The sequence below is a fragment of the Methylobacterium platani genome (assembly GCF_001653715.1).
Lineage (GTDB): Bacteria > Pseudomonadota > Alphaproteobacteria > Rhizobiales > Beijerinckiaceae > Methylobacterium > Methylobacterium platani.
The window spans coordinates 1-54232 of record NZ_LWHQ01000072.1; the positions used below are offsets into that span (position 1 = coordinate 1).

Here is a 54232-nt window from a genome sequence, read left to right on the forward strand (position 1 = left end):
CGTCCTCGAGGCTGATGATGTGGTCGGGCGTGACGGTCTTGCGGATCGGGACCGGCGGCGTCGGCTTCTCGGGCTCGGGCGCCGGGGGGGCGGCGACGCGCTCGAGCGAGGCGTGCACGGCGGCGATCAGGCTGCCGAGATCCCCGACCGGAACCGAGTTCTTCGACACGTAGGCCGATACGATATCCGCCGAAAGATTGATCAGGTGCGGGGCCGGCCCCGACTCGTCAGCGCTCATGAGTGTCCCCCTGGTGGAATACTGCTTTGCACATGTCGCCAAAAAAACTATCCGTCAATGAAAATTTCTATTCATGAGTAGAGCGCCATGGCCGGGAATGCCCGAGATCCGATCGGGCCGCCGCGCTGCTGTCCTGGCAAGTTCTGATTCACCCATGACCGGTTGCATGAGGAATATTAACTCAATCGTCGATTTGCCGGATGTGTCCGACACGCGACACAGCGTGCGCGACACGGGAATGACGCGACGGCATTTCACCCAGCGATAGTTCGGAGAGGTAATAACTCGCGGTTGTGGGGCGATCCGTGAACGGCCTCGCGGCGGGAGGGGACAGTCTGGCGCGGCCGAACGATTTTTACAACCTTAAGGCGAGTCAACGCCGGTCGCTACGTCGCACGAAAAAGGGCACCCGCCGCGACCGGCGGATGCCCTGGCAACAGGGGTGCGGGCCGCGCGGGCGGCCCGTCACGGCGCGGGGCGGAGGCCCCGGCTCACGGCTTCGGCGCGGCGCCCGGCGCAGCCGGCTTGGCGGCGGCCGCCGCCGGGGCGGCCTTCGGCGCCGCGGCCCATTCGGCGTCCGGCCGCGGACCGTTCGCGGCACCGGTCGGCGCGGTGAGCTGGCCCGCGACCGTGTCGTTCGCGCGGGTCCAGGTCTGCGAGCCGCACAGGAAGCCCATCAGGCAGCCGCGGACGTTGAGCTCGCCCGGCTGCTCGGTCCAGATCGAGACGTCGTAGAGCTTGCCGTCGTCGGCGTTGTAGATCTGGCCCTCGTAACGGTTATCCGCGTTCGGCTTCAGACCCATGATGAGCTGGTGGCCGAGGGCGGGGCGGCCGCGCTTCTTCGCGTCGGCGTTCTTGAAGTCGACCCGCGGCTGACCCTTGTCGTCGTTCGGGGTCTTGAGCCAGACGGCGTAGCCGCAGATCCGGTCGGTGCGGCTCGGGCACTTCTCGATCCGGATGCGGGCCCGGCCGTCCTCGGTCAACCAAGTCCCGCTCGGGTCTTTCGGGTTGGCGAGCGCCGCTCCCGACGACAGGCCGAGGACAACGAGCGCCCCGGTCAGGACCTTCTTCATACTGTACACCCTCGTCTGGTGCGGCCCGCGCACAACCCAAGTCCGTCGCTGATGCCGCATCGCGCGGCCGGATGCCAGTGGCCGGCCCATTGCGTCGGAATCGTGGGCGGCCGCCACGAACATGCTGCCTCACGACGGGATGTCACATGGCCGGATGTCACATGGTCGGCCGCTCCCGCGGCGAGCTAGAGCAGCGTCGCCGGGCGGCAATCGTCCTTTCGGCAAGAATTCTCCGTTCGGCGGGAAACGCCGATCGTCTCGACTGCCGCACAGCGGCGTCCGCTCACCCGCCGGGGCTGCCGCATGTTCACGACCGAGCTCCTCGTGATGACCTCCGCCACCCTCGGGGCGATCGTCATCGTGCTCGCCGCCCGGCCGGGCGCAAGCCTGCCACGGCTGCCCGGCGCCGCCCGGCGCCCGGCCGGACGCTGAGCCGGAGAGCCCCTCCCCCGCGCCCGGACCCCGGTTCGCGCGGATCCCGGCCTGCGGGGATTTCGGGGAGATTTCCGGATGTTGCCGCGGTTTTTCGTGCGGTGCGGCACGGCGGGAACCCGGAAAGGCTGCTAGACTTCGGACACTGAGCCGCTGCCCTTGCGGCGCCGTTCCCCGAAGGAGCTGACCCGACCGTGCCGCACGCCTCCGAGCTGATTGCCATCATCGCCCTCGGGCTCGTCTTCGCGTTCGTCGGCGGCATGCTCGCGCAGCGGCTGAAGCTCCCGCCCCTGGTCGGCTACCTGCTCGCGGGCCTCGCGGTCGGTCCGCACACCCCGGGCTTCGTCGGCAACGCGGAACTGGCCGGGCAGCTCGCCGAGATCGGCGTGATCCTGCTGATGTTCGGCGTCGGGCTCCACTTCTCGATCGGCGACCTGATGGCGGTGCGGGCCATCGCGCTGCCCGGCGCGGTGGTGCAGATCGCGGTCGCCACCCTGATGGGGGTGGGCCTGAGCGTCGCCTGGGGCTGGAGCCTCGGGGCCGGCCTCGTCTTCGGCCTCGCCCTCTCGGTCGCCTCGACGGTGGTGCTGCTGCGGGCGCTCGAGGAGCGCAGCCTCCTCGACACCGACAAGGGCCGCATCGCCGTCGGCTGGCTCATCGTCGAGGACCTGGCGATGGTGCTGGCCCTCGTCCTGCTGCCGGCCCTCGCCGGGCCCCTCGGCGGCGAGAGCGCCGGGGCGGCGCACGGCATCGCGGGCGACGGCAACATCTGGCTCACCCTCGGCCTGACCTTCGCCAAGGTGGCGGCCTTCGCCGGGCTGATGCTCGCCGGCGGCCGCCGGGTCGTGCCCTGGATCCTCGACCAGGCCGCCCGCACCGGCTCGCGCGAGCTGTTCACCCTGGCGGTCCTGGCGCTGGCGCTGGGCATCGCCTACGGCTCGGCCGAGCTGTTCGGCGTCTCCTTCGCGCTCGGCGCCTTCTTCGCCGGCATGGTGCTGGCCGAATCCGACCTCAGCCACCAAGCCGCGGCGGATTCGCTGCCGCTGCAGGACGCCTTCGCGGTCCTGTTCTTCGTCTCGGTCGGCATGCTGTTCGACCCGACGATCCTGCTGCGAGAGCCCCTCGCCGTGCTCGCCACCCTGGCGATCATCCTGATCGGCAAGTCGCTGGCGGCGGTCGCCATCGTGCTGGCCTTCCGCCATCCGCTCTCGACGGCGCTCACCATCGCGGCGAGCCTGGCGCAGATCGGCGAGTTCTCGTTCATCCTGGCGAGCCTCGGCATCGGCCTGAAGCTGCTGCCGCCGGAGGGCCGCGACCTGATCCTGGCCGGCTCGCTGCTCTCGATCACCCTCAACCCGCTGATCTTCGCCGCCCTGAGCCGGCTCAGCCGCGCCGTCGAGGCGCGGCCGGGGCTCGCCGCCCGCTTCGAGCGGCGCGGAGACGAGATCGCGGTCTCCACCCACCCCAAGGGCCGCGAGGGCCACGCGGTCGTGGTCGGCTACGGCCGGGTCGGCGGCGCCATCGGCAAGGCGCTCGCCACCTGGGAGCTTCCCTACGTGGTGGTCGAGCGCGACCGCCGCCGGATCGAGGAGTTGCGCGCCGCCGGCATCGCGGCGGTGTTCGGCGATGCCGGGGCGCCGGGCATCCTCGACGCGGCCGATATCGGGCGGGCGCGCCTGCTCGTCGTCGCGAGCCCGGACGCGCACCAGGCCCGCCGCCTGATCGAGATCGCCCGCGAGGCGAATCCGGGGATCGACACGGTGGTGCGCACCCACAGCGATACCGAGCGGCGCCACCTCGAGGAGGAGAAGGTCGGCCTGGTGCTGATGGCCGAGCGCGAGGTCGGGTTCGGCATGGCGCTCTACGCCCTGCGCAGCCTCGGCCTGAGCGAGGGCGAGGCGCGCCTGTTCATCGACACCAGCCGGGCCGAGAGCCGGGCCGAGCCGGTGGTCGAGGCCGAGCCGGAACTCGGGGCGCCGGAGCTGCGGCCCCACCGCGAGGCGCCGGCGGAGTCGTGAGCCGGCCCCGGTCCATGACCGAACCGTAACCTCGCGGACAGCCTCGCCTCAGGACGAACGCGCCATCCTGCCCCGGTTCGTGACGAGGAATCCGACGATGGCGCAGCCGCAGATGGAGCGTCCGGCCGAGCTGATGGTGTGGCGGGGCGCGCCGGCCGCCCCCGGCCCGAGGGAGGTGCGGCGCTATCCGACCCTGCGCGCCGCCCTCGCGGCGGCGACGGCCCGGGCGGAGGACCCGGAGTCCCTCCCCTGGATCGTCACCGAGGACGGCGACGTGCTCAGCCCGCACTGGATCGACGGCCACGCCCCCCGGACGGCGGCGCGCCCGGTCCGCCCGCTCCCGCGGCCGGCGGTCCCGCTGTCCTGAAGGCGACATCCCGACGGGTGTTTGCGTCGTTCGGTCGGCTCACGTTCCGCGCAGGCCCGTGCTATCGTCCGGGGACGAGCACGAATCGCCATGACGAGCCTGCGCAAGACCGTCCCCGCCCGCCCGGCCACGATCGCGGCGTCCACCCACGGCTACGCCGCTGCCGCCCTGCGGCTGCGGCGCGCCGCCAACGACAACCGTCCGGAGCGCGGCAGCCGCCGCTATCTGGCGCTGATCGCCGGCGCCTGGCTCGCCGGGCTCCTCACGGCGGCGGTCGCCTTGTGGCGGACCGGGGGGTTCTGAGCGCCGAGGTCGGGCACGCCGGCCGGCATCCCGGGGCCGCAAGACGGAAAAAAGGCGCGCCCGCCGGGCGGAACGAACCGCCGGACGAACGCGCCGGACCGAGACTGAACCGTCGTGGGGCGGATCAGCGGGCGTGGTGGTGACGGTGCATGCGGCGGTGCTTCATCATGCGCTTCTTGCGCATGGTCGGCTGCATGGTCGCGCGCGGAGCGGCACCGACGGCCGGCGCGCCGCCGGGGGCACCCATCTCGCGCTGCACGCCGCCGAGCGGGCCGCCGGCCTGCGAGCCCGAATTGTTGTAGGGCGAGCCGCCCTGCGCGAAGGCCGGGACGGCGGCGACGGTGAGGACGGCCGCGACCAGGCAGGAACTCAGGATCTTCATCGGGCACCTCGAAGGAAGGCCAGCCCGTCACTCGGGCCGTGCTGAGAAGACGCGCACGGCCGCGTTTGGTTTCATGGCTCCGCTTCATTCTGCGTCGCCGCTGTGGACAAGTCCGGCGCGGGGTGCCGGACCCGTCCCCGGGCCGGCTCACCAGCTGGTGAGCACCGCGCCGCCGAACTTGCTCTCGATGAAGCTCTTCACCTCGGGCGAGCGGTAGGACTCGACCAGGGTCGCGACCCAGGGCTTGTCCTTGTCGGCGCTGCGCACCGCGATCACGTTGACGTAGGGGCCCTTCGGCTCCTCCTTGAGGATCGCGTCGGACGGCTTGAGGCCGGCCGCGGTGGCGTAGTTGGTGTTGACCGCCGCCGCGTCGACGTCGTCGAGGGAGCGCGGGGTCTGGGCCGCGTCGACCTCGATGATGCGCAGGCGCTTCGGGTTCTCGACGATGTCGGCGACGCTCGGCTTGAAGCCGACGCCGGGCTTGAGCTTGAGGAGCCCCTTGTCCTGCAGCAGCAGGAGCGCCCGGCCGCCGTTGGTCGGATCGTTCGGGATCGCCACCGTGCCGCCGGCCGGCACCGCGTCGACGCTCTTGTGGCGCTTCGAGTAGACGCCCATCGGGAAGTTCACCGTCTGGGCGACGCTCTCGATCTTGTAGCCGCGATCGGCCTTTTGGTTGTCGAGATAGGGCTGGTGCTGGAACGAGTTGGCCTCGAGCTCGCCCGACGACAGCGCCTCGTTCGGCACGACGTAGTCGGAGAACTCGACGATCTGCAGGTCGAGGCCCTTCTTGGCGGCGATCGGCTTCACCGCCTCGAGGATCTGGGCGTGCGGGCCCGGCGTGACGCCGACGCGCACGCGCTGGCCTTGAGCGAGGGCCGGCAGGCTGGCGGTGGCGAGGAGCACCGCGAGAGTCAGGGTACGCAGCATGGGTGTACGCTCCGGGGACAGTCTGGAGAGGAGGGAGAACGTGTTCAGCCGTGGCGCAGGCGCTTGTTCATGCGCCGCGCCAGCCGGTCGCCGAGGGTCTGGACCAGCTGCACCAGGACGATCAGCACCACCACGACGGCGAGCATCATCTCGGGCATGAAGCGCTGGTAGCCGTAGCGGATGCCGAGGTCGCCGAGGCCGCCGCCGCCGACGGCCCCGACCATCGCCGAGAAGCCGATCAGCGACACCACCGCCAGGGTGAGGCCGAGCACGATGCCGGGCAGCGCCTCGGGGATCAGCACCTTGACGACGATCTGGAGCGGGCTCGCCCCGAAGGCCCGGGCCGCCTCGACGAGACCGCCATCGACGTCCCGCACCGCGCCCTCGACGAGGCGGGCGATGAACGGGATCGCCGCCACGGTCAGCGGCACGGTGGCGGCGGTGGTGCCGATCGAGGTGCCGGCGATCGCCCGCGTGAACGGGATGATCGCCACCACCAGGATGATGAAGGGCGTCGAGCGGGTGGCGTTGACGACGAGGCCGAGCACCCGGTTGAGCCAGGGCGCGGCGAGGAGCTCGCCGCGCCCGCTGGTGGCGAGGAACACGCCGAGCGGCAGGCCGATCAGCGTGCCGAGGCCGGCCGCCACCGCCACCATCTGCAGCGTGTCGAGGGTGGCCTGGACGAGGAGGCGGACGAGCTCAGGCGACATGGGATACGATCCGGGACACGACCGGGGACAGGTCGGCAGGGACGGCGCTGCGCTGCCAGCCGGCGAGATCGAGGGTGCCGAGCAGCTCGACGTCGAGGCCGCGGGCGGCGAGGAAGCCCGTCGCCCGCTCCACCGTGCCGGCATCGGGCGGGATCCCGACCACCAGGGTGCCGAAGGGGCGGCCGGCGATCTCGTCGACGGTGCCCGACAGGATGCCGGCCGGGATGCCGGCCTCGCGGGTGAGCTGGGCGAGCACCGGGTCGGTGGCGTGCGGGCCGCGGAAGGTGATGCGCAGGACCGCCTGCCGCCCCTCCCCCGGGATCGCCGGGCCCGGGGTGAGACGGGCGGCCAGAGCCGGCGGCAGGGTGCGGCCGGTCTCCTCGTCGAGGAAGGTGCGGGTGATCGCGGCGCGCGGCCGGGTGAAGACCTCGAACACGTCGCCGCTCTCGGCGATGCGGCCGCCGTCGAGCACCGCCACCTCGTCGGCGATCGCCCGGATCACCGCCATCTCGTGGGTGATGAGCAGGATGGTGAGGCCGAGCTCGCGGTTGATCCGGCCGAGGAGGTCGAGGATCGAGCGGGTCGTCTCCGGATCGAGGGCCGAGGTCGCCTCGTCGGAGAGCAGCACCTTCGGGTTGGTGGCGAGCGCCCGCGCGATCCCGACGCGCTGCTTCTGGCCGCCCGACAATTCGGCCGGGTAGCGGTCGGCCTGGGCGCCGAGCCCGACGAGATCGAGGAGCTCGGCGACCCGCCGGGCGATCGCGGCCCTGTCGGCGCCCGCGACTTCCAGCGGCAGCGCGACGTTGCCGGCGGCGGTGCGGGCCGAGAGCAGGTTGAAGTGCTGGAAGATCATGCCGATGCCGCGGCGCTCCCGCCGCAGCGCCGATTCCGGCAGGCTCGAGATCTCGGCGCCGTCGACCACCACCCGGCCCCGGCTTGGCCGCTCGAGCCCGTTGACGAGGCGGATCAGCGTCGACTTGCCGGCGCCCGAGCGGCCGATCACCCCGAGCACACGGCCGCGCGCCACCGCGAGGTCGATGTCCTCGAGCGCCGTCACGGCGCCGGCGCCGCGGCGGGCGGTGTAGGTCTTGGCCACGTTCTCGATGCGCACGAGGGCGTCGCGCCGGTCGCCCGGGGCCGTCGTCGCCGGTGCGCGGACGGGGGCCGTCACGGCGCGCGGGTCCGGGCGGGCGGGGGGACGGGAGCGGTCATCGGGGTCCTTCGGCGGGCGAGCGTCGTGAGCCATGGGGCGGGCCGGCACAGAAACCCGGATGCGGACTTTCTGTCAACCGGAATGTTCTTTTTGAAGAACACACGCGGGGAGAAGGCGTTTTTCCCGTCCGGCCCGCCGCGCTTAACCCCCCGGCCCCGCGACGATCGGTGAAAAACCGTGCATTCTCCGTGATCTGCCCTTGCTCTCCGGACCTCGCGCGGCCCAGGACGGCACAGATCGCAGGAGCGCGCGATGCGACGGCAACCCTTCGGACGCACCGGGCCCGCGGTGCCGGTGATCGGGCAGGGAACCTGGTACCTCGACGAGGGCGAGCCGACCGTGGCGGCGGCCGCGCTGAATCGCGGGCTCGATGTCGGGATGAGCCACGTCGACACCGCCGAGATGTACGGCGAGGCCGAGCCGCTGATCGCCGAGGCGATCGGCGACCGGCGCGACGAGGTCTTCCTCGTCTCGAAGGTGCTGCCCGGCAACGCCTCGCGCCGCGGCACGGTCGAGGCGTGCGAGCGGTCGCTGCGACGCCTGCGCACCGACCGGCTCGACTGCTACCTGCTGCATTGGCGCGGGCCGCACCCCCTGGAGGAGACCTTCGCGGCCTTCGAGGACCTGGTCCGGGCGGGCAAGATTCTGTCCTGGGGGGTGAGCAACTTCGACGCCGACGACCTCGACGAGGCGCTGGGCGTCGCCGGCCCCGGGCGCATCGCCTGCAACCAGGTGCTCTACCACCTCGAGGAACGGGCGATCGAGCATTCCGTCCTGCCCTGGTGCCGGCGCCACGGCGTCGCCGTCGTCGCCTACAGCCCGTTCGGCCACGACAGCTTCCCGGGGCCCGCGACGCCGGGCGGCCGGGTCCTGGCGGAGATCGCGCAGGCGCACGATGCCACGCCGCGGCAGGTGGCGCTCGCGGCGCTCACGCGCGGCGACGGCGTCCTGACGATCCCTAAGGCGTCGAGCCCGGCCCATGCCGCGGAGAATGCCGGCGGCGGCAGCCTGAGCTTGAGCGACGCGGAACTCGCGCGGATCGACGCCGCCTTCCCGCGCGGGCCCGAGCCGCGGCATCTGCCGATGCTCTGACGCGCTGCCTCGCCCCGCGCTTCCGTCACGGCGTCGCGCGGCTCATGCCGCGCTTTCATCAAGGCATTGCGCGGCTCACGCCGCGCCGCGATCCGGCGCCGCGCTGGCGTGCAGGCTGTCGCGCAGGGCCAGGATCTCGTCGCGCAGGCTCACCAGCCGCTCCGCCGGGCGGCCGGAGGCGCAGACGATCTCGTTCGGGAACGGCGTCGCCTTCTCGCGCAGGGCCGCGCCCGCCTCGGTCAGGCTGATGCGCATCAGCCGCTCGTCCTCGGCGTCGCGGGCGCGCAGGACGAGGCCCGCCGCCTCCAGTCGCTTGAGCAGCGGGGTCAGGGTGCCGGAATCGAGGTAGAGCCGCTGGCCGAGCGACTTCATCGTCTGCCCGTCCTGTTCCCACAGCAGGAGCAGCACCAGGTATTGCGGGTAGGTCAGGCCGAGCCGGTCGAGGAGGGGCTTGTAGATCCGGTTGAAGGCGTGCGCCGCCGAGTAGACCGCGAAGCAGATCTGGCTGGAGAGGTGCAGGTCGTCGGCGTGACCGGCGGTCTCAACGATGTCGGGATCGGACATTCCCACTTCCTCGCACACGCGGCTCGGCCCGGTCTCGGCCGGTCGCCCCGACACTCATACGCTCGCGCTGGCGCAAAAACAAATTGCGCACAATCAAAATTTCCGCTACGAAGGATCCAGCGGCGGCCGAACGCCGCCCCGACCTTGAGGAGAGCCCGATGTCCGTCGACGTGAAGTACACCACCCAGGCCACGGCGAATGGCGGTCGCGACGGTCGCGCCACGACCCAGGACGGCAGCCTCGACGTCAAGCTGTCGACCCCCAAGGAGCTCGGCGGCGCCGGCGGCGCCGGCAACAACCCCGAGCAGCTCTTCGCGGCCGGCTACGCCGCCTGCTTCCTCGGCGCGATGAAGTTCGTCGGCGGCCAGGAGAAGATCGCCGTCCCGGCCGATACCACCGTGACCGCCAAGGTCGGCATCGGCCCGCGCTCCGAGGGCGGCTTCGGCATCACCGCCGACCTCACCATCTCGCTGCCGGGCCTCGACAAGGCGACCGCCGAGACGCTGGTCGAGAAGGCCCACCAGGTGTGCCCGTACTCGAACGCCACCCGCGGCAACGTCGATGTCGGCCTGACCGTCGCGTAATTTTTCGGAATCCGGGCGGCCGCGCGCCGCCCCTGCCCTTTCGAGGCGCCCCCTCCTGCCGGAGCGGGCGCCTTTTTCCCTGTCTATTCCGGCCGGCGCAGGCAGGCGGCGGCGAGCGCCAGGAAGGCGCGGGCGCGGTGCGACAGCGCCTCGCGCGTCTCCCAGTCGATGCCGTGCTTCTCCTCCGAGGACAGCTCGCCGAAGGTGAGCGGGCTCTCGTCGGGCCTGAACATCGGGTCGTAGCCGAAGCCCTTGTCGCCGCGCGGCGGCCAGACCAGCTCGCCGAACACCCGGCCCTCGAACAGCTCCTCGTGCCCGTCCGGCCAGGTCAGGACCAGGGCCGAGACGAAATGCGACCGGCGGTTCGTCGCGCCGCGGGTCGAGAGCTCGCGCTCGATGCGCGCCATCGCGCCGGAAAAGTCCTTCGAGCCGCCGGACCAGCGGGCCGAGAACAGCCCGGGCGCCCCGTCGAGCGCATCGACGCAGAGCCCCGAATCGTCCGCGAAGGCCGGCAGGCCGGTGGCCTCGGTCGCCGCCTGCGCCTTGATGGCGGCGTTCTCGGAGAACATCGTGCCGGTCTCCTCCGGCTCGGGCAGGTTCAGCTCGCCGGCCGAGACCGCCTCGACGCCGAAGGGCGCCAGCAACTCGCGCATCTCGCGCAGCTTGCCGGCATTGTGGGTCGCGATCACGACCCGCCCGGTGAGACGGCGGCCCATCAGGCGATCGCCTGCTTCTGGAGCGCCACCAGCGCGGCGGTGCCGGCCTTGGCCAGCCGCATGAGGCTCAGGAACTCCTCCTCCGAGAACGGCTTGCCCTCCGCGGTGCCCTGCACCTCGACGAGGCCGCCGCCGCCGGTGATGACGAAGTTGGCATCGGTCTCGGCGCCGGAATCCTCGGCATAGTCGAGGTCGAGGACGGGCGTGCCCTTGTGGATGCCGCAGGAGATCGCCGCGACGTGGTCGCGCATCGGGTCGACCGAGATGATCGAGCGGCCGCGCATCCAGGTGAAGCACTCGTGCAAGGCCACCCAGGCGCCGGTGATCGCCGCCGTGCGGGTGCCGCCATCGGCCTGGAGCACGTCGCAATCGACCACGATCTGGCGTTCGCCCATCGCCGGCAGGTTGACGACGGCGCGCAGCGAGCGGCCGATCAGGCGCTGGATCTCCTGGGTGCGGCCCGACGGCTTGCCGGCATTGACCTCGCGCCGGTTGCGGTCGTGGGTGGCGCGCGGCAGCATGCTGTACTCGGCGGTGACCCAGCCCTTGCCGGATCCGCGCAGCCAGGACGGTCCGCGCTCCTCGAGCGAGGCGGTGCAGAGCACCTTGGTCTCGCCGAAGGTGACGAGGCACGAGCCCTCGGCGTAGCGCGAGACGCCCCGCTCCAGCGTGACCTTGCGCAGCTCGTCGGGGGCGCGCTTCGAGGGGCGCATGGGCACAACTCCTGTCCAGGGCACCGCGCGAAAACCGGCGCGACGCATCGATCCGCGGGGGCCGCGCGCTCTTAGGCGCTGGCGCCGGGGGCGGCAAGGGGAGCGGCCTTCGGTGCCGTGCCGGCTCGGGCCGCGCGGGGGCGCCGGAACTCGCGACCGCGACCAGGCCGCGGCCATCGCGCCGGCGCCCCGTCCCGGCATCGCGCGGAGGCGATCGACCGCTGGCCGCGCTTCGGCCGCCATGATACTCCCGCATTGATCTTCAACCTGGGGTCGCATGACATGGCAATGAGTTGCGCGATCGATGTGGCGAATTGCGACGTGATCTGGGGATGGGCCAGCGACGCGGGCGGATCCCCGCTCTACCTCGACGCGATCGTGAACGATGTCAGGCGCGCGATCGTCCCGTGCGACGTGGTCCGGTCGGACGGCCTCAGCAACGGGTTCGTGTTCCACCCGAAGCCATTCCTGGAAACCGGGGTCAACAGCGTCGTCCTTCGCGAGCGCGGGAGCGGCCTGACGATCTACTCGGCGAAGCTCGTCAGGCAGGAAGCCGGCGCCTCGGTCCTGCTCGGCAAGAAGAATTATCTGTTCCTCGCCGCGACGCCGGACAACAATATCTTGCAGGAGCTGATCGGCCAGGTCGGTCTGGGAAACTTCCTGGTGAAGAAGTACCAGACCGCATTCCGTTTTCGCAATTTGTTCTTCTCAGCCATGCGTACGAAGTATCTATACTCGATCATTCCCGACAAGAGCGTCGTTCTCGAACACCTTCTGCCGGATGGCATCAGGATATCGCGCCGCCGTCCGGCCGCTATCGTCGGCGACATCGCCAGGACGGAGCTGGGTTCAAAATACATCAACGTCGATCATTCATTCGATGACAACGAATACCATGTCACGGATAGCCATTTTAACTACACGGGGGCTTCCAGTTATTTTACGGAACTCATAATGAAGGCCCATCTGCTCGAGCACGCTATCATGCCCGATGTCCTGACGCGGGAAAATTTCGTCGGAGACCTCGCCGCCGCGGCCGGCGCCCCCGCCGAAACGGTGACCATGGCCTATTATCGACCCGACCTGTTCGAGATGACGGTCGACGATCTCGTAAACGGCACCGCGTTCAAGAAGACCAGGAACATTCACGGACGTTACCTGAAAGTCGGCGTCGTCGGCACGTCGTCCGCCGCCCTGCTGTTTCCGTTCTTTGCCGGAAATTTCCGCGAATGCTTCTTCCACTTCTCGAACACGATCAATGTCGAGGTCGTCATGCAGGAGAACCCGGACGTTCTGTTTCACCTGCCGAGCGAGCGCGTGCTTCGCAGCGTGCCGGACGACCGCATCCTCCTCAAGCTGAGGTCGGACGCGCAGTGATGCGCCTGCCCGCACCGATCCGCCTGCCCGTAGGGAGGCCCGGCTTCGTCTCCCCGCGCCCGCGCGGCGTCCCGTCCGCTTGCGCGGGAAGCGGCGGCGCCGCACAGTAAGGGGTCGTTTGGTTCCCGTAGGGTTGATGAACACGCGCGATCTTCCACCCTTCCCGCCGCCCATGCCCGGCGGCTCCGGGCAGGCCCGTGCCATTGCCGAGCTCAACGAGCGCTCGCGGGAAATCTTTCGCCAGATCGTCGAGAGCTACCTCGCCACCGGCGAGCCGGTGGGGTCGCGCAACCTCGCCCGCATCCTGCCGATGGCGCTCTCGCCGGCCTCGATCCGCAACGTGATGTCGGACCTGGAGCAGGCCGGGCTGATCTTCGCCCCCCATACCAGCGCCGGCCGGCTCCCGACCGAGCACGGTCTGCGGTTCTTCGTCGACGCGCTGCTCGAGCTCGGCGACGTCGGCCAGGAGGAGAAGGGCCGCATCGAGGCGCAGATGCGCGCCGCCGCCTCGCGCCACCACACCTTCGAGAGCGCGCTCACCGAGGCCTCCCTGCTGCTCTCGGGCATCTCGCGCGGGGCCGGCGTCGTCGTGACGACCAAGCAGAACCCGCGCCTGCGCCACATCGAGTTCGTCCGCCTCGATCCCGGCCGCGCCCTGGTGGTGCTGGTCTCCGACGACGGCTCGGTCGAGAACCGCCTGCTCGACCTGCCCGCCGGCCTGCCGGCCGGCGCGTTGCAGGAGGCCTCGAACTTCCTCAATGCCCGCATCCGCGGCCGCACGCTGGGCGAGGTCCGCACCGAGATCGAGGCCGCCCGGGCGGCGATGACGCGCGAGCTCGACGAACTGACCGAGCGGCTGGTCGATGCGGGCCTCGCCCGCTCGGTCGGCCCGAGCGAGGAGCGCCAGCTCATCGTGCGCGGCCAGGCCAACCTCCTCGACGACCTGCGGGCGGCCGAGGACCTGGAGCGCATCCGCCTGCTGTTCAGCGACCTCGAGAGCCAGAAGGACGTGATCGACCTCCTCTCGCGCGCCGAGGGCGGCGAGGGCGTGCGGATCTTCATCGGCTCGGAGAACAAGCTGTTCTCGCTCTCCGGCTCGTCGATGATCGCCGCCCCGTTCCGGGACGGCAGCCAGACCATCGTCGGCGTCGTCGGGGTGATCGGGCCGACCCGGCTCAACTACGCCCGCATCGTCCCGATGGTCGATTTCACCGCCCGCGTGGTGTCGCGGATGCTGGAGCGCGGCCGTGGCTGACGGCCGGGGCCGCACCAAGCGATTTGTGATGTGGGGAACGCAGAAATCCTGCTTGTCCCCCGGATTCACAAGACGGCGGGCCTCGGCCATGGTCGGGGCATGGTTCGCGATTCCCTGACGCCTTGAGCGCCCCGTCCCGTCCCCTGCGCAGCCACCAGCGCAGCCTGTCCGAGCTCGTGGCCTCCCTCGCCCGCGGCGAGGCCTCGGGCGTCAGCGACATCCTGGCGGCGGTGACGCCCGGCGGCGGCAAGTCGCTGCTGCCGGTCATCGCCGCCTCCCGGCTGATCGCCGCCGGCCTCGTCGACCGGGTGGTCTGGGTCGTGCCGCGGGATTCCCTGCGCCTCCAGGCGGAGGAAGCCTTCGCCGATCCGGCCTGGCGCGCGGCCTTGGGCCACGCCCTCTCGGTGCGGGCCGCCGACAACTCGCCCGATCCGAGCCGGGGGCTCTCCGGCTACGTCACCACCTACCAGGCGGTGGCGGCGGCCCCCGCCCTCCATCTCGCCGAGATGCGCCGCCACCGCACCCTGCTGGTCGTCGACGAGGTCCATCACCTGCCCGCCCTCGCCGACGGCGACCGGGGCGGCGAGGCCGCGAAGAGCGAGGCCGCCGCCTGGAGCCAGGCCCTGCTGCCGCTGTTCCGCGCCGCGCGGCTGCGGCTCCTCCTCTCCGGTACCCTGGAGCGGGCCGACGGGCGGCGCATCCTGTGGCTGCCCTATCGCACCGAGAACGGCGCGCCGGTGCCGGACATCGAGGCGCCGGGCTGGGCGGTGATCGGCTATTCCCGCGCCGAGGCCTTGGCCGAGAAGGCGGTGCTGCCGGTCAATTTCGGGGCGCTCGACGGCGAGGCGAGCTGGCTCGAGGGCGGGCGCACCTCCGGCCAGGCCCGGGTCGGCCCGCACCGGCTCTCGGGGCCGGGCCCGAGCGCCACCACGCGGCCGGCCCTGTTCACGGCCCTGCGCACGGGGTTCGCCCGCGACCTCCTGCGGGAGGCGTTCTTCGCCACCCGCCGCCTGCGGGCCGAGCGCCGGCGCAAGCGCGGCCTTGCGGCGGGCGACGCCGTCCGGGGCCTCGGCAAGCTCCTCGTCGTCGCCCCCGACCAGGCGAGCGCGCAGAGCTACCATGCGATGATCCAGGCCTGGATGCCCGAGGAGCAGGCGCGCCGGGACGTGCGCATCGCCACCTCGGCCGAGGCCGATGCCCATGCGGCGCTCGCCGCCTTCCGGCTCACGCCGGAGCCCGCCGTGCTGGTGACGGTGGCGATGGCCTACGAGGGGCTGGACGCCCCCGAGGTCGCCGTGGTGGCGGCGCTCACCCATATCCGCTCCCGCCCGTGGCTGGAGCAGATGATCGCCCGGGCGACCCGGGTCGATCCGCACGCGGGCGACTACGCCGACCAGCACGCCCTCATCTTCCACCCGGACGATCCGCTCTTCGCGCGCTTCCGCGCCCGGATCGAGACCGAGCAGGCCACCGCGACGCGGCCGCGCAAGCGCCCGACGGGCGCCGCCTCGCCCGAGCCGCGGCCGCCGGCGCAGACCGACGACGGCATCGTGCCGCTGGAGAGCAACGCGCTCGGCCTGCGCTACGCCCTGCTGCGGCCCGGCCCCTCCGTGGCGATGGCCCGGGAGGAGGCCCGGCACGCCGCCGAGCCCACCTTGGTGCCGCCCTCGCGGATCGAGCGGGCGCTGCGCGCCCGCGTCGCCGCCATGGTGACGGCGCAGGCTGTGGAGGACGAGGCCGAGCTGCGCGTGAGGCCGGGCGCCCCCCTGCCCCACCGCTACAACGCGGTGCTCAAGCGGCTCTTCGACAACAAGAGCCGGGCGGCGATGACGCTCGAGGAGCTGGAGGCGGCCCTGGCCTGGCTGGAGCGCAACCGGCTGCAGGACCACCTGCACCTGCTCGACGGCGATACGCGCTACGCCTGGAGCGTGCGGCGGCGCTGGGCCGGGGCGGAGCGGCGGCCGGGGTGATCGCGTCGCCGGATCATCCCCGCCCGACCGGCCCGGCCCGCACGTAGCCGCGCGAGATCAGCCGGTCGCGCTGGCGCGTCCGCCGCTCGGCCTCGCCGAGATCGGCGAGCGCGTCCGAGATCGCCCGGCGCAGGGCGAGGCCGGCATCGCCCCCGGCGGCCGCGAGATAGGCGACCGCGATCGTCTCGACGCCGGGCGCCCGTCCGTCCCGTCGCTCCGCCGGCTCGTGGGTCATGGCTCGTCGTCTCACCGCTGCACGCCGCCGGCTCCCGCCGACTCACGTTAGAACATAGAGGGAACAAGCCACGGCGCGAGCGATCCGGTCAAGCTGCGTTCGCGCCTCGGGAACCGCGATGTGGAGAATGGGGACAACCCGTCAGGGCTCCCGCACCGCCGCCGCGTCGCCGGCACGGACCGGCTCCGCGACGTAGCGCCCCTTCTCCGGCACCGCCACCGCGGAGAACGCGGCGGCGAGCCGGTGCAGCGCCTCCCGCAGGCCCGGGCCGCGCAGGGGCCGGCCGTGGCCGGTCAGGGCCAGCTCCGGCTCGAGCTGCGCCAGAACCTCGACCGAGCGCCGGGCGGCGTCCCAGTCGACCGTGAGGTAACGCGGGGGGCCGTGCATCTCGGGCGCCTGGGTGGCGACGGCGTAGATCGATTCCTGCGCCGTGGTGACGAAGGCGTCGCCGGCGATCAGCGTCCGGTCGGCGGCGCGCCAGAGCGAGACGTGGCCCGGCGCGTGGCCCGGAGTGTGGATCCAGCGCCAGCCCGGCAGCGGCGGGATGCTGCCGTCCTCGGGCAGCAGGCGCAGCCGCGTCCCGACATCGACGGGCTTCGTCGGGAAGAGCGGCGAGAGCCGGGCGAGGAACCCGCCGCCGACGCTCGGATCCGGGGCCGGATAGGCGCCGCCGCCGTCGAGATAGGGCCGCTCGAGCGGATGCGCGAAGACCGGCGCGTCCCACTCCTCCGCCAGGTCCTCCAGCACCCCAACATGGTCGAAATGGCCGTGGGTGAGCACGATCGCGGCCGGCCGGGCCCCCTTCCCGAACCGGGCGGCGGCCGCGGCTTCGATGGCGCGCCGCGACCCCATGATCCCGGCATCGACCAGCACCCAGCCCCGGTCGCCGGCGCCGGGCGGCCCGAGATAGGCGACGTTGACGAGGACGTGGCGCTGGTAGGCGAGGTCCGGGCGCAGGGTGTGGGTGCCGTCCGGCCCTGCCGGCTCGTCGGCGAGCGAACCGGGGTCGATCGGGATCTGCTGCACCATGCCGGCACCTCGCGACGGGAATGCCGGCTCAATGCTCCCACAGGGTATCTGTTCCCACCCGTCTGGGCGATCGCCCAGGTTTCGTGACGTTTCTGCCACGGCATTTCGGAAATACATCATTGCGAAACGATCGCGGCATCAATCAGGCTTTTTCGCGGCTAGCATCGACGCGAGCGCCGTTGAGCGCGATTCGGAAAGAAGAAGGCTGCAAAGCCCACGGTCAGATCGAGGCAATTCGATGAAAGTTCAGACACAGTCGAGATCCAGGGCGCTGGCGGCCCGCGGGCTGATCTCGCTCCTCTGCTCGACGATCTCTTACGCAGCGTTGGCGCAGTCCTCCGGTTATCAGGATCCCGGGCGCCTCGGCGACGCGGCCAGCTGGCGGACGCCGGAATACCTGGGCGATTGGGGCCTGACCTCGATGCGGGCCGACCAGGCCTATGCCCGCGGCGTCACCGGCCGGGGCGTCGTGGTCGGCTCGGTCGATTCGGGCTTCCTCGCCACCCATCCGGAATTCGCCGGCCAGGTGACGCCGCTGACGGTCCAGGGCTCCTACCTGGCGAACGGCTACCGCTACGAGACCACCGCGGGCGGGCGCAGCGACCTGTTCTCGGCGGGCGCCCCGTTCTCGGTGCCCGGCACCTGGATCCGCGGCGTCAACGACGACCACGGCACCCACGTCGACGGCACGATCGTGGCGCGGCGCGACGGCACCGGCATGCACGGCGTCGCCTTCGGCGCGACGCTTCTCGCCACCAACACCAACGCCACCGATTCCTCGATCTACGGCGCCAACCAGGACTACACCTACTTCAAGGCCGCCTACGGCAACCTGGCGGCGTCCGGCGCCCGGGCGATCAACTCGTCCTGGGGCAGCCCGCCGCCCTCCGAGACCTACAACACGATCGCCGGGGTCGCGGCCGGCTACGCCAAGTTCCAGGGCCGGCTCGACTGGCTCGACGCGGTCGCCGAGACGACGCGGCAATACGGCACGATCATGGTCTTCGCGGCCGGCAATGCCGGCGTGAACAACCCGACCGTGCGCGCCGCCCTGCCCTATTTCGAGCCCGACCTCGAATCGCGCTGGATCGCGGCCTCCGGCCTGACCATCGACGACGGCACGGCGTTCAACCGCTGCGGGCTCGCCAAGTACTGGTGCGTCGCCGCGCCCGGCCGCAACATCTTCAGCACCGTCACCTCGACCACCGGGGTCGCCGGCTACGGCAACAAGAGCGGCACCTCGATGTCGGCGCCCCACGTCACCGGCGCGCTGGCGCTGGTGATGGAGCGCTACCCCTACATGACCAACGAGCAGGCGCGCGACGTGCTGCTCACCACCGCGACCCATCTCGGCAGCGGCCCGGCCGACCGGCCGAACGAGACCTTCGGCTGGGGCAAGATCGACCTCGGCCGCGCGATGAACGGCCCGGGCCAGTTCCTCGGCCGCTTCACCGCCACCCTGCCGGGCGGCACGGCCGACATCTGGTCGAACGACATCTCCGACGCCGCGCTGCGCCAGCGCCAGGTGGAGGACGGCGCCGAGCACGCGACCTGGCTGCAGCTCAAGGCTACCCGCGGCTGGAGCAACGGCCTGCCGCCCGGGGCCACCGCCGACCAGCAGATCGAGTACACCTGGCGCGGGGCGCGCGACCAGGCCTTCCTCACCCGCGTCTACCAGGGCGGGCTGACCAAGGCCGGCGACGGCGCGCTGATCCTGACCGGCGCCAATACCTATACCGGCTCGACCGAGGTGAATGGCGGCCTGCTCGCCGTCGACGGCTCGATCGCCTCGGTGGCGAACGTGAATGCCGGCGGCACGCTCGGGGGCACCGGCACCCTCGGCGGGCTCAATGTCCGCTCCGGCGGCAAGGTGGCGCCGGGCAACGGCCTCGGCACGCTGACCGTCGCCGGTACCGTCAGCTTCGCGCCGGGTTCGCGCTACGCCGTCGAAGTCGCGCCGGGCGTGAGCGACCGCATCGACGCCACCGGCGCGGCGCGGATCGACGGCGGCACCGTGACAGTCGCCGCGGCGGGGACGGGCACGCCCTTGAGCCCCGGCGCCCTGCGCGGGCTCCTCGGCCAGCGCACCACCATCCTGTCGGCGGCCCAAGGGCTCACCGGCCGCTTCGACAGCGTGACGCCGGGCTACACCTTCGTCGGGGCGAACCTCGATTACGGCACCCAGACCGTCGGGCTGACGCTGGCGCGCAACGCCACCCCCTTCGCGTCGGTCGCCGCCACCCGCAACCAGGCGGCGACGGGCGGGGCGATCGAGGCCTTGGGCGCCGGCAACGCGCTCTACGAGACGGTGCTGGTCAACACCGATCCGGGCGCGGCGCGCACCGCCTTCGCCTCCCTGTCGGGCGAGATCCATGCCAGCGCGGTGACGGCGCAGTTCGAGACCGCGTTCTTCGTGCGCGAGGCGATCCTCGACCGGCTGCGCCGCGGCGACCCGTCCGACGCGGCCCTGGTCCCGGGCCTCTCGGTCCCCAGCCTGCCGGCGGCCTATTCCGCCGACCTCCCGGGCCGGGTCGCGCCGCCCGTCCAGGTGCCGGCGCAACTCGTCGAGCCGCGACCCTACGCGGTCTGGGGCCAGGGCTTCGGCGCCTTCGGCCGCACCCGCGGCGACGGCAACGCCGCTTCGCTGTCGCGCCAGATCAGCGGCTTCGTGCTCGGCGCCGACACCCGGATGGATCTCGGCGGGGTGCCGGGCGGCTGGCGCCTCGGCGTCGCCGGCGGCTACACCAATACCAGCCTCGACGTGACCGGCCGCGCCTCCTCGGGCGTGATCGAGAGCGGCTTCGGCGGCCTCTATGCCGGCACGACGCTCGGACCGGTGGCTCTCCGCTTCGGCGGCGTCGCCGGGGCCACCAGCCTGTCGCTCCGGCGCAGCATCCTGGCCCCGGGCTTCGCCCAGGGCCTGAGCGCCCGCTACGGCGGGATCACCGCGCAGGTCTTCGGCGAAGTCGGCTACCGGATGTCGTTCGGGGCGGCTTCGATCGAGCCCTTCGTCGGCGCGGCCGCGATCCGCATCGGCCAGGACGCCTTCGCCGAGCGCGGCGGCCCGGCGGCGCTCTCCGGCCTCGGCCGCGACAACGATCTCGCGGCCACCACCCTCGGCGTGCGCGGTTCGACCCGGCTCTCGGCCGACCTGCCGGTGTTCCTCACCGGCCTCGTCGGCTGGCGCCGGGCCTACGGCGACGTGGTGCCGAAGGCCCTCCTCGCGTTCGGATCCGGCCAGACCGGCTTCCTGGTCGCCGGTGTGCCGATCAACCGCGACGCGGTGGTGGCGCAGGCCGGGATCGACTGGGCCGTCTCGCGGGCGGCGACGCTCGGCGTGTCCTACACGGGTCAGGCCGGCGAGCGGGCGCAGGACCACGCGGTGAAGGGCAACTTCACCTATCGGTTCTGACGATCCGGAACGCGGAAGGTCCGCCGCCTCTGCCAGGGCGGCGGACCTTTATCGTCTGCATGGATCCCCAAGAGGGCACCGCCGCCCGAAAGGGGAGCGCATCCCCCTCTCCCGTGTGGGAGAGGGGATCCCACGACCCACTGATGTTACGACGACGTCGTTGGTTCTCGTGCCGCGCGATCCGTCAGCGCTTGCCCAGCTGCTCCATCGGCGTGCGGTAGGTCTCCCGCGCGGTGAAGATCGACACCGCGGCGATCGCCGCCGTGGCGGTGACGAAGGCGGCGACCGGGACCCAGCCGGTCGGGCCGGTGCCGAGGAGGGCGGCGCTGATCACGGGGGCGAAGCCGCCGAGCGCGAAGCCGATCTGGGTGCCGATCGCCATGCCCGACAGCCGGACCTTGGTGTCGAACATCTCGCCGTAGAGCGACGGCCACACACCGTTGGCGGCGCTGTAGACCACGCCCGAGAGCAGGATGCCGAAGACGAAGATCAGGGCTACGTTGCCCTGGCTGATCGCCCACATGTAGGGCCAGATCAGCGCGGCGGAGCCGAGCGCGCCGAAGATGAAGACCGGGCGGCGGCCGATCCGGTCGGCCAGCGCCGCGAAGGCCGGGATCGCGCCGAGGGCCACGATGTTGGCCAGGATCAGCACGGTCAGCATCATCGACCGGTCGATCTTCATCGTGTTGACGGCGTAGGACAGGGTGAAGACGCTGAAGATCGTGCTCACCACCGAGACCAGCGCGGCGAAGATCACCCGCAGCACGTCGTCCCACTGCTTGCGGAACAGCACCGCGACCGGCAGGCCCTCCTTCTCGAGGGTGTGCGCCTGCTGCTCCTTCTCGAAGACGGGGGTCTCCGGCAGGGTGCGGCGGACCCAGAAGCCGACCGCGACGACGAGCGCGCTGAGGAAGAACGGGATGCGCCAGCCCCAGGACAGCATCTGCGCCTCGGGCAGCTGCGTGACCGGCAGGAAGACCAGCGTGGCGAGGATCAGCCCGGCCTGGGTGCCGCTCAAGGTGAAGCTGGTGAAGAAGGCGCGCTTGTGGGCGGGGGCGTGCTCCAGCGTCATCGAGTTGGCGCCGGCCTGCTCGCCGGCGGCCGAGATGCCCTGGAGCAGCCGGGCGACGACGAGCAGGATCGGCGACAGGATGCCGAGCTGGTCGTAGGTCGGCAGGCAGCCGATCATGAAGGTCGAGAGGCCCATCAGGAGCAGCGTGAAGGTCAGCACCTTCTTGCGGCCGAAGCGGTCGCCGATATGGCCGAGCGCCACCGCGCCGAGGGGCCGGGTGATGTAGGCGACGCCGAAGGTCGCGAAGGAAGCGATCGCCGCCGCCTGCGGGTTGTCGGGCGAGAAGAACAGCTTCGGGAAGATCAGCGCCGCGGCGGTGCCGTAGATGAAGAAGTCGTAGTACTCGACCGCGCTGCCGATCCAGCTCGCGAGCGCGGCCTTCCTCGGGCTTTTCACGGAATCGGGCTCGACGGCAGCGGTCGCGGCCGCCGGGAAGACGGAGGAGGTCATCGGGCGTTTCCTGTGGGAGGGAGAAGACGGGCCCGTTGGCTCGGGCCGCATTGTTCGGGTCGGGTGAAGCTCAGGCGGTCCGGCCGAGCTCGGCGAAGTGGCGGAGCATCCGCTCCGGGTCCGGGGTCAGGCCGGTGATGAGGCGGAACGCCTCGACGGCCTGGAACACCGCCATGCCGCCGCCGTCGAGGGTGCGGCAGCCGATCCGCCGCGCCTCGCGCAGGAGCGCGGTCTCGAGCGGGAAGTAGACGATCTCGGCGACGAAGAGCCCCGGGTGGAGGTATTCCGCCGGCAGCGGCAGGCCCGGATACTTGTCCATGCCGGTCGGGGTGCAGTGGACGAGGCCGTCCGCCGCCGCCACCTCGGCGGCGAGGTCGGTGCAGGCCCGCGCCCGGCCGGCGCCGAAGCGCTCGCAGAGCGAGGCCGCGACAGCGGCGGCCCGGGCCGGATCGATGTCGTTGAGGACGAGGTCGCGCACCCCGAGGGTGAGCAGCGCGTGGGCCACCGCCGCGCCGGCGCCGCCCGCCCCGAGCTGGACGACGCGATTCAGCGCCACGTCCGGCAGGCCGCGCCGGAACGCCTCGGCGAAGCCCCACCAGTCGGTGTTGTGGCCGACGCGCTTAGCCTCGCGCAGCACCACGGTATTGACCGCGCCGAGGGCCGCCGCGTCGGGCGACAGCTCGTCGAGATGGGCGAGCACCGCCTGCTTGCACGGATGGGTGATGTTGAGGCCGGAGAATCCCATCCGCTCGGCGGCGGTGAGGAGCTCGGGCAGGGCCTCGGCACCGAGACCGAGCTTCTCGAGGTCGATCTTCTGGTAGAGGAGCCGCAGGCCCTGCGCATCGCCCTCGTGCTCATGCATCGCCGGGGTGCGGGAGGCCTGGATGCCGTTGCCGATCAGGCCGGCCAGGACGGAGGTGGGGGCAGCGCCCATGGCGGGCTCCTCTCGACAGCGTTCCTCGGATGGCGCGATTGCGACGCGCTTGAATTCAAATGTACGAACCAGTACGTTCATGTCAACCCGGAAAAGCGGCAGGCCACGCGGTCGTCGCTCCGGGCTCGACGGAGCCGGCCCCGTTTGCGATGGAGGGCCGGGACGAACGGACGGGAGAAGGCGCGATGAGGAAGGCGATCGCTACGGTGTCGTTGAGCGGCACGCTGATCGAGAAGCTGGAGGCGATCGCGGCGGCGCGGTTCGACGGCGTCGAGATCTTCGAGAACGACCTCCTGTTCCACACCGGCGCCGCCCGCGACGTGCGCCGCTACGCCTCCGACCTCGGCCTGTCGATCGACCTGTTCCAGCCCTTCCGGGATTTCGAGGGCGTGTCGGACGAGCAGCTCAAGCGCAACCTCGACCGGGCCGAGCGCAAGTTCGACCTGATGGAGGAGCTCGGCGCGCCGCTGATCCTGGTCTGCTCCAACGTCGGCACCGAGGTCTCGGACGACGATTCCCGGATGGCCGACCAGCTCTACCAGCTCGCCGAGCGGGCGGCGAAGCGCGGCCTCAAGATCGGCTACGAGGCCCTGTCCTGGGGCACCAAGGTGCGCACCTTCGACCGGGCCTGGGGCATCGTCGAGCGGGCGAACCACCCGCATCTCGGCCTGATTCTCGACAGCTTCCACACCCTGGCCCTCCCCGACGACTGGTCGGGCATCGCGAACCTGCCGGGCCAGCGGGTGTTCTTCGTCCAGCTCGCCGATGCGCCGCGCATCGGCATGAACCCGCTGACCCTGAGCCGCCACTTCCGCTGCCTGCCGGGCCAGGGCGACCTCGACGTGCCGGGCTTCCTCCAGGCGGTGCTGGCCTGCGGCTATACCGGCACGATCTCGCTCGAGATCTTCAACGACGACATGCGGGCCGCCCCCCCGCGCCAGACCGCCGCCGACGGACACCGCTCGCTGCTCTTCCTGGAGGAGAAGGTGCGCCGCACCGACGAGGCGGCGGCGCTCGCGCCCTCCCCCGCCAGGCGGCCCCGCCGCCGGGTCGAGCTGTTCGATCCGCCGCTGCCGCCGGCCATCACCGGCCACCGCTTCATCGAGGTCGCGGTGGACGAGCGCTGCGAGGGCGCGCTCGCGCGTCTCCTCGGCCAGCTCGGCTTCGTCCGCTTGGGGTCGCACCGCAGCAAGGCGGTGACGCTGTACGGCCAGGGCGAGATCCGCATCGTGCTCAACCGCGAGCCGGATTCCTTCGCCTCGTCCTACTTCCTGATGCACGGCCCCTCGGTCTGCGCGCAAGCGATCGCCACCGACGACGCGCTCGCGGCCCTGGGCCGGGCCGAGTCCTACGGCGCCGCCCGCTTCGGCGGCCGGATCGGCCCGGACGAGAACGCCTTCCCGTCGATCCGCGCGCCGGACGGCAGCCTGATCATCCTCACCGACCCGCAGACCGGGGCCGATTTCGAGCGCGACTTCGTGATGGACGAGGGCGCGGAGCCGGCGGGCCTTCTCACCCGGGTCGACCACGTCGCCCAGGCCCTGCCCGAGGGCCAGCTCGATTCCTGGGTGCTGTTCTACCGCGCGGTGCTCGGCCTCGAGCCGGAGGACGTGGTGGTGCTGCCCGACCCCTACGGTCTGGTGCGCAGCAAGGCGATGTCGAATGCCGAGCGGACCATGCGGCTGCCGCTCAACATCTCGGAGAGCCGCAACACCGCCACCGCCCGCCTGGTGACGAGCTTCGCGGGCGCGGGCGTCCACCACATCGCGCTTGCCACCGACGACATCTTCGCGGCGGCCGAGCGCCTGAAGGCCGCCGGCGCGACGCTGCTGCCGATCCCGGCCAACTACTACGACGACGTGGCCGCCCGCTTCGGCCTCGACGACGCCACCATCGCGCGGATGCAGTCCTTGAGCATCCTCTACGACCGCGTCGGCGACGGCGAGTTCCTGCAGTTCTACACGACGCCGTTCGAGGAGCGGTTCTACTTCGAGATCGTGCAGCGCAAGGGCGGCTACGACCTCTACGGCGCGCCGAACGCCCCGGTGCGGATGGCGGCGCTCGCGGCTTTGCGGGGGCCGAACCTGTCGCAGGTGCTGCGGTAGGAAGGCCGGGGGCAGGCCGGCCCCCCTGCTCCCCTCCCCCTTTCCCGGACGACTGGAGCGATAGCGGAAGGAGATCCGGGAACCAGCACGAGAAGCCGCGAAGCGCCCGCTTGTCTGCAACGGTGCAGCATTCGGAGCCGCTTCGCGGCACATATCTCCTGGATCCCGGATCTCCTTCCACTTCGTTCCAGTCGTCCGGGAAAGGGCGTGGGCGGATCGACCGGTCTCCAAGCAGAAAAAAGCCCCCGGAAGCACGGCCTCCGGGGGCTTTTCGCTGTCTGCCGAGGCCGATCCTTACTTCTTCTCGTCCGCCTTCGGGGCCGTTGCCGGAGCCGCCGGCGCCGCCGCGGTCTTCTCGATCTTGGCGCCCTCGCGCAGCTTGGTGATGAGGTCCTGCTGCGTCTTGCGGGTCAGGTAGGCCTCGACCTGCTCCTTCATCTCGTCGAAGCTCGGCACCGGCTTGGTGCGCTTCTCCTCGACCTTGATGACGTGCCAGCCGAACTGCGTCTTGACCGGGTCGGAGATCTTGCCGGCCTCCATCTTGAACGCCGCGTCGGCGAAGGGCGCGACCATCCGCTCCTTGGTGAACCAGCCGAGATCGCCGCCCTCGGCCTTCGAGCCGGGATCCTTCGATGTCTCGGCCGCGACCTTGGCGAAGTCCTCGCCGGCCTTCAGGCGCGCGGCGATCTTCTTGGCCTCGGCCTCGTTGTCGACGAGGATGTGGCGGGCGTGAACCTCCTCCTCGGGCTTCATCGCCTTGACGGTCTCGTCGTAGAGCGCCCGCTCGGCCTGCGGCGTCACCGCCTTCTTGGCCTCGCGCTCCAGGTACTCGTCGAGGAGGAGCTTGTCGCGGAAATAGGCGAGCTTGCGGGCGAAGTCCGGGTTGTCGGCGATCTTCGCCTTCTCGGCGGCTTGCGCGCCGATCTTCAGGTCGACCATGTAGTCGACGAGGAGGCCCTTCTTCTGTGCCTCGTCGACGCCGGGCAGCGACAGGGCCGGATCGTCGGCCGCCACCGCGAGGTCGCCGGCGGTGATCGGGGCGCCGTTCACCTTGGCGACGACCGTGTCGGGCGATGGGGCGGCGGGAGCCGGGGTGGCGGCGGGTGCGGCGGCGGGGGCCTGGGCCAGCGCCGAGCCGGGCAGAAGGAGCCCGAGGGCGAGCGCGCCGTTGCGCCAGAGGGGGGAGAGGGTCGGCATGGCGTGATCCTTGGGGCCCGTGCGCGAGGTCGGGGTTAAGACCGGCGGACAGGTGGCAAAGATCGGCCGACAAGACAAGCGCCTCGCGCGGCGCGGCGGCAGGGTCCCGGCGGCACCCCGCGAATCCGTGATCCGCGGGATGCGGCGCGATCGCTCAGAAGCCGGTCGAGGCGACCTCGACCCGGTTGCCGCGGCGGGCGAAGGCGACGGAGGCGGCGGCGCCGTCCTGGGTGCCGGGCACCGAGAAGCTGACGACCTGGCCGGAGGCCAGCGTGGTGACGACCCGCAAGGGCGTCGCGGCGCCGGCGTCCGCCGGCGCCAGGGTGGCGACGACGCGCAGGCCGTCCTCCTCGACGGTGTAGTAGGCCGAGCCGCGCACCGGGCCGAGATCGAGGCTGTGGGCCTGGCGCGGGTTCAGCTCGGAGGCGCCCGCCGCGGTCGCGAGGACGAGGCCGAGGGCAGCGAGGCAGGAGAGGAGACGCATCGGTGGTCCAGGGGTTCTGTCCGGCGCGAGACGCGCGTCCGGAAAGCCGGGATTCGCCGGGAACCGGAAACTAACCATCGATTGTGCTGCAACGCAATAGAATTATGTTGCATTGCACAATGGATTGTTAGTACTTCAGATCATCCCGCCGCGCCTGGCGTGACCTCCCGGGACCGCCGCCCTACCTGCGAGGCGGATCCTGCCGTCGGAGCAATCCCCGCGCGCGCCCGAAGAGACTCCTATGAGCACCTACCGCTTCGACAGGCTCCTCAGTCCCCGCTCCGTGGCGCTGGTGGGCGCGAGCGCGCGGCCGAACGCATTCGGCGCCGCGATCCTGCGCAACCTGCGCGAGTCGGGCTTCCAGGGGCCGATCTGGCCGGTGAACCCCCGCCATGACAGCGTCGACGGCGTGCAGGCCTTCGCCGACCTCGCCGACCTGCCCGAGCCCGCCGACCTCGTGGTGATCGTCACGCCGCCCGAGACGGTGCCGGAGGTGGTGGCGGCGGCCGGCCGCCGGGGGTGCGGCGCGGCGGTCGTCATCACCACCGGCCTCGGCAGCGGGCCGGATTCGCTGGCCGAGGCGGCCCGCATGGCGGCGCGGCGCCATTCCCTGCGCCTCGTCGGTCCCGACAGCATGGGGCTGGCGGTGCCGGGCGCCGCCCTCAACGCCAGCCTGCTCGCCCGGGCGCCGCTCCCCGGCGACCTCGCGCTGATCTCGCAATCGCGCACCGTGGCGGCCGGCATCGTCGCCTGGGCGCAGGCGCGCGGCACCGGCTTCTCGGGCATCGTCTCCCTCGGCAACGCCCTCGACGTCGACATCGCCGACTGCCTCGACCACTTCGCCGCCGACATCCGCACGCGGGCGATCCTGCTGTCGATCGGCACCGTCGCCGACGCGCCGAAATTCATGTCGGCGGCGCGGGCCGCGGCGCGGGCGAAGCCCGTCGTCGTCCTGCGCTCAGGCCGGCACGAGGCGGCGCCGGCGCCCGAGGGGCGCCCGCCCGCGGGCCGCACCCATACGGGATTGCTGGCGCGCAGCGACGCGGTCTACGACGCGGCCTTCCGGCGGGCGGGCCTGCTGCGGGTGCAGGACCTCGACGAGATGTTCTCGGCGGTCGAGACGCTCGGGCGCCAGCGCCCCTTCCCGGGCCGGCGCCTGGCGATCCTCGCCAACGGCCGCGGCGTCGGGGCGATCGCGGTCGACCGGCTGATCGATCTCGGCGGCTCCCTGGCGGGGCTCTCGGGCGAGACCCGGGCGCGGCTCGCCGCGGCCGTGCCGGGCACCGCCGCGGCGGCCTGGCGCAACCCGGTCGATATCGGCGCCGATGCCGACGGGCCGCGCTACGCCGCGGCGCTCGAGGCGCTGATCGCCGACCGCGACAACGACGCGGTCCTCGTCATCAACGTGCCGACCGCCCTCTCGGGCGGCAGCGCCGTCGCGACCGAGATCGTCGAGGCGGTGAAGCGGGGCCGGAAGGGGACGTTCCGGGCCCGCCCGGTCTTCGCCGTCACCGTCGGCGACGAGGCCGCCGGCGAGGTCCTGCGCGAGGCCGGCATCCCGCGCTTCGCCACCGACGCCGACGCGGTCGAGGGCTTCACTCACCTCGTGCGCTACCGCGAGGCGCAGGACGACCTCACCACCACCCCGGCGGTGCTGCCCGACGACCTCGTGCCGGATGCCGGCGCGGCCCGGGCGATCGTCGATCGCGTGCTCGCCGAGGGGCGGACCTGGCTCGACCCGCGCGAGATGGCCGGCCTCCTCGCCGCCTACGGCATCCCGGCCCAGCCGGTGACCCTGGCGCCCGACGCCGATGCGGCGGCGGAGGCCGCCTGGCCGATTATCGCGGCGGGCGGCACCGTGGCGCTCAAGCTCGCCTCGCCGGACGTGGTCCACAAGTCCGACGTCGGCGGCGTGCGGCTCGGGCTGACCAGCGAGGCGGCGGTGCGGGAGGCGGCCTCCGAGATGCTCGCCCGCCTGGCGCGGGAGCGGCCCGGGGCCCGGGTCACCGGTCTTGTCGTCCAGGCGATGCTGCGGCGGACGCAAGGGCGCGAGCTGATCGCCGGCCTCGTCGACGACCCGGTCTTCGGCCCGGTGGTGGTGTTCGGCCGCGGCGGCACCGCCGTCGAGGTGATCGACGACCGGGCGCTGGCGCTGCCGCCCCTCGACCGGCGGCTCGCCGCCGACCTCGTCGGGCGGACCCGGGTGTCGCGCCGGCTCAAGGCCTATCGCGACGTGGCGGCGGCCGACGAGGCGGCGGTCGCCCTGGTGCTGGTCAAGCTCGGCCAGCTCGCCGCCGACCTGCCGGAGCTGCGCGAGCTCGACATCAACCCGCTCATCGCCGACGCGACCGGCGTCATCGCGCTCGACGCCCGCGCCGCCGTGGCGCCCCTGCCGCCGGAGCGGCGGCGCGACGCCGGGGCCGGCCCGAGCCACGCGCGCTTCGCCGTGCGGCCCTATCCGCGCGCCTGGGAGCGCCGCATCGCCCTCGACGGCCAGGGGATCCTGGTGCGGCCGGTGCGGGCGGAGGACGAGGGGCTGTTCGAGGCGTTCTTCGCCCGGGTCAGCGCCGAGGACCTGCGCCTGCGCTTCTTCGCGCCGGTGCGCGACTTCAGCCACGCCTTCCTGGCGCGGCTCACCCAGCTCGACTACGCCCGCGCCATCGCCTTCGTGGCGCTCGAGGAGGCGAACGGCACGATGATGGGGGCGGTGCGGCTCCACGCCGACGCCAACCACGAGACCGGCGAATACGCGATCCTGGTCCGCTCCGACCTCAAGGGGCTCGGCCTCGGCTGGTCGCTGATGGGGTTGATGCTCGACTGGGCGAAGGCCGAGGGCTTGAGCCACGTCGAGGGCCAGGTGCTGCGCGAGAACACCACCATGCTGGCGATGTGCCGCAAGCTCGGCTTTTCGGTGAAGACCGACCCGTCCGATCCCGACCTGATGCTGGTGCGGCGCGCGCTGACGGAGGAGAGTGCCGCGCCCGAATCGTGAGACCCGCCGCCGCATGCGCGACACCCATCCCCTCGACATCGCCGGCGGCCTGCTGCTCACCGCCGCCGCGGGCTACGTCGACGCCGTCGGCTTCCTGCGGCTCGACGGGCTCTACACCTCGTTCATGAGCGGCAACTCGACCCAGTTCGCGGTCTCGCTGTCGCAGCCGGGCCACCCGGTCGCCTGGACGATCGGGCTGCTGTTCGTCGCCTTCCTGGCCGGGGGGTTCTGCGGCAGCCTCGTCTCGCTGCAGGTGCCCGGGCGCTGGGGGCCGGCCGCGGTGCTCGGCCTCGAGGCGGGGCTCCTCGTCGCGGCGCTCTCGACGGTGCTGAGCCCCTCGGTCCAGGGACCGGCCGCCCCTCTGCTCGCAGCCGCCATGGGGGCGCAGAACGCGGCGTTGCGCCGGAGCGCGGGCTTCCGCCCCGGCGTCACCTTCGTCACCGGCACGCTCTACAGCCTTAGCCACACCCTGGCGCAGGCCGCGACGCGGATCGGCCCGGCCTTCGGCTGGGTGCCGGATGCCTGCACCTGGCTGGCGCTGGTCGGCGGGGCGGTGGCCGGGGGGCTGGCATACCGCGCGCACGGGCTCGAAGCGCTGGTGGTGCCGGTCGTCGGGGTCGGGCTGGTGCTCGCGCTGGCGGTCGGGCGGGCGGCGCGGGCGGGGGCGACGGCGTGACGGCCCCCCGCGACTTCCTCCACCTCCGGCGCGAGCCGGCGAGCGGCATCGAGGCGGTGACGGCGCGCTTCCTCGGCCACGCCTACGACATGCACCACCACGACGAATGGCTGGTCGGGGTGACGCACGAGGGCGTCCAGGATTTCTACTGCCGCGGCGCGCGCCGGCAGAGCACCGCCGGGCGGGTGATCCTGATCGAGCCCGGCGAGCGCCATGACGGGCAGGCCCTGCGCGAGGCGGGCTTCCGCTACAGCATGCTGTACCTGCCGCAGGGCTGGCTGCGCCGCGAGATGGGCGGCAGCGACGCGGGAATCGGCTTTCGCCGCACCCTCGCCGACGACCGCGCCCTCGGGAGTGCGATCCTCGGGGCCTGCCGCGCCGTGTTCGAGGCGTCTTCGCCGCTCGCGACCGACGCGGCCCTCGACGCGCTGTCCCTGCGCCTGCGCCGCCATCTCGGCGCCGCGCCCCTCCGGCCGCCGCCCGACGACGACCCGGCCGTCGCCGAGCGCGCGATGGCGTTCCTGCGCGCGCACGCCGCGACGAGCCTCGGCCTCGACGATCTCGCCCGCGCCGCCGGCGCCGCCGACCGGTTCCGGCTCGCCCGGGCCTTCCGCCGGCGCTTCGGCACCTCGCCGCATGCCTGCCTGGTCGAGCTGCGGCTGGCCCGGGCAAGGGCGCTGCTGCGCGCCGGAAGCCCGCCGGCGGACGCCGCGCTCGCCGCCGGATTCGCCGATCAGAGCCATCTCGGCCGGTGGTTCCGCCGCGCCTACGGCCTCACCCCGGCGGCCTATCGGTCCGGGCGCACGAACGTTCCAGACGGCGTCCTCGCGCTCGGCTAGCCCTGCGGTCGATCATCCGCAGGGAGAGACCCCGATGTTCGACACCAAGGTGGCGATCCTGGTCCGCGAGGACCTGGCCGTGTGGCAGAAGCTCAACGTCACCGCCTTCCTGGCGACCGGCATCGCCGGCGCCGTGCCCGACGCCATGGGCGAGCCCTACCTCGACGCGGCCGGGCGACGGCACGCGCGCCTGCTCGGCCAGCCGATGCTGATCTTCGCGGCCTCCGCCGAGGTGCTGCAGCGCGCCTGGCAGCAGGCGATCCAGCGCGACCTCACCCGCAGCGCCTATGTCCGGGCGATGTTCGAGACCGGGCACGACGCCGCCAACCGCGACGTCTTCCGCGCCGAGCCCGCCGACGCGCCCGACCTCGTCGGCCTCGCCCTCCACGGCCCGAGGAAGGACGTCGACAAGGCGACGAAGGGGGCCTCGCTGCACCCCTGAGGATCCCCTCATCCCTCGCCCCGCCGCCGCATGCGGCCGAGCGCCTTCGTCAGGGCCGGCTCCAGCGTCCGCAACTCCTCGAGATGCGCCGCGGTCAGCCGCGCCAGCAGCGCCTCGGCCTTCGGCGTCGGCGTCAGGGCGACCCGGCGGCGGTCCCGGGCCGCGGCGGCCTTGGTCAGGAGCCCCGCCTCGACCATGCGCGAGACGAGCTCGGCCGCGGTCTGCGGCGCGATCAGCAGCTGCTCGGCCACGAACCCGACGGTCGGCGGCCCGTCATGGCCGGCGATCGCGAGCAGCGCCTGATGCTGCTGGGCCGGCAGCCCGACCTTCCCGGCCGCCGCCTCGCTGAAGGCGAGGAAGCGCCGCAGCTCCAGCCGGAACGCCGCGATCGCCGCGTATTCCTCCCGCGACAGCCCCTCTCCGGTTTCCTCGCTCATCGGCCCTTCGTCCTGTTTTAATGTATCGTATTACGATATATATCGGGCGGCGTAGCCACCTGAATCCGAGCCGTCCCGCATGTCCGTTCCGCACCACGCCGCGCCCCCGGGGCGCCGCGCCCTGGCCGATTTCCGCGCCGATCGCCGCCTCCTCGTCCTCGTCGCGATGGCGGTGGCGATCGGCATCGCCGGCACCGTCGCCGCCTGGGGCCTTCTCGCCCTGATCGCGCTCGTCACCAACCTCGCCTGGTTCGGGCGGCTCGATGCCGGCATCGCCTCCCTGGCCCAGGCGAAGCCGTCGCTGTGGATGGTCTGCCTGCCTCCGCTCGGCGGGCTCGTCATCGGGCTGATGGCGCGGTTCGGCTCGGAGAAGATCCGGGGCCACGGCATCCCGGAGGCGATCGAGGCGATCCTGATCGGCGGCAGCCGCATGTCGCCGAAGGTCGCGGTGCTGAAACCGATCTCGTCGGCGATCTCGATCGGGACCGGCGGCCCGTTCGGCGCCGAGGGGCCGATCATCATGACGGGGGGCGCCCTCGGCTCGCTCTTCGCCCAGTTCTTCCACATGAGCGCCGCCGAGCGGAAGACGCTGCTGGTCGCCGGCGCGAGCGCCGGCATGACGGCGATCTTCGGCACGCCGGTCGCCGCCGTGCTGCTCGCGGTCGAGTTGCTGCTGTTCGAGTGGCGCCCGCGCAGCTTCATCCCCGTCGCCGCCGCGGCGGTCACCGCGACGGCCCTGCGGCCGGCCCTGTTCGGCGCGGGCCCGCTGTTTCCCGTCGCGGTCGATCCGGCGCTGCCGTGGTGGGGGCTCGTCGCCTGCATCGGCGTCGGCATCGCCGCCGGGCTCCTGTCGGGGGTGCTCACCACCCTGCTCTACGCCTGCGAGGACGCCTTCGAGCGCCTGCCGATCCACTGGATGTGGTGGCCGGCGCTCGGCGGCCTCGCCGTGGGCCTCGGCGGGCTGATCGAGCCGAGGGCCCTCGGCGTCGGCTACGACGTCATCGCCGACCTGCTCGGCGGCCACCTCGCGCTCAAGGCGGTGCTGCTGATCCTCGCCGTGAAGGCCGCGATCTGGCTCGTCGCCCTGTCCTCGGGCACCTCGGGCGGCGTGCTCGCGCCGCTGCTGATCCTCGGCGGGGCGATGGGCTGGCTCGTCGGCACGCTCATGCCGGGGGCGCCGGGTTTCTGGGCGCTGCTCGGCATGGCGGCGATGCTGGGCGGCACGATGCGGGCCCCGCTCACCGGGGCGCTGTTCGCCGTCGAGCTGACCGGGGACCTGCACGCGCTGCCCGGGCTGCTGGCCGCCTCGGCGGCGGCCTACGCGGTGACGGTGCTGCTGCTCAAGCGCTCGATCCTCACGGAGAAGATCGCCCGGCGCGGCCAGCACGTCACCCGCGAATACGGCATCGACCCGCACGAGTTCACCCGCGTCAAGGACGTGATGGTCCGCGCCGTCGACACCCTGCCCGCCGACATGGCGGTGCCGGCGGCGGTGGCGGCGATGGCGACGGGCCGGCACCGGATCTACCCGGTCGTCGATCGTGCCGGCCGGCCCGTCGGCCTCGTCTCGCGGGCCGATGCGCTCTTGTGGACGACCGAGGGCGGACATGCGGACGAACGGCTCGACGAGCGGGTCTCGGACGCCGCCCTGGCGCTGGTCCACCCGGACGACGTCACCGCGCACGCCATCGACCTGATGCTCGCGACCGGCCAGGGCCGGCTGCCGGTCGTCGATCCGGCGAGCGGGGCGCTGGTCGGGCTCCTGACCCGCAAGGACCTGCTGCAGGTGCGGGCGGCGTTCGGCCGCGCCGAGGCCGAGCGGCAGGCCTATTTCGCCCGGGGGGCGAAGGCGGTGCGGAGCGCCTGAGCGGCGCTTCCCCCTCTTGCGTCCCGCCCGCGACCTCGTCCCGCGAGACTGTTCGGGTTGGCAGACGGGATTGAAACCCTCGACGTCAACCCCGAGGCCGCGCAGCGGAGCCCGGGATGACGTCGTGAGATGTCGGCATGGGTGACAGATCGACTGGGGGCAGCCGCTCGGGCCGACTATGATGCGCTGGTCGATTTTCGATGAAACGATACCCGGCATGCGGCTGGGACCGGGACCACAGCCTATTCTTTCAAATGATCCAGCGGCAACGCGGTCGTATATTTCACCTGGTCGAGCGCGAAGCTCGAGCGGATCTTCGCCACGCCGGGGATCCGGGTGAGATGATCGACGATCAGGCGCTGGTACTCGGAGAGATCCTCGACCACGACGCGCAGCAGGTAATCGGCCTCGCCGCTCATCAGGTAGCACTCCATCACCTCCGGACGGGAGCGGATGGCGTCCGAGAAGGCCTGGAGGGCGGCCTGGGTCTGCTTCTCCAGCGAGACGTGGACGAAGACGTTGACGTGGAGGCCGAGCGCCTGCGGGTCGGCGACCGCGACGCAGCGCCGGATGATGCCCCGGGCCTTGAGGTCCGCGACCCGGCGCCAGCACGGCGAGGTCGAGAGGCCGACCGCCTCGGCGAGGTCGCCGATGCCGACCTCGCTGTCCTGCTGCAGGTGTTCGAGGATGCGGATCGAGGCCGGGTCGAGGTCGACGGGTCTGGCCGGCACGTTCTTGCCTCTCGCAGGGTGAAACGCGGTCGGAACGACCGTCTATCACGCCTCACGCGGCAGACGCATCCGAATCGTTCCACAGCCACGCCGCCCCGCGCACCCCCGAGGCGTCGCCGTGGCGGCTCGGCCGGATCGGGGTGTCGAAGCCGCCGCCGAAGACGTGCGGGGCGACCCGCGCCGGCAGGGCGTCGTAGATCTCGGGGATCGTCGAGAGGCCGCCGCCGAGCACGATCGCGTCCGGGTCGAGGAGGTTGACGACGCCCGCGATGCCGCGCCCGAGCCGGTCGAGCCAGGCCGCGAAGGTTCCTCGCGCCGCCGCGTCGCCGGCGCGCATCGCCGCGACGATCGCCTCGCCGGTCATCGCCCGGTCGGTGCGCCGGGCGTGGTCGGCGGCCAATCCCGGCCCGGAGAGCCAGGTCTCGAGGCAGCCGTGCCGGCCGCAATAGCAGGCCGGGCCCGGGCGCTCGTCGTCGCGGGGGCCGGGCAGCGGGTTGTGGCCCCATTCCCCGGCGATGCGCTGGCGCCCGGACAGGGCCCGGCCCGCGAGCGCGATGCCCGATCCCACGCCGGTGCCGAGGATGACCGCCCAGACCAGTGCCGCCCCCTGCCCCGCCCCGTCGACGGCCTCCGAGACGGCGAGGCAGTTGGCGTCGTTCTCGAGCCGCACCGGGCGGGCGAGGACCGTCGCGAGGTCGTCGCCGAGGGGCCGGCCGTTGAGCCAGGTCGAGTTGGCGTTCTTGACCCGGCCGGTCTCCGGCACCAGCGCGCCGGGAATGCCCACGCCGACCGTCCCGGGGCCGCCGGCCTCGCGCTCCAGGAAGGCGACGAGGGCCGCGATGGCCCGGAGCGAGGCGTCGTAGTCGCCGCGCGGCGTCGCGATCCGCCGCTCGGCCCGCACCCGGCCGGAGGCGTCGAGGGCGATCCCGGCGATCTTGGTGCCGCCGAGATCGATGCCGAGGCGCAGGCCGGGCCGGGGGCTGCTCATCGTCTCAGGGCGCGACCGGGACCGGCTTCTCGTCGGCGATCTCGGTGCCGATGGCGACGGGGTTGGCCATCACCTCGCGCAGCTTGACCGGATCGAGCTCGCCCTCCCAGCGGCTCACCACCACGCAGGCGACGCCGTTGCCGACGAGGTTGGTGAGCGCCCGGCACTCCGACATGAACTTGTCGATGCCGAGGATCAGCGCCATCGCGGCGACGGGGACCGGGTTGCCGGGGATCGCCGCGAGGGTGGCGGCGAGCGTGATGAAGCCGGCGCCGGTGACGCCGGATGCTCCCTTCGAGGTCAGCATCGCGACCGCGATGATGGTGGCGTACTGCCCGAAGCTGAGATCCGCCCCGACGGCCTGCGCCAGGAACAGCGTCGCCAGCGTCATGTAGATGTTGGTGCCGTCGAGGTTGAACGAGTAGCCGGTCGGGATGACGAGGCCGACCACCGAATCCGAGGCGCCGAGGCGCTTCATCTTCTGCATCATGTGCGGCAGCACCGTCTCGGACGAGGAGGTGCCGAGCACGATCAGGAGCTCGTCCTTGATGTAGAGCAGGAACTTCAGGATCGAAAAGCCGGAGAAACGGGCGATCAGCCCGAGCACCACCAGCACGAAGAGCAGGCTGGTGAGGTAGAAGGTGGCGACGAGGCCGGCGAGGTTGCCGAGCTTGCCGATGCCGTACTGGCCGATCGTGTAGGCCATGGCGCCGAAGGCGCCGAGCGGCGCGAGCTTCACGATCATGCCGATGATGCGGAAGAAGATCTCGCCCGCCGCCTCGATGGCGTGGATCGCCGGCTTGCCGCGCTCGCCCAGGCCCGTGATGACGACGCCGGTCAGCACCGCGATCAGCAGGATCTGCAGCAGGTCGCCGCCCGCGAAGGCGTCGAAGTAGCTCTTGGGGATGATCGCCATGATGTGGGCGATCGTCGAGTCGGCCTGCGCCTTGCTGACGTAGCCGGCCACCGCCTTGGCGTCGAGCTGCTCCGCCGTCGCGCCGAACCCGGCGCCCGGCCGCACGATCTCGCCGACGATGACGCCGATGACGAGGGCGAGCGAGGACACCACCTCGAAGTAGACCAGCGCCTTGAGGCCGACGCGGCCGACCTTCTTCAGGTCGCCGATCGAGGCGATGCCGTGCACGATGGTGCAGAAGATGATCGGGGCGATCATCATCTTGATCAGCGCGATGAAGGCGTCGCCGAGCCACTTCATCGCCTTGGCGGTGTCGGGCGCCACGTAGCCGAGCAGCACGCCGAGCGCGATGGCGATCAGAACCTGGATGTAGAGGACCTTGTACCAGGGCTGCGACGAGCCCGGGGCCGTCGCGGACGGCGTGGCGTGCTGCATGATCGTTCTCTCCCCACGCTGCCGGCCGCCGTGTCGTTCGGCCGTCGCGGTGCGGCCCTCGCCGCGTGATTGTCGTGTGGAACCGGCCGCGGCCCGGACAGTGTAGGAAGTCCGGACCGGTCGTTCCAAGTCGAAAACACGTTCCAAGTCGAAAACACGGTCCAGGTCGAGAACCCGGGCCCCGGGGCCGACCAGGCCTGCTCGTCCGGCATCCGGACCGAGGCTGCCGGCCGCGGGCCGAACGGAACGTGGCCTGTGGAGCGTGGCATGCCGCGCGGGCGAGGCCGCGTCAACGGTCTGACGGATTACCCGGGCGCGTTCAACCGTGCGGCGTCGAAGCACCGCGCCGTCCCGGTCCGGCAAGGCGCGCACCGGTGGTGCCTCGCGCCGGCGGGAACCGGCGGCGAAGCGGCGGCGATCGTCCCTTAAGGAAGCGGGAATTTCCAGACGATAAAATATATTTTTGATATGTCTTTGAACTCTAAGTTATATTTACTGTCAAGACCATAAAACATCGCCATCACAAGTAGAAGAACCGACCACGCAGTGTTAATTCACGCTGCGTCATACGCAGGATTTTTGACATGACAACGCCTTACAGCATCCATCAGCAAGTCTTTGCGCTATCCATGCTCTCGAACTATCTCGTCAAGATGAGGGGATCGAAGGCGGATCTGCTCCAGCAGCTGGAAAAGCGCATCGCGAGCTTTGTCTCCTACAACGGGTCGAAGCCGGATGCGGGCGTCACGTCCCTGCTCGGCGAGTGGTCGGTGGCGTGGGGACCGGTGATCTACCAGGCTCCGCACTCGAACGTGTCGGACAACGGGATGATGGTCCTGCGCAACAGCGCCACCGCCCCGGACGGATCGACGACGGACACCTATGTCGTGGCCATCGCCGGCACCGCGGCGATGTCGGCCTTCGACTGGACGCACGAGGACGGCCTTGCCGGCGACAAGGGCGCGGCGATCACGAACGTCGTGTCCTGGACCGGCTTCGTCGCCTCGCCGTCCGAGACCGTATCGACGCCCGAGGCGGGCCGGCCCTACATCTCCCTCGGCACCGCGACCGGCCTCTGCACCCTGCTGGCGATGGTCGACCCGATCCGGAAGCAGACCCTGGCGCAGTACCTCGCCACCGTCAGCGCCGACGTGCTGGTCGTCACCGGCCACAGCCTCGGCGGCGCCCTCTCGGCGGGGCTCGGCCTCTACCTCAAGCAGAGCAAGGCGGCGCCGGGGATCCCGACGCTCTACGTCTATCCCACGGCCGGCGCCTCGCCCGGGAACGACGCCTTCGCGCAGGGCTTCAAGGACGCGCTGCCCCGGGTCGACGTCGCGGACGGCGCACCGTGGCAATCCTGGAACGTCGACATCTGGAACACGCTCGACGTCGTCCCGCAGGCCTGGAGCCTCGCGGCCGCCGACCCGACGATCCGCACGCTCCGCAACATGAACGGCATCTACGGCAACACGCCGGTCGGCACCCCGGGCGGCACGCCGACGCCGGACCTCGTCGGCGCGCTGTCGAAGCGCCTCGTCACGTGGTCGACGGAATCGAACGTCGCCTACACGCCGGTCGAGGGCGCGAGCATACCGGGCCACGCCGTCACGGCGATCCCGGGCACGGCCACCGAGAAGCCGATCGCGCTCGCCGTCCCGCCGGTCCACCCGCGCGACTTCGTCGGACAGGCCCTCTACCAGCACGGCCTGGCCTACATGAGCGCGATCTTCGGCGAGAACACGCTCCCGGCAATCGAAACCCCTTTTGTCCCTGGCGTCAGCGCGGAGACCAAGGATGAACTCATCCTGTTTTTCTTGAAGTTGTTCATGCTCGGGGCAGGAGCCGAGGAGCCGGCCCCGCTCGCCGCAGCCGAATAACCCGCCGCTCCACCCGGCACGATGCGCCTCCCGGCGCCGCGTCTCCGTCGAGGCGTGGCGGCGGGAGGCGGCCGGCGTCGCCATCGCGGGATTGCCGCCCCGGCACGCGGACGATCGGGACGCAGCGGGGAGACGCCGCGCCCCCCCGCGCTCGCGTCAAGGCGTCGGCTGGGTACGGCGCGGGCGCACCGTCCAGCGCTCGAAGGCGGGCGTGCCGTCGTCGCGGGCGGCCTCGCCGCCCGGCACCGCGGCGCCCAGCGCCTGGGACAGGCTCTCGATCACGTCGTCGATGCGGGTATCCGGGTGAGCCTCCGGCGCCGGAGCCGGCGGGGCCGGCTCGGGGGCGGCCTCGGCCGGGGGCGGCGGCGCGGGCTCGTGGGCCTGGACCGGCTCGGGCTCCGGCGGCGGGGGCGGCGTCGGCTCGGGCTGCGGCGTCGCGATGCGGCGCAGCGCGTTGACCACGCCGCCCTCGTCGCCGTTGCGGCTCGGCGCGGCGTAGCGGCCGAAGCCGTAGCGCGGCTCGATCAGGTCGAGCACGGCATCGAGGGCGGCGTTGGACAGGCCGATCTCGCCGGGCTGCGGCACGCCCTGGAGCGCGATGCTGCGGCCCTCGTAGGCCGGGTCGGTGCTGACCTCGGGGCCGAACCACGGCGGGACCGGGAAGCCGCCGGCCTCGTCGGGGGTGTCGAACACCACCGAGACGACGTCGACGGTGCCGGGGGCGACGTAGCGGTCGATCACGGCGTCGCGGCCGTTGCCCAGGGCCACCTGGGTCCGGTCGTAGGCGGCGCGGCCGGCGCAGACGTCGAGCAGCGCGTCGCCGTGGGCGCGCGGCACCTCGGTGCGCTCCTCGCTCGCGGCGCCGTTGTCGGAGGTGACGAGGACGAGATGGCACTGGCCGCCGTCGACCCGCACGAACGAGGTCCGGCCGGACTGGGGCGGGAAGTAACCTTCGGTGATGCGGGAGGAGCCGCGCTCCTTGCGGATCAGGCGGACCAGCGCCGGCGCAACCTGGAAACGTCGTACGAGGGTCATACGCTCAACTCCACGGGGGTCGCGGCCAAGAGCCTGCTGACAGGCGATGGGCCGCGATCGGCGTCAACTCTCGCGTATCGACCGATCAAGGCGACGGAATCAAGACCGTGCTGGCGCCGAGTCCCGGTTTATTGACCGATTTCTATCGGCCGGGGACGCCCCTGCGGCGTCAGGCCAGGTTCGCGTCGATCAGCGCCTCGGCGGCGGCGGCGAGCGCGCGGTTCGGCCCCTCGGCCCCGAAGATCTGCCCGCAGGCGAAGGCTCCCTCGACGAGGAGCAGCAGGGCGTCGGCGAGGCGCTCCGGCGCCGCGACGCCGATCGTGCCGGCGACCTCGGCGAGGCGTGCCCGCAAGGCCCCCTTGCCGTCGCGCACCGCCTCGCGCACCGGATGGCCCGCCTCCGGATACTCGACCGCGGCGTTGCTGAGGCCGCAGCCGCGAAAGCCCGGCCGGGCGCTGCGCTCGGCAATGCCGGCGAGGAACGCGACGAGGCCGGCCCGCGGATCGCCCGGATGAGCGTCCATCGCCTCGTCGAGCCGGGCGCGCAGGCCGGCATCGTAATCCGCCAGGCAGGCGACGACGAGCGCGTCCTTCGAGGCGAAGCCGCGATAGAGGCTCGGCTTCGTCACCCCCGCCCGGGCGACGATCTCGTCGACGCCGACGCCGCGGATGCCGCGGCTGTAGAACAGCTCGCGGGCCGCCGCCCGGATCCGGTCGCCGGCCCGGGCCGGTTCCCTGCCGGCCTCCCGGCCGTCGCGCCCATCCGCCATCCGCTCGACCCCTTGACGATGTTACTGACCGGTACGTAACGTCCTAGCACGATTCGGGGAGGATGTCCCAGCATGAGTTCGACCGTGACGCCGCGGGGCCTCGCCTCCCCCACACCCGCCGCGCCGAGGCCGCGGCCCTTCGGCCAGAATTACGCCTTCGTGGTCGTCGGCGTGATCTTCCTGTGCCTGCTGGCGGCCGCGGGCCTGCGGGCCTCGCCGGGCGTGCTGATCCTGCCGCTCGAGCAGGCCTTCGGCTGGAGCCGCTCCACGACCTCGTTCTCCGCCGGGCTCGGCATCTTCCTGTACGGGCTCGTCGGCCCCTTCGCCGCGGCCCTGATGCAGAGCTTCGGCATCCGCCGCACGCTCCTCTGCGCGCTCGCCCTGATGGCGGCCTCGACGGCCTTGAGCGCCCTGATGAGCGAGCCCTGGCACCTCGTCGCCACCTGGGGCGTGCTCTCGGGTCTCGGCAGCGGCTGCGTCGCCATCGTGCTCGGCGCCACGGTGGTGAACCGCTGGTTCGCGGTGCGGCGCGGCCTGTTCATGGGGCTCCTCACCGCCAGCACCGCCACCGGCACGCTGATCTTCCTGCCCGGCCTCGCGGCGATCGCGCAAGCCGGCGGCTGGCGGCCGGTGGTGCTCACCGTCGCCTGCGCCGTCGCGGCCCTGATCCCGCTCGTCGCCTGGCTCCTGCCGGAGCGGCCCTCCGATATCGGCCTCACTCCCTACGGCGCGGCCCCCGGCACCGCCTCCGAGCCGCCGCGGCGCGCCAACCCGTTCCGCGCCGCGATCGACGGGCTGGTGCGGGCGAGCGCCAAGGGCGATTTCTGGCTTCTGTTCGGCACGTTCTTCATCTGCGGCCTCACCACCAACGGGCTCGTGGGCACCCACCTGATCTCGTTCTGCGCCGACCAGGGCATCCCGGAGGTGCGGGCGGCCGGGCTCCTCGCGCTGATGGGCGTGTTCGACCTCATCGGCACCACCGGCTCGGGGTGGCTCACCGACCGCTACGACCCGCGCAAGCTGCTCTTCGTCTATTACGGCCTGCGCGGCCTGTCGCTGATGGCCCTGCCCTTCACCGACTTCTCGTTCTACAGCCTGTCGATCTTCGCGGTGTTCTACGGCCTCGACTGGATCGCCACGGTGCCGCCGACGGTGCGGCTCGCCAACGAGGCCTTCGGCGAGCGCGACGCCCCGATCGTGTTCGGCTGGATCGCCGCCGGCCACCAGCTCGGGGCCGCCACCGCCGCGTTCGGGGCCGGCCTGGTGCGGGCGTCGGAGGGGCGCTACCTCGAGGCGTTCCTCGCCGCCGGCCTCACCGCGCTGATGGCCGCGCTGATGTCGCTGATGATCGGCCGGATGCGCCAGGCGGCGGCCGCGGCGGCGTGACGGCGCCCCGGACGCGCGCCCGCGGCGCGTCCGGCTCCTGTTTCCTCGGGCTTTTTCAGGCTTTCCGCGCCTTGCCCTGGCCGGGGCGACCGGTCTACCCCATCTGATCGGCGGGCCGGTGAGGCCCGCGACGTGAAGGCCGTTCTCCCGAGGTCATCGATGCTCACCGACACTCCCGCGGCCGGCCAAACTCCTGCCGGCCAAACTCCTGCGGGCGTCCTGATCAAGGACACCACCACCACGACCTTCCGCCAGGACGTGATGCAGGAATCGATGCAGCAGCCGGTGCTGGTCGATTTCTGGGCGCCGTGGTGCGGGCCGTGCAAGCAGCTCACGCCGATCATCGAGAAGGCCGTCAAGGATGCCGGCGGCAAGGTGAAGCTCGTCAAGATGAACATCGACGAGCATCCCCAGATCGCCGGCCAGCTCGGCATCCAGTCGATCCCGGCGGTGATCGCGTTCCAGCGCGGCCAGCCGGTCGACGGCTTCATGGGCGCCCTGCCCGAGAGCCAGGTCAAGGCCTTCATCGAGCGCCTGGTCGGCCCCCTCGGCCCGACCGCGGTCGAGGACCTGATGGCGGAGGCGCAAGCGGTCGCCGAGGAGGGCGACGCGGATGCCGCCGCCGAGATCTACGCCGCGGTGCTCGGCCAGGAGCCGGGCCATGCCGGCGCGATCGCGGCCCTGGCCCGCCTCCTCGTCGACCGCGACGACCTCGAGGGCGCCCGCCGGTTCCTCGATTCGGCGCCGCCCGAGGCCGCCAAGGACCCGGCGATCGCCGCGGTGCGGGCGGCCATCGAGCTCGCCGAGCAGGCGGCCTCGCTCGGCGACCTCGCCGGCCTGCAGCAGCGGATCGACGCCGACCCGGCCGATTACCAGGCCCGGTTCGACCTCGCGCTCGGGCTCAACGCCAAGGGCAATCAGCAGGAGGCGGTCGACCAGCTGATCGAGATCGTCCGCCGCGACCGGACCTGGAACGACGACGGCGCCCGCAAGCAGCTGCTGCAGCTGTTCGAGGCCTGGGGGCCGATGGACCCGATGACCATCCGCGGCCGGCGCAAGCTGTCGACCCTGATGTTCTCCTGAGGCGCGCAAGGCCCATCGCGCAAAGTCCACACCCGCGCGGCATTACGCCGGACAGGTATTCACGGCGGAGGGCGGCGCCCTAGAACGTCATCTGCGACCCCGGGCCCGAGACGAGCGGGCCCGGGGCAAACTCCGATCCGCGCGGGAGCGACGCCGATGAGCATGAACGTCGCCTACAAGGGCCCGGCCGACTGCCCGGTCGTGATCCCGGTCTTCCCGCTCCCCGGCGCTCTGCTGCTGCCGCGGGGCCAGATGCCGCTGAACATCTTCGAGCCGCGCTACCTCGCGATGGTCGACGATGCGCTCCGCACCGACCGGGTGATCGGCATGATCCAGCCGGATTCCGAATCCGGCGAGACGCCGCTGTCGCCCCGGCTCTTCCGCGTCGGCTGCGCCGGCCGGGTCACCCAGTTCGCCGAGACCGGCGACGGGCGCTACCTGATCTCGCTCACCGGCATCGCCCGGTTCCGCGTCGAGGAGGAGCTCTCCACCCCCACCGGCTACCGCCGCTGCAAGGTCTCGTTCGCCCCCTTCGAGAGCGATTTCCACGCCCGGGCCGGCGAGGACGCGGTCGACCGTGCCGGAGTGCTGAAGGCGCTTCGCGACTTCGTCGACGCCAACGACCTCAAGGTCGACTGGGCCGGGATCGAGGAGGCGCCGAACGAAGCGCTGGTCAACGCGCTCTGCATGATGAGCCCGTTCGGCCCGCGTGAGAAGCAGGCGATGCTGGAGGCCCCCGACCTCAAGACCCGTGCCGAGGTCCTGATCGCCGTCACCGAGATGGAGCTGGTGCGGGGATCGGGCAGCGAGCCGACGCTGCAATAGGCGGCGCTTTGGGGTAAAGCGGCGCGACCGCCACTTCGGAAGGATCCTCCGTGACCGATTCCCCCCTCCCCGCCGAGGCCCCCCGCATCGACCCGAAGCTGCTCGAGCTGCTGGTCTGCCCCCTGACCAAGGAGCGGCTGGACTACGATCCCGCGCGCCAGGAGCTGATCAGCCGCTCGGCCAAGCTCGCCTACCCGATCCGCGACGGCATCCCGATCATGCTGCCGGAAGAGGCGCGGCCGCTGGCGGATTGAGAGCCGGCCGAGCACACGCTGTTCGAGGAAGGGATGCCATGCCTGCGCTCCTGCTTCGCGGAGGCGTCCCGACCGCTGCACAGGCCCTGGGCCTGCCGAGAACAAGAAGCCAGGGGCGATGCCCGACGGGCGTGGCGTCGTGGAGCGTCCGGAGAGAGCCGCGGCTCCGGTTTGCTCAAGGTGCCCGCTCGGACCGCGTCATGACCTTCTCGAACTGAAAAGCCTCTCCACCACCCGGCAAGTCGTCCGATCCTTCGGGTTGGTTCGGGTCGGAATGGTAGTCGTTGAAAAATTCTATGATTTTGAAGCCGCACTTATTGACATAGAAATGGATATTCCGTTTTTCGAAATAAGGCGTATGCGTTTGCCAAGTGATCGTCTCGGAGTAACGCTGCTCGATGGCAAGCCAAGCCTTGAGGCCGAGCCCGCGCCCCTCCTCGCCGACCTTGAGAAAGAACAGGTCGAGCGAATTGTGGTGGGTCTCTGCGTCGATCTTCAGCACCGCACCGCCGACCGTCCGGCCATCGCAGAGGATGTGCAGGATCACGGCATCGGGCGCACCGAGCGCGCCGTCTAGAACATCATCGGATGGGATCGGGCCATCCGGCAGGCTTCCGAACTCCGCGACGGCTGCCACGGCGAACGCATCCTGAAGCGCCTTCTTGAACGACGCATAGTCATCGGGGCGAGCTTCGGCGAGGGTGATCAGATCGTTCGTCATGCGGCGCTTCTACACTCCCCCGTCGCCGAGGGAGAGGCCGCCTGGATGCGTGAGCGGGTCCGATGCAGATCCGCCGTCACGCGGGTCGGATGGCCGCTCGCCTGACCTGGAAGCCCGTCTTCGACTGCTCGAAGCCCGCCGCTTCGTAGAACGCGAGCGTCGACGGCTTCGTCGAGCCGGTCATCAGCATGACCTTGTAGCACCCCGCGTCCCAGGCGCGTTCGACGGCCGCGCGCAGGACCGCCCGCCCGAACCCCGCGCCCCGATGATCGGCGTGGGTGACGACGTTCTCGATCAGCGCGTAGGCCTTCGCCCCGCGGGTCAGGTTCGGGATCACGACGAGCGTACAGGTCGTGACCAGCGCGTCCCCGATCGCCCCCACGAGGACGGCGCTGCCCTCGCAGCGCAACAGACGGTCGAACACGGCGACAGCGTCACCGGGTGGGCAGCGCGCATCGTCCGGGTGGAGATGATCGTACAGGTCGAGAAGTCGGGGCAGGTCGGTCCGATCGGCGGCCCGGATGGCGAGGCCGGATAGCCCGCGATCGGACCGCGGCCGTTCCGTCATGGCCGGATCCCTCCCCTACTTCGTCCCCGGCCCGTAAGGCGGCCGCGGGATCGCCCGGTGGGCCGCCCTGAGCGCCGCCGACCAGCGCTCGCGCAGGTCGTGGAAGTAGGGTTCGCCGGCCTCGATCCGGTGCAGGACCTCGGTGTCGCAGGTGTTGCGGCGGATCACCGTGAGGTCGATCGGCAGGCCGACGCCGAGATTCGACCGCATGGTCGAGTCCATCGAGACCAGGCCGACCTTGAGCGCGTCGTAGATGTCGGTCCGGTAGGTCACGGCGCGGTCGAGGATCGGCTTGCCGTACTTGTGCTCGCCGATCTGCAGGAACGGCGCGTCCTGGCTGCAGGCGATGAAGTTGCCGGCCGAGTAGATCATGTAGAGCCGCATCGGCCCGTCGCCGATCTGCCCGCCGAACAGGAACGACACCTCGAAGCGCAGCTGTGCCGCCTCGAACCCGGCGCGCTCGATCGCCCGCACCTTGCGGGTCGCGCGGCCGATCAGCTGGGCGGCGCGGAACATCGTCGGCGCGTCGTAGATCGTCTCGAGCTTGCCGGTATCGGGGTCCTCGACGCCCTCGGTCAGGAGCGACAGCACCGACTGCGTCACCGACAGGTTGCCCGCCGAGGCGAGCGCCAGTACCCGCTCGCCGGGCTTGGTGAACATGTGGAGCTTGCGGTAGGTCGAGATGTCGTCGAGCCCCGCATTGGTGCGGGTATCGGCGATCATGACGAGACCCTCTTCGACCAGGATCCCGACGCAATAGGTCATCGCACACCGCCCCCCGGCGACCGTCAGGCGCGCGGTCCGTCACCGCGCGCGGCGCCACCCTGGCGCAGCCCGTTTCGCGAATCCAGCCGAATCCGCTGCCCCGAGGTGAGGTGCCCCGCCCCTATCGCGGCGGTGCCACAGGCGGCCCGTCAGCCCTGGCTCTGGGCCTGCACCGCCGCCGGCATCTCGCCCTGCGGGGCCGGCGCCGGATCCGGCTGGTCTTGCGCGGGAGACGGATCCACGGCCCGGGCGTCGCCGACCCGGACCCGTACCGTCATGGTCTCGGTGCCGCCGCCGGTGCGGCTGCCGCGGACCGGGGCGGCGTCGAGATAGTCGAGGCCGATCGCCACCCGCAGGTGGGTTTCCGTCACCGCGATGCCGTGGGCGGGATCGAACCCGACCCAGCCGAGATCCGGAACCCGGGCCTCGACCCAGGCATGACCCGCCTCCTGCTCCGGCGCGTCGGGCCGCCAGCAATAGCCCGAGACGTAGCGGACCGGGATCTCGAGGTGGCGCGCCGCCGCGATGAAGACGTGGGCGAGGTCCTGCCCCACCCCCTTGCGCAAGGCGAAGGCTTCCGCCGCGGTGGTGGCGGCGCCGGTCGGGCCGGGGGCGTAGTCGACGGCCTGGTGGACGCCGGCCAGCAGCCGGTGCAGCCGGTCGAGCCGGTCGGCGCTCCCGGCGACCGCGTCGTCGGCGAAGGCGCGGATCGCCTCGTCGGCGACGGCGAAGCGCGACTCGCGCAGGTAGAACGGATCGGGCAGCCACTCGGAGATGCCGCGCATCACCCCGTGGGTCTCGGTCGTCTCGACCTCGCCGGTGACCCGGATGGTCAGCGCCTCCTCCGGACCGTCGGCGCTGAAGACGTGGACGACGTTGCCGAACCCGTCCTCGCGCCGGCTGAGCCGGCCGTCGACAGTCGGCTCGATGCGCCAGGCGCGGACGTGCTGGCCGTCATGGTCGCGCGGCGTCAGCCGCAGCATCTGGATCAGGCCCCGGGCCGGGCTGTCGTACTGGTAGATCGTCTCGTGGACGACGCGGATGCGCATGGGGTCGCGACGCTCGCTGTCACGCTGAAGCTTAAGCCGTGCGGGGCGGTCCTATACACCGTCCCGCGGGAGGGCGAAACCGTCCAGGAGTCGAGGGGCCGTCAGCCCAGGTACTGCTCGACGATCGCCGCCCCGAGGCGGTTGTTCTCGGCGATGAACTCCTCGATGAACTCGTGCAGGCCGGCGGCGAAGATCTCGTCGACCGTGAGGTCGTCGAGCTTGGCCAGCATGCCGCGGGCGAGGCGCTGGCTCGGCCCGCGGCGGCCGTAGGCGTCGGCGACGCGGTCGAGGTTGCGTACCAGCATCTCGTAGCAATTGGCGAGCGAGCGCGGCATCTCGCGGTTGAGGATCAGCAGGTCGGCGACCAGCCAGGGCTTGATGCTCTCGCGGTAGACCCAGTGATAGGCGGTGAGCGCCGAGACCTCGCGCAGGATCGTGGTCCACTGGAAGTAGTCGAGGCTGCCGCCGACCCGCTCGGTCTCGGGCAGGAGCACGTGGTACTTGACGTCGAGGATGCGGGCGGTGTTGTCGGCACGCTCGATCGCGACGCCGAGCCGCGTGAACCAGTAGCCGTCGTTGCGCAGCATCGTGCGGTAGGCCGAGCCGTCGAAGGCGAGCGACACGCCCTTCACCCAGTCGAGGAAGCGCGCGAATTCCTCGCGCGTCATGTCTCGTCCCTCGAAGCTGCGCAGGTGCAGGAAGGCCTCGTTGATCGCCTCCCACATCTCGCTGGTCAGCGCCGTGCGGACGGCCCGGGCATTCTCCCGGGCGGTCTGCAGGCAGGAGCGGATCGAGGACGGGTTGTTCGGGCTGAAGGCCAGGAAGTCGCGGACCGTGTGCTCGTTGACGCTGTCGTAGAGCGGGCGGAACAGCTCGATGTTGCCGGCCGAGGCGAGCGCCGATTCCCACTCGTTGGCATCGCCGCCGCCGTAATTGGCCGGCAGGGCGGAGAGGCGCAGGGCGGCGTCGAGGATGCGGGCGACGAAATCGGCGCGCTCGGCGTAGCGCGAGAGCCAGTACAGGTTGTCGGCGGTGCGGGAGAGCATGGCGGGGCTTCAGGCTCACGCTGTGGTGGTGCGGGCGGACCGGGCATCCGGCCCGGTCCTGTTCTATGCGGGCGAAGGGCCGGTCAGCCGTCGAGCACCCAGGTGTCCTTGGTGCCGCCGCCCTGGCTCGAATTGACCACGAGCGAGCCCTCCTTGAGGGCGACCCGGGTCAGCCCGCCGGGCACGATCCGGATCTCGTCGGCGCCCGAGAGCACGAAGGGCCTGAGATCGACGTGGCGGGGCGCGACGCCGGAGGCGACGAAGGTCGGGCAGGTCGAGAGCGCCAGGGTCGGCTGGGCGATGAAGCCGTCCGGCGCGTGGCGCAGCTTGCGGCCGAACTCCTCGATCTCGCGCTTGGTGGCGTGGGGCCCCACCAGCATGCCGTAGCCGCCCGAGCCGTTGACCTCCTTGACGACGAGGTCGCCGAGATTCGACAGGACGTAGTTGAGCGCGTCCTTCTCGCGGCAGCGCCAGGTCGGCACGTTGTGCAGGATCGGCTCCTCGCCGGTGAAGAAGCGGACGATCTCCGGCATGTAGCTGTAGACCGCCTTGTCGTCGGCGATGCCGGTGCCGACCGCGTTGGCGAGCGTCACGCTGCCGCTCTGGTAGGCGCTCATCAGGCCGGGCACGCCGAGGACCGAATCGGGCCGGAACACCAGGGGATCGAGGAAGTCGTCGTCAATGCGCCGGTAGATGACGTCGACGCGCCGCGGCCCCTCGGTGGTCCGCATGTAGACCACGTCGTCCTTGGTGAAGAGGTCGGAGGCCTCGACGAGGTCGACGCCGAGCTTGTCGGCCAGGAACGAGTGCTCGTAGAAGGCCGAGTTGAAGCGGCCGGGGGTGAGCAGCACCACGCTCGGATCGCGCGCGGCGCGCATCGGCGCCAGGCTGCGCAGGGTGGCGAGCAGGGCGTCCGGATAGGCCTCGACCGGCGAGACCCGGTGCTTGGAAAAGAGTTCGGGGAAGAGCCGCAGCATCACCTCGCGGTTCTCCAGCATGTAGGAGACCCCCGACGGGGTGCGGGCGTTGTCCTCCAGCACGAAGAACTGGTCCTCGGCCGTGCGCACGATGTCGATGCCGGCGATGTGGACGTACTTGCCGTGCGGCACCTCGAAGTCCCGCATCTCCAGCCGGTAATGCGGGTTGCGGTAGACGAGGTCGCCCGGGATGATCCCGGCCTTGATGCAGTCCTGCGGGCCGTAGATGTCGGCGAGGAACAGGTTCAGCGCGGTCACGCGCTGCTTGAGTCCGCGCTCGAGGAAGCCCCATTCGGGCTTGGTCAGCACCCGCGGGATGATGTCGAACGGGATCAGCCGCTCGGTCGATTCGTTGTCGCCGTAGACCGCGAAGGTGATCCCGATCCGGCGGAAGAACAATTCGGCCTGGCTGCGCCGCGTGTCGAATTGCTCCGGCGGGGTATTGTCGAGCCAGGTCTTGAGCGCCGCGTACGCCTCGCGCACGGCGGCCGGGTCCAGTCCGCTCTCCTGGATTCCCGTCATCTCGTCGAACGCGCTGAGCGGCATGGGCGTCCCTCTGTTTGCGCCGAAGCTAGACGCAAGACGGGGGCCAAGGCAAAGGAAATGCGTCCTCTCCCCTCCGGCCGCCCACGACTTTGCGCAGCGTCAGCGTCAACGCGGCGCGAGGCGCCGCGACCGGTGCAAATTTGCTCAAATTTTCGGCAGGCGTCGTGGCGCGCCGCGCAGGCCCGGCTGCGCCGCTCAAATCAGCTTCAGCCCGCGGAAGCTCGCATGCCCGTCGCGGCCGACGATGATGTGGTCGTGCACCACGATGCCGAGGGGACCCGCCACCGCGACGATGTCGCGGGTCATCTTGACGTCGGCCTGCGAGGGGGTCGGATCGCCCGAGGGGTGGTTGTGGACGAGGATCAGGGCGGTGGCGGAGAGCTCGAGCGCCCGGCGCACCACCTCGCGCGGATAGACCGGCGTGTGGTCGACGGTGCCCCGCCCCTGCACCTCGTCGGCGATCAGGCGGTTGCGCTTGTCGAGGAAGAGCAGGCGGAACTCCTCGCGCGGGGCGAAGGCCATGGCGGCGCGGCAATAGTCGATCACCGCGGCCCAGGACGAGAGCAGGGTGCGCTCGGCCACCGCGCCGCGGGCGAGGCGGCGGCCGGCCGCCTCCATGATCTTCAGGTCGGCGACCACCGACGGCCCGATGCCGTCGACCTCGAGCAGCCGCTCGGCGGGCGCACTGATGACCTCGGCGAAGCTGCCGAAGCGGGCGATCAGCGCCTTGGCGATCGGCTTGACGTCCCGGCGCGGGATGGCGCGGAACAGCACCAGTTCCAGGAACTCGTAGTCGGGCAGCGTGTCGCCTTGCGCGAAGCGGGCGCGCAGGCGGTCGCGGTGGCCGTGGTAATGCGGCTCCTCGGCCTTGCTCTCCTGCTTGCCCCCTTGCGCCTTGGCGAGGCCGGGCGCGGCCCCGCCGGCTTCCGCGAAACCGGGGGCGCTGCGCGGCGGGCGAGGCATGGCGGGACGGCGTCCGGCGGGGCGGTCAGGCGGCGGCGGTGTCGTGCGGCTTGTCCAGCCCCTTGGGCGAGAGCGTGAAGATCTCGACCCCGGTCTCGGTCACCGCCACGGTGTGCTCGAACTGGGCCGAGAGCGAACGGTCGCGGGTCACGGCGGTCCAGCCGTCGGCGAGCACCTTCACGGCCGGGCGGCCGAGATTGATCATCGGCTCGACGGTGAAGAACTGCCCGGGGCGCAGGGTGACGCTGTAGCTCGGCTCGACGTAGTGCAGGATCGTCGGCGCGTCGTGATAGGTGCGGCCGAGGCCGTGGCCGCAGAAATCGCGCACCACCGAGCAGCGCTCTCCTTCCGCGAAGGCCTGGATCGCCGCGCCGATGTCGTTGGTGGTGCCGCCGGGCTTGATCGCCGCGATGCCGCGCATCATCGCCTCGTGGGTGATGTCGCACAGGCGCGCCGCCTTGCGCGGCACCTCGCCGACATAGGCCATGCGGCTCGAATCGCCGTGCCAGCCGTCGACGATCAGGCAGATGTCGAGGTTGACGATGTCGCCCTCACGCAGCGGCTTGTCGTTCGGGATGCCGTGGCAGACGACGTGGTTGATCGAGGTGCAGATCGATTTCGGGTAGCCGCGGTAGTGCAGCGAGGCCGGAAACGCGCCGTGATCCATCGCGAAGGTGTAGGCGAGGCGGTCGAGCGCCTCGGTGGTGACGCCCGGCGCCACCGCCTCCATCAGCAGGTCGAGGGCCTCGGCGGTCAGCCGGCCGGCCTTGCGCATCGCCTCGAAGGCCTCGGGGCCGTGGATCGGCGGCTCCTGGCGGCGGCCGTCCTTGACCGCACTCTGCTCGTCACGACTCATCGGGGGCCCGGGATAGGATGCTGGCGGCGCTCTGGAAGCCCACGATGTAGGCGCTTCCGGCCCCGAAGCCAAGGAGGCAGGGAGCCGGGACGGGCCGGCTTCAGCGCGGGTCGACCCAGGCCCGCGGCCGGGCCGGGACCGCCGCGGGCGCCCGCTGCGCGACCCGCACCGGACGTGCCGCGACTTGGCGTGCCGAGATCTGGCGTGCTGCGACCTGCCGGGCCCCATGGTGCCGCCGCACCCGGCGGGCGCTCCGCCGCGGGCGCCGGCCCGATTCGCCCCAGGCCGCGCCGACGACGCCGCCCACCACCGCGCCGATCGGCCCGGCGACCAGGGCGCCCGCCACCGCGCCGGCGCCGGCGCCGACCACGGTGCGGCTCTGGGCCTGGGCGGCGGGCGCGCCGAGCAGGGTCGCGCCGGTGAGGGCGGCCATCACGGCGAGCCTCGGCAGGAAGCGGGTCACGGGCGATCCTCTCGTGTTCGGTGAAGCCGGTGGGGCGCCCCGATGTCGCAAGACCGTGACCAAAGGACGGCGGAGGCACCCGCGCCGGCCCGCACCCCTAGGCGCGGCGGTCCCGAGGGGGTAGGAGAACCCGAGATTCGAAGGGCCGACGCGGCCCGGCAGCCAGGAACCCTGACGCGATGGCAGACAAGGCGGTCCCGCACTTCCACAACCAGGACGGCGTTCCGGTCATCCAGGTCGGCTCCAAGGAGTTCATGTGCATCGGCGCGCTGCCGCCGTTCGACCATCCCCACGTCTTCCTCGACATGGGCGCCGACCACGAGATCATCTGCCAGTACTGCTCGACCCTGTACCGCTACAACCCGGCTCTGAAGGCCGGGACGGCGGAGCCGGCCGCGAGCGTCTGGGACGACCGCGCCCGCCTCGCCGCAGAGTAGTATCCGCGAGGAAGACGAGACGGAACGAGACGGGCGGGGGGACGACTTGGCGAGCCACCTGCCGCGGACGAAGCCGGTCCCGGACCGGCCGGGCCTGCGCGTCGCGATCGTCGGGGCCGGCATCGGCGGGCTGACCGCCGCCCTGGCGCTCAGCGCCCGGGGGCACGACGTGACCCTCGTCGAGCGCCGCACCGCCTTCAGCGAGGTCGGGGCGGGCCTCCAGCTCTCGCCCAACGCCAGCGGGATCCTGACCGATCTCGGCCTCGCGATGCCGCTGCGCCGCGTCGCCGGCGAGCCGGCCCGGGTGCGGATCCGCAGCCTGACGGGCGCCCGGGACATCGGCGAGATCGCGCTCGGCGAGGCGATGCGCGAGCGCTTCGGCGCACCCTACTGGGTGGTGCACCGGGCCGACCTCCAGACCATCCTGCTCGACGCCGCCCGCGGGCGGCCCGGCATCCGGCTCCTCGTCGGCCGCTCCGTCACCGGGGTGCAGGAGGGGGCGGCGGGCGCCACCCTGACGCTTAACAGCGACGGCGGCCGCAGCGAGACCCTCGAGGCCGACCTCGTGGTCGCGGCCGACGGCGTGCGCTCCTCCCTGCGAACCGCCCTCGACCGGCGCTCCTTGCGCCCCCGCGGCGAGGCCGCCTGGCGCGCCACCCTGCCCCGCGAGGCGGTGCCGCCGGATTTCCTCGCCGACGAGACCGGCCTGTGGCTCGGCCCCGGCCGGCACGTCGTGCATTACCCGATCAACGGCGGGCGCCGGCTCAACCTCGTGGCGGTGGTGCCGGACACAGGCGGCAGCGACGATTGGGGTGCCCGCGGCGAGCCCGCCCGCCTGCGCGCCGCCTTCGCCGATGCCGCCCCGCCGCTCGCCGGCCTGCTCGCCCGGCCCGAATCCTGGCTGGTGTGGTCGCTCGTCGACCGCCCGGCGGCCCGCCCGATGGCGCGCGGCCGGATCGCGCTGCTCGGCGACGCCGCCCATCCGGTGCTGCCGTTCCTGGCGCAAGGCGCGGCGCTGGCGATCGAGGACGCCGCGGTGCTCGCCGCCTGCCTCGTCCCCGGCCAGCCGGTGCCGGCGGCGCTCGCGGCCTATTCCCGCGCCCGGACCGAGCGGGTGCGCACCATCCAGGCCCATGCCCGCCGCAACGGCCGCATCTACCACGCCGGCCCCCTGGTCTCGGCCGCCCGCGACGTAGTGATGGGGCGCCTGCGGCCGGAGCAGATGACCGAGCGCTACGCCTGGCTCTACGGCTGGCGGCCGGTCGGGCCGGCGTGAGCAAGGCTGTCCGGCGACGATTGCTTTAAGAACCAGGCGCGGGATCCCCTCTCCCGAGTGGGAGAGGGGTAGGGGTGAGGGTGCTGCGGTTCTGAGTCTAGATCCGACCGTTCCGCTGCCAGCACCACGCTCAGAGGTTCACGCTGAAGCGTGTCACCCTC

The 54232-nt window shown here is 71.9% G+C and carries 53 protein-coding genes; 23 read left to right on the forward strand and 30 right to left on the reverse strand.

Annotated features, from left to right (window positions below):
• Nucleotides 1-238: MucR family transcriptional regulator (locus A5481_RS27965; RefSeq protein ID WP_197514252.1), on the reverse strand; the 238-nt coding region annotated here is incomplete at its 3' end.
• Nucleotides 239-729: 491 nt separating this feature from the next.
• Entirely contained in the window at nucleotides 730-1311 is a 582-nt protein-coding gene (locus tag A5481_RS27970) for a DUF2147 domain-containing protein (RefSeq protein WP_048432942.1), read from the reverse strand.
• A 303-nt stretch (nucleotides 1312-1614) separates the two neighbouring features.
• Here A5481_RS27970 and A5481_RS35760 point away from each other — a divergent pair, with 303 nt between their 5' ends.
• The 4 genes from A5481_RS35760 to A5481_RS27985 all read left to right on the forward strand — a co-directional run bounded on the left by A5481_RS35760 (nucleotide 1615) and on the right by A5481_RS27985 (nucleotide 4431).
• The gene (locus A5481_RS35760; RefSeq protein WP_280818796.1) at nucleotides 1615-1743 is read left to right on the forward strand and encodes a hypothetical protein; all 129 of its coding nucleotides are present in this window, start codon (nucleotides 1615-1617) and stop codon (nucleotides 1741-1743) included.
• A 194-nt stretch (nucleotides 1744-1937) separates the two neighbouring features.
• Nucleotides 1938-3761: a cation:proton antiporter domain-containing protein gene (locus A5481_RS27975; RefSeq protein WP_048432941.1), complete on the forward strand. Its 1824-nt coding sequence runs from the start codon at nucleotides 1938-1940 to the stop codon at nucleotides 3759-3761.
• A gap of 97 nt (nucleotides 3762-3858) precedes the next feature.
• Nucleotides 3859-4128, forward strand: a complete 270-nt coding sequence (locus A5481_RS27980; protein WP_048432940.1) for a hypothetical protein — start codon at nucleotides 3859-3861, stop codon at nucleotides 4126-4128.
• Between the two features lie 90 nt (nucleotides 4129-4218).
• The gene (locus A5481_RS27985; RefSeq protein WP_048432939.1) at nucleotides 4219-4431 is read left to right on the forward strand and encodes a hypothetical protein; all 213 of its coding nucleotides are present in this window, start codon (nucleotides 4219-4221) and stop codon (nucleotides 4429-4431) included.
• Nucleotides 4432-4555: 124 nt separating this feature from the next.
• Here A5481_RS27985 and A5481_RS27990 read toward each other — a convergent pair whose 3' ends face one another.
• From A5481_RS27990 to A5481_RS28005, 4 genes are all read right to left on the reverse strand, one after another.
• The gene (locus A5481_RS27990; protein ID WP_048432938.1) at nucleotides 4556-4813 is read right to left on the reverse strand and encodes a hypothetical protein; all 258 of its coding nucleotides are present in this window, start codon (nucleotides 4811-4813) and stop codon (nucleotides 4556-4558) included.
• Nucleotides 4814-4960: 147 nt separating this feature from the next.
• Nucleotides 4961-5740, reverse strand: coding sequence for a MetQ/NlpA family ABC transporter substrate-binding protein (locus tag A5481_RS27995; RefSeq protein ID WP_048432937.1), 780 nt, complete (start codon nucleotides 5738-5740; stop codon nucleotides 4961-4963).
• A 44-nt stretch (nucleotides 5741-5784) separates the two neighbouring features.
• Complete coding sequence (locus A5481_RS28000) at nucleotides 5785-6450, reverse strand: methionine ABC transporter permease (RefSeq protein WP_048432936.1); 666 nt, start codon at nucleotides 6448-6450, stop codon at nucleotides 5785-5787.
• The gene (locus A5481_RS28005) at nucleotides 6440-7621 is read right to left on the reverse strand and encodes a methionine ABC transporter ATP-binding protein (protein ID WP_064504447.1); all 1182 of its coding nucleotides are present in this window, start codon (nucleotides 7619-7621) and stop codon (nucleotides 6440-6442) included. Before A5481_RS28005 ends, A5481_RS28000 begins: the two co-directional genes overlap by 11 nt.
• 294 nt (nucleotides 7622-7915) lie before the next feature.
• On the opposite strand from A5481_RS28005, the gene A5481_RS28010 reads away from it, so the two are divergent.
• Nucleotides 7916-8755 (forward strand): aldo/keto reductase, encoded by an 840-nt coding sequence (locus tag A5481_RS28010; RefSeq protein ID WP_048431640.1) that lies wholly within the window; start codon nucleotides 7916-7918, stop codon nucleotides 8753-8755.
• A 75-nt stretch (nucleotides 8756-8830) separates the two neighbouring features.
• Here A5481_RS28010 and A5481_RS28015 read toward each other — a convergent pair whose 3' ends face one another.
• Nucleotides 8831-9319: a MarR family winged helix-turn-helix transcriptional regulator gene (locus tag A5481_RS28015; RefSeq protein ID WP_048431641.1), complete on the reverse strand. Its 489-nt coding sequence runs from the start codon at nucleotides 9317-9319 to the stop codon at nucleotides 8831-8833.
• Nucleotides 9320-9477: 158 nt separating this feature from the next.
• Here A5481_RS28015 and A5481_RS28020 point away from each other — a divergent pair, with 158 nt between their 5' ends.
• A complete protein-coding gene (locus A5481_RS28020) occupies nucleotides 9478-9903 on the forward strand; it encodes an organic hydroperoxide resistance protein (RefSeq protein WP_048431642.1) in 426 nt (141 codons plus the stop codon).
• An 83-nt stretch (nucleotides 9904-9986) separates the two neighbouring features.
• On the opposite strand, the gene rdgB is transcribed toward A5481_RS28020, so the two are convergent.
• The gene (gene rdgB, locus A5481_RS28025) at nucleotides 9987-10619 is read right to left on the reverse strand and encodes an RdgB/HAM1 family non-canonical purine NTP pyrophosphatase (RefSeq protein WP_048431643.1); all 633 of its coding nucleotides are present in this window, start codon (nucleotides 10617-10619) and stop codon (nucleotides 9987-9989) included.
• Nucleotides 10619-11332 (reverse strand): ribonuclease PH, encoded by a 714-nt coding sequence (gene rph / locus A5481_RS28030; RefSeq protein ID WP_048431644.1) that lies wholly within the window; start codon nucleotides 11330-11332, stop codon nucleotides 10619-10621. Before rph ends, rdgB begins: the two co-directional genes overlap by 1 nt.
• A 255-nt stretch (nucleotides 11333-11587) precedes the next feature.
• On the opposite strand from rph, the gene A5481_RS28035 reads away from it, so the two are divergent.
• The 3 genes from A5481_RS28035 (at nucleotide 11588) to A5481_RS28045 (ending at nucleotide 15934) form a co-directional block, all read left to right on the forward strand.
• Nucleotides 11588-12709 carry an alginate O-acetyltransferase AlgX-related protein gene (locus A5481_RS28035; RefSeq protein ID WP_048431645.1) on the forward strand — a complete coding sequence of 374 codons (1122 nt, stop codon included), beginning with the start codon at nucleotides 11588-11590 and terminating at the stop codon, nucleotides 12707-12709.
• 136 nt (nucleotides 12710-12845) lie between these two features.
• Complete coding sequence (gene hrcA, locus A5481_RS28040; RefSeq protein ID WP_197514253.1) at nucleotides 12846-13964, forward strand: heat-inducible transcriptional repressor HrcA; 1119 nt, start codon at nucleotides 12846-12848, stop codon at nucleotides 13962-13964.
• A gap of 122 nt (nucleotides 13965-14086) precedes the next feature.
• Entirely contained in the window at nucleotides 14087-15934 is a 1848-nt protein-coding gene (locus A5481_RS28045; protein WP_082172889.1) for a DEAD/DEAH box helicase, read from the forward strand.
• Between the two features lie 13 nt (nucleotides 15935-15947).
• On the opposite strand, the gene A5481_RS28050 is transcribed toward A5481_RS28045, so the two are convergent.
• Together A5481_RS28050 and A5481_RS28055 are read right to left on the reverse strand one after the other, a co-directional pair.
• Nucleotides 15948-16169 carry a hypothetical protein gene (locus tag A5481_RS28050; RefSeq protein WP_048431647.1) on the reverse strand — a complete coding sequence of 74 codons (222 nt, stop codon included), beginning with the start codon at nucleotides 16167-16169 and terminating at the stop codon, nucleotides 15948-15950.
• A gap of 141 nt (nucleotides 16170-16310) precedes the next feature.
• Complete coding sequence (locus A5481_RS28055) at nucleotides 16311-17198, reverse strand: MBL fold metallo-hydrolase (RefSeq protein WP_048431648.1); 888 nt, start codon at nucleotides 17196-17198, stop codon at nucleotides 16311-16313.
• 238 nt (nucleotides 17199-17436) lie between these two features.
• On the opposite strand from A5481_RS28055, the gene A5481_RS28060 reads away from it, so the two are divergent.
• Complete coding sequence (locus A5481_RS28060; protein WP_048431649.1) at nucleotides 17437-20610, forward strand: autotransporter serine protease; 3174 nt, start codon at nucleotides 17437-17439, stop codon at nucleotides 20608-20610.
• Nucleotides 20611-20794: 184 nt separating this feature from the next.
• Here the strand turns inward: A5481_RS28060 and A5481_RS28065 are convergent, their stop codons facing one another.
• Together A5481_RS28065 and A5481_RS28070 are read right to left on the reverse strand one after the other, a co-directional pair.
• Nucleotides 20795-22132, reverse strand: coding sequence for an MFS transporter (locus A5481_RS28065; protein ID WP_048431650.1), 1338 nt, complete (start codon nucleotides 22130-22132; stop codon nucleotides 20795-20797).
• 70 nt (nucleotides 22133-22202) lie between these two features.
• A complete protein-coding gene (locus tag A5481_RS28070) occupies nucleotides 22203-23066 on the reverse strand; it encodes a shikimate dehydrogenase (RefSeq protein WP_048431651.1) in 864 nt (287 codons plus the stop codon).
• Between the two features lie 185 nt (nucleotides 23067-23251).
• Between A5481_RS28070 and A5481_RS28075 the strand changes: the two genes are divergently transcribed.
• Nucleotides 23252-25171 (forward strand): bifunctional sugar phosphate isomerase/epimerase/4-hydroxyphenylpyruvate dioxygenase family protein, encoded by a 1920-nt coding sequence (locus tag A5481_RS28075; protein ID WP_048431652.1) that lies wholly within the window; start codon nucleotides 23252-23254, stop codon nucleotides 25169-25171.
• Nucleotides 25172-25465: 294 nt separating this feature from the next.
• On the opposite strand, the gene A5481_RS28080 is transcribed toward A5481_RS28075, so the two are convergent.
• Nucleotides 25466-26368: a peptidylprolyl isomerase gene (locus tag A5481_RS28080; RefSeq protein ID WP_064504448.1), complete on the reverse strand. Its 903-nt coding sequence runs from the start codon at nucleotides 26366-26368 to the stop codon at nucleotides 25466-25468.
• 154 nt (nucleotides 26369-26522) lie between these two features.
• Entirely contained in the window at nucleotides 26523-26852 is a 330-nt protein-coding gene (locus A5481_RS28085) for a hypothetical protein (RefSeq protein WP_048436594.1), read from the reverse strand.
• Between the two features lie 241 nt (nucleotides 26853-27093).
• Between A5481_RS28085 and A5481_RS28090 the strand changes: the two genes are divergently transcribed.
• From A5481_RS28090 to A5481_RS28105, 4 genes are read left to right on the forward strand one after another with little or no spacing between them, the layout of a single operon-like run.
• Nucleotides 27094-29844 carry a bifunctional acetate--CoA ligase family protein/GNAT family N-acetyltransferase gene (locus A5481_RS28090; protein WP_048436593.1) on the forward strand — a complete coding sequence of 917 codons (2751 nt, stop codon included), beginning with the start codon at nucleotides 27094-27096 and terminating at the stop codon, nucleotides 29842-29844.
• A 13-nt stretch (nucleotides 29845-29857) separates the two neighbouring features.
• Nucleotides 29858-30520, forward strand: a complete 663-nt coding sequence (locus A5481_RS28095) for a YoaK family protein (RefSeq protein ID WP_048436592.1) — start codon at nucleotides 29858-29860, stop codon at nucleotides 30518-30520.
• Nucleotides 30517-31359, forward strand: coding sequence for an AraC family ligand binding domain-containing protein (locus A5481_RS28100; protein ID WP_048436591.1), 843 nt, complete (start codon nucleotides 30517-30519; stop codon nucleotides 31357-31359). The genes A5481_RS28095 and A5481_RS28100 overlap by 4 nt, the downstream gene beginning before the upstream one ends.
• A gap of 34 nt (nucleotides 31360-31393) precedes the next feature.
• Nucleotides 31394-31801 (forward strand): DUF2000 domain-containing protein, encoded by a 408-nt coding sequence (locus tag A5481_RS28105; protein ID WP_048436590.1) that lies wholly within the window; start codon nucleotides 31394-31396, stop codon nucleotides 31799-31801.
• A gap of 8 nt (nucleotides 31802-31809) precedes the next feature.
• Here A5481_RS28105 and A5481_RS28110 read toward each other — a convergent pair whose 3' ends face one another.
• Entirely contained in the window at nucleotides 31810-32238 is a 429-nt protein-coding gene (locus tag A5481_RS28110; RefSeq protein ID WP_048436589.1) for a MarR family winged helix-turn-helix transcriptional regulator, read from the reverse strand.
• Between the two features lie 79 nt (nucleotides 32239-32317).
• On the opposite strand from A5481_RS28110, the gene A5481_RS28115 reads away from it, so the two are divergent.
• The gene (locus A5481_RS28115; protein WP_048436588.1) at nucleotides 32318-34105 is read left to right on the forward strand and encodes a chloride channel protein; all 1788 of its coding nucleotides are present in this window, start codon (nucleotides 32318-32320) and stop codon (nucleotides 34103-34105) included.
• A 242-nt stretch (nucleotides 34106-34347) separates the two neighbouring features.
• Here A5481_RS28115 and A5481_RS28120 read toward each other — a convergent pair whose 3' ends face one another.
• Genes A5481_RS28120 through dctA form a run of 3 tightly spaced genes read right to left on the reverse strand, consistent with a single transcriptional unit; the run spans nucleotide 34348 to nucleotide 37175 of the window.
• On the reverse strand, nucleotides 34348-34836 hold the full coding sequence (locus tag A5481_RS28120; protein WP_048436587.1) for an Lrp/AsnC family transcriptional regulator: 489 nt from the start codon (nucleotides 34834-34836) through the stop codon (nucleotides 34348-34350).
• Between the two features lie 52 nt (nucleotides 34837-34888).
• The gene (locus A5481_RS28125; RefSeq protein WP_048436586.1) at nucleotides 34889-35824 is read right to left on the reverse strand and encodes an ROK family protein; all 936 of its coding nucleotides are present in this window, start codon (nucleotides 35822-35824) and stop codon (nucleotides 34889-34891) included.
• A gap of 4 nt (nucleotides 35825-35828) precedes the next feature.
• Nucleotides 35829-37175: a C4-dicarboxylate transporter DctA gene (gene dctA / locus A5481_RS28130; protein WP_048436585.1), complete on the reverse strand. Its 1347-nt coding sequence runs from the start codon at nucleotides 37173-37175 to the stop codon at nucleotides 35829-35831.
• Between the two features lie 584 nt (nucleotides 37176-37759).
• Between dctA and A5481_RS28135 the strand changes: the two genes are divergently transcribed.
• Entirely contained in the window at nucleotides 37760-39052 is a 1293-nt protein-coding gene (locus tag A5481_RS28135; RefSeq protein ID WP_082984969.1) for a lipase family protein, read from the forward strand.
• A gap of 156 nt (nucleotides 39053-39208) precedes the next feature.
• On the opposite strand, the gene A5481_RS28140 is transcribed toward A5481_RS28135, so the two are convergent.
• Both A5481_RS28140 and A5481_RS28145 read right to left on the reverse strand, forming a co-directional pair.
• Nucleotides 39209-40087, reverse strand: coding sequence for a CYTH domain-containing protein (locus tag A5481_RS28140; RefSeq protein WP_064504450.1), 879 nt, complete (start codon nucleotides 40085-40087; stop codon nucleotides 39209-39211).
• Nucleotides 40088-40256: 169 nt separating this feature from the next.
• Nucleotides 40257-40856 (reverse strand): TetR/AcrR family transcriptional regulator, encoded by a 600-nt coding sequence (locus A5481_RS28145; protein ID WP_064504451.1) that lies wholly within the window; start codon nucleotides 40854-40856, stop codon nucleotides 40257-40259.
• A gap of 72 nt (nucleotides 40857-40928) precedes the next feature.
• On the opposite strand from A5481_RS28145, the gene A5481_RS28150 reads away from it, so the two are divergent.
• The 4 genes from A5481_RS28150 (at nucleotide 40929) to A5481_RS28165 (ending at nucleotide 44404) form a co-directional block, all read left to right on the forward strand.
• On the forward strand, nucleotides 40929-42242 hold the full coding sequence (locus tag A5481_RS28150; RefSeq protein ID WP_048435895.1) for an MFS transporter: 1314 nt from the start codon (nucleotides 40929-40931) through the stop codon (nucleotides 42240-42242).
• Between the two features lie 159 nt (nucleotides 42243-42401).
• Nucleotides 42402-43325: a thioredoxin gene (gene trxA / locus A5481_RS28155; protein WP_048435896.1), complete on the forward strand. Its 924-nt coding sequence runs from the start codon at nucleotides 42402-42404 to the stop codon at nucleotides 43323-43325.
• Nucleotides 43326-43481: 156 nt separating this feature from the next.
• Nucleotides 43482-44150: an LON peptidase substrate-binding domain-containing protein gene (locus A5481_RS28160; protein ID WP_048435897.1), complete on the forward strand. Its 669-nt coding sequence runs from the start codon at nucleotides 43482-43484 to the stop codon at nucleotides 44148-44150.
• A gap of 50 nt (nucleotides 44151-44200) precedes the next feature.
• Nucleotides 44201-44404 carry a Trm112 family protein gene (locus A5481_RS28165; protein WP_048435898.1) on the forward strand — a complete coding sequence of 68 codons (204 nt, stop codon included), beginning with the start codon at nucleotides 44201-44203 and terminating at the stop codon, nucleotides 44402-44404.
• Nucleotides 44405-44579: 175 nt separating this feature from the next.
• Here the strand turns inward: A5481_RS28165 and A5481_RS28170 are convergent, their stop codons facing one another.
• The 9 genes from A5481_RS28170 to A5481_RS28210 form a co-directional block, all read right to left on the reverse strand.
• Entirely contained in the window at nucleotides 44580-45125 is a 546-nt protein-coding gene (locus tag A5481_RS28170; RefSeq protein ID WP_048435899.1) for a GNAT family N-acetyltransferase, read from the reverse strand.
• 76 nt (nucleotides 45126-45201) lie between these two features.
• Entirely contained in the window at nucleotides 45202-45693 is a 492-nt protein-coding gene (locus tag A5481_RS28175; protein ID WP_048435900.1) for a GNAT family N-acetyltransferase, read from the reverse strand.
• Nucleotides 45694-45708: 15 nt separating this feature from the next.
• A complete protein-coding gene (locus tag A5481_RS28180) occupies nucleotides 45709-46458 on the reverse strand; it encodes a proteasome-type protease (RefSeq protein ID WP_048435901.1) in 750 nt (249 codons plus the stop codon).
• 149 nt (nucleotides 46459-46607) lie between these two features.
• Nucleotides 46608-47507, reverse strand: a complete 900-nt coding sequence (locus A5481_RS28185) for a transglutaminase family protein (protein ID WP_082173335.1) — start codon at nucleotides 47505-47507, stop codon at nucleotides 46608-46610.
• Between the two features lie 101 nt (nucleotides 47508-47608).
• Nucleotides 47609-48553: an alpha-E domain-containing protein gene (locus A5481_RS28190; RefSeq protein WP_048435902.1), complete on the reverse strand. Its 945-nt coding sequence runs from the start codon at nucleotides 48551-48553 to the stop codon at nucleotides 47609-47611.
• Nucleotides 48554-48636: 83 nt separating this feature from the next.
• Entirely contained in the window at nucleotides 48637-50076 is a 1440-nt protein-coding gene (locus tag A5481_RS28195) for a circularly permuted type 2 ATP-grasp protein (protein WP_048435903.1), read from the reverse strand.
• Between the two features lie 195 nt (nucleotides 50077-50271).
• Nucleotides 50272-51039, reverse strand: a complete 768-nt coding sequence (radC, locus tag A5481_RS28200) for a RadC family protein (protein ID WP_048435904.1) — start codon at nucleotides 51037-51039, stop codon at nucleotides 50272-50274.
• Between the two features lie 25 nt (nucleotides 51040-51064).
• Nucleotides 51065-51895, reverse strand: coding sequence for a type I methionyl aminopeptidase (gene map, locus A5481_RS28205; protein ID WP_048435905.1), 831 nt, complete (start codon nucleotides 51893-51895; stop codon nucleotides 51065-51067).
• A 100-nt stretch (nucleotides 51896-51995) separates the two neighbouring features.
• Nucleotides 51996-52358: a DUF456 family protein gene (locus tag A5481_RS28210; protein WP_245239053.1), complete on the reverse strand. Its 363-nt coding sequence runs from the start codon at nucleotides 52356-52358 to the stop codon at nucleotides 51996-51998.
• Between the two features lie 179 nt (nucleotides 52359-52537).
• On the opposite strand from A5481_RS28210, the gene A5481_RS28215 reads away from it, so the two are divergent.
• Together A5481_RS28215 and A5481_RS28220 are read left to right on the forward strand one after the other, a co-directional pair.
• Nucleotides 52538-52795 (forward strand): zinc-finger domain-containing protein, encoded by a 258-nt coding sequence (locus tag A5481_RS28215; RefSeq protein ID WP_048435906.1) that lies wholly within the window; start codon nucleotides 52538-52540, stop codon nucleotides 52793-52795.
• 58 nt (nucleotides 52796-52853) lie between these two features.
• Nucleotides 52854-54071, forward strand: a complete 1218-nt coding sequence (locus A5481_RS28220) for an FAD-dependent oxidoreductase (RefSeq protein WP_064504452.1) — start codon at nucleotides 52854-52856, stop codon at nucleotides 54069-54071.
• Nucleotides 54072-54232 lie beyond the last annotated feature (161 nt).

Coding starts and splice junctions, on each gene's coding strand:
- A5481_RS28190 (WP_048435902.1), bottom strand. CDS start 48,553: ATGCTCTCCCGCACCGCCGACAACCTGTACTGGCTCTCGCGCTACGCC.
- A5481_RS27985 (WP_048432939.1), top strand. CDS start 4,219: ATGACGAGCCTGCGCAAGACCGTCCCCGCCCGCCCGGCCACGATCGCG.
- A5481_RS28055 (WP_048431648.1), bottom strand. CDS start 17,198: ATGGTGCAGCAGATCCCGATCGACCCCGGTTCGCTCGCCGACGAGCCG.
- A5481_RS35760 (WP_280818796.1), top strand. CDS start 1,615: ATGTTCACGACCGAGCTCCTCGTGATGACCTCCGCCACCCTCGGGGCG.
- A5481_RS28105 (WP_048436590.1), top strand. CDS start 31,394: ATGTTCGACACCAAGGTGGCGATCCTGGTCCGCGAGGACCTGGCCGTG.
- A5481_RS28070 (WP_048431651.1), bottom strand. CDS start 23,066: ATGGGCGCTGCCCCCACCTCCGTCCTGGCCGGCCTGATCGGCAACGGC.
- A5481_RS28145 (WP_064504451.1), bottom strand. CDS start 40,856: ATGGCGGATGGGCGCGACGGCCGGGAGGCCGGCAGGGAACCGGCCCGG.
- A5481_RS28115 (WP_048436588.1), top strand. CDS start 32,318: ATGTCCGTTCCGCACCACGCCGCGCCCCCGGGGCGCCGCGCCCTGGCC.
- A5481_RS27970 (WP_048432942.1), bottom strand. CDS start 1,311: ATGAAGAAGGTCCTGACCGGGGCGCTCGTTGTCCTCGGCCTGTCGTCG.
- A5481_RS28060 (WP_048431649.1), top strand. CDS start 17,437: ATGAAAGTTCAGACACAGTCGAGATCCAGGGCGCTGGCGGCCCGCGGG.
- A5481_RS27995 (WP_048432937.1), bottom strand. CDS start 5,740: ATGCTGCGTACCCTGACTCTCGCGGTGCTCCTCGCCACCGCCAGCCTG.
- dctA (WP_048436585.1), bottom strand. CDS start 37,175: ATGCAGCACGCCACGCCGTCCGCGACGGCCCCGGGCTCGTCGCAGCCC.
- A5481_RS28020 (WP_048431642.1), top strand. CDS start 9,478: ATGTCCGTCGACGTGAAGTACACCACCCAGGCCACGGCGAATGGCGGT.
- A5481_RS28150 (WP_048435895.1), top strand. CDS start 40,929: ATGAGTTCGACCGTGACGCCGCGGGGCCTCGCCTCCCCCACACCCGCC.
- map (WP_048435905.1), bottom strand. CDS start 51,895: ATGAGTCGTGACGAGCAGAGTGCGGTCAAGGACGGCCGCCGCCAGGAG.
- A5481_RS28170 (WP_048435899.1), bottom strand. CDS start 45,125: ATGACGAACGATCTGATCACCCTCGCCGAAGCTCGCCCCGATGACTAT.
- A5481_RS28095 (WP_048436592.1), top strand. CDS start 29,858: ATGCGCGACACCCATCCCCTCGACATCGCCGGCGGCCTGCTGCTCACC.
- A5481_RS28050 (WP_048431647.1), bottom strand. CDS start 16,169: ATGACCCACGAGCCGGCGGAGCGACGGGACGGACGGGCGCCCGGCGTC.
- radC (WP_048435904.1), bottom strand. CDS start 51,039: ATGCCTCGCCCGCCGCGCAGCGCCCCCGGTTTCGCGGAAGCCGGCGGG.
- A5481_RS28195 (WP_048435903.1), bottom strand. CDS start 50,076: ATGCCGCTCAGCGCGTTCGACGAGATGACGGGAATCCAGGAGAGCGGA.
- A5481_RS28135 (WP_082984969.1), top strand. CDS start 37,760: ATGACAACGCCTTACAGCATCCATCAGCAAGTCTTTGCGCTATCCATG.
- A5481_RS28140 (WP_064504450.1), bottom strand. CDS start 40,087: ATGACCCTCGTACGACGTTTCCAGGTTGCGCCGGCGCTGGTCCGCCTG.
- A5481_RS28000 (WP_048432936.1), bottom strand. CDS start 6,450: ATGTCGCCTGAGCTCGTCCGCCTCCTCGTCCAGGCCACCCTCGACACG.
- rdgB (WP_048431643.1), bottom strand. CDS start 10,619: ATGGGCCGCCGTCTCACCGGGCGGGTCGTGATCGCGACCCACAATGCC.
- A5481_RS28090 (WP_048436593.1), top strand. CDS start 27,094: ATGAGCACCTACCGCTTCGACAGGCTCCTCAGTCCCCGCTCCGTGGCG.
- A5481_RS28215 (WP_048435906.1), top strand. CDS start 52,538: ATGGCAGACAAGGCGGTCCCGCACTTCCACAACCAGGACGGCGTTCCG.
- hrcA (WP_197514253.1), top strand. CDS start 12,846: ATGAACACGCGCGATCTTCCACCCTTCCCGCCGCCCATGCCCGGCGGC.
- A5481_RS28125 (WP_048436586.1), bottom strand. CDS start 35,824: ATGAGCAGCCCCCGGCCCGGCCTGCGCCTCGGCATCGATCTCGGCGGC.
- rph (WP_048431644.1), bottom strand. CDS start 11,332: ATGCGCCCCTCGAAGCGCGCCCCCGACGAGCTGCGCAAGGTCACGCTG.
- trxA (WP_048435896.1), top strand. CDS start 42,402: ATGCTCACCGACACTCCCGCGGCCGGCCAAACTCCTGCCGGCCAAACT.
- A5481_RS28065 (WP_048431650.1), bottom strand. CDS start 22,132: ATGACCTCCTCCGTCTTCCCGGCGGCCGCGACCGCTGCCGTCGAGCCC.
- A5481_RS28075 (WP_048431652.1), top strand. CDS start 23,252: ATGAGGAAGGCGATCGCTACGGTGTCGTTGAGCGGCACGCTGATCGAG.
- A5481_RS28080 (WP_064504448.1), bottom strand. CDS start 26,368: ATGCCGACCCTCTCCCCCCTCTGGCGCAACGGCGCGCTCGCCCTCGGG.
- A5481_RS28110 (WP_048436589.1), bottom strand. CDS start 32,238: ATGAGCGAGGAAACCGGAGAGGGGCTGTCGCGGGAGGAATACGCGGCG.
- A5481_RS28160 (WP_048435897.1), top strand. CDS start 43,482: ATGAGCATGAACGTCGCCTACAAGGGCCCGGCCGACTGCCCGGTCGTG.
- A5481_RS28015 (WP_048431641.1), bottom strand. CDS start 9,319: ATGTCCGATCCCGACATCGTTGAGACCGCCGGTCACGCCGACGACCTG.
- A5481_RS28180 (WP_048435901.1), bottom strand. CDS start 46,458: ATGACCTATTGCGTCGGGATCCTGGTCGAAGAGGGTCTCGTCATGATC.
- A5481_RS27990 (WP_048432938.1), bottom strand. CDS start 4,813: ATGAAGATCCTGAGTTCCTGCCTGGTCGCGGCCGTCCTCACCGTCGCC.
- A5481_RS28085 (WP_048436594.1), bottom strand. CDS start 26,852: ATGCGTCTCCTCTCCTGCCTCGCTGCCCTCGGCCTCGTCCTCGCGACC.
- A5481_RS27980 (WP_048432940.1), top strand. CDS start 3,859: ATGGCGCAGCCGCAGATGGAGCGTCCGGCCGAGCTGATGGTGTGGCGG.
- A5481_RS28185 (WP_082173335.1), bottom strand. CDS start 47,507: ATGCGCATCCGCGTCGTCCACGAGACGATCTACCAGTACGACAGCCCG.
- A5481_RS28175 (WP_048435900.1), bottom strand. CDS start 45,693: ATGACGGAACGGCCGCGGTCCGATCGCGGGCTATCCGGCCTCGCCATC.
- A5481_RS28010 (WP_048431640.1), top strand. CDS start 7,916: ATGCGACGGCAACCCTTCGGACGCACCGGGCCCGCGGTGCCGGTGATC.